This is a genomic window from Vibrio proteolyticus NBRC 13287 (assembly GCF_000467125.1).
GTDB classification, from domain to species: domain Bacteria; phylum Pseudomonadota; class Gammaproteobacteria; order Enterobacterales; family Vibrionaceae; genus Vibrio; species Vibrio proteolyticus.
In genome coordinates, this window is the sequence record NZ_BATJ01000001.1 from 403,700 (window position 1) to 461,370 (window position 57,671).

The 57,671-nt window shown below is 50.4% G+C and carries 44 protein-coding genes and 2 pseudogenes (2 of these 46 running past the window's edge); 10 read left to right on the forward strand and 36 right to left on the reverse strand.

The window, feature by feature from the left end; genetic code table 11:
- The 7 genes from VPR01S_RS01780 to VPR01S_RS01810 all read right to left on the reverse strand — a co-directional run.
- Positions 1–100, reverse strand: the 5' end (the start) of a protein-coding gene (locus VPR01S_RS01780) for a non-ribosomal peptide synthetase (RefSeq protein WP_021703578.1). Its footprint begins 5,246 nt before the window's first position; 100 of the gene's 5,346 nt are visible here — the first part of the coding sequence; the start codon lies at positions 98–100; its stop codon lies off the left edge, out of view.
- Positions 97–10,845 carry a non-ribosomal peptide synthetase gene (locus VPR01S_RS01785; protein ID WP_040902125.1) on the reverse strand — a complete coding sequence of 3,583 codons (10,749 nt, stop codon included), beginning with the start codon at positions 10,843–10,845 and terminating at the stop codon, positions 97–99. The genes VPR01S_RS01780 and VPR01S_RS01785 overlap by 4 nt, the downstream gene beginning before the upstream one ends.
- A gap of 57 nt (positions 10,846–10,902) precedes the next feature.
- Positions 10,903–11,115 carry an MbtH family protein gene (locus VPR01S_RS01790; protein ID WP_021703580.1) on the reverse strand — a complete coding sequence of 71 codons (213 nt, stop codon included), beginning with the start codon at positions 11,113–11,115 and terminating at the stop codon, positions 10,903–10,905.
- Between the two features lie 60 nt (positions 11,116–11,175).
- Positions 11,176–12,831 carry a multidrug ABC transporter permease/ATP-binding protein gene (locus tag VPR01S_RS01795; protein ID WP_021703581.1) on the reverse strand — a complete coding sequence of 552 codons (1,656 nt, stop codon included), beginning with the start codon at positions 12,829–12,831 and terminating at the stop codon, positions 11,176–11,178.
- A 114-nt stretch (positions 12,832–12,945) separates the two neighbouring features.
- A complete protein-coding gene (gene fhuB / locus VPR01S_RS01800; RefSeq protein ID WP_021703582.1) occupies positions 12,946–14,922 on the reverse strand; it encodes a Fe(3+)-hydroxamate ABC transporter permease FhuB in 1,977 nt (658 codons plus the stop codon).
- Positions 14,919–15,809 (reverse strand): ABC transporter substrate-binding protein, encoded by an 891-nt coding sequence (locus VPR01S_RS01805; protein WP_021703583.1) that lies wholly within the window; start codon positions 15,807–15,809, stop codon positions 14,919–14,921. The genes fhuB and VPR01S_RS01805 overlap by 4 nt, the downstream gene beginning before the upstream one ends.
- Positions 15,803–16,567: an ABC transporter ATP-binding protein gene (locus VPR01S_RS01810; RefSeq protein WP_021703584.1), complete on the reverse strand. Its 765-nt coding sequence runs from the start codon at positions 16,565–16,567 to the stop codon at positions 15,803–15,805. The genes VPR01S_RS01805 and VPR01S_RS01810 overlap by 7 nt, the downstream gene beginning before the upstream one ends.
- A gap of 188 nt (positions 16,568–16,755) precedes the next feature.
- Between VPR01S_RS01810 and VPR01S_RS21925 the strand changes: the two genes are divergently transcribed.
- Positions 16,756–17,496 (forward strand): 4'-phosphopantetheinyl transferase family protein, encoded by a 741-nt coding sequence (locus VPR01S_RS21925; RefSeq protein WP_021703585.1) that lies wholly within the window; start codon positions 16,756–16,758, stop codon positions 17,494–17,496.
- Between the two features lie 45 nt (positions 17,497–17,541).
- Here the strand turns inward: VPR01S_RS21925 and VPR01S_RS01820 are convergent, their stop codons facing one another.
- The 6 genes from VPR01S_RS01820 to VPR01S_RS01840 form a co-directional block, all read right to left on the reverse strand.
- The gene (locus VPR01S_RS01820) at positions 17,542–19,539 is read right to left on the reverse strand and encodes a methyl-accepting chemotaxis protein (protein ID WP_021703586.1); all 1,998 of its coding nucleotides are present in this window, start codon (positions 19,537–19,539) and stop codon (positions 17,542–17,544) included.
- A 187-nt stretch (positions 19,540–19,726) separates the two neighbouring features.
- The gene (locus VPR01S_RS01825) at positions 19,727–19,951 is read right to left on the reverse strand and encodes a hypothetical protein (RefSeq protein WP_021703587.1); all 225 of its coding nucleotides are present in this window, start codon (positions 19,949–19,951) and stop codon (positions 19,727–19,729) included.
- 519 nt (positions 19,952–20,470) lie between these two features.
- Positions 20,471–20,671, reverse strand: a complete 201-nt coding sequence (locus VPR01S_RS01830; RefSeq protein WP_021703588.1) for a hypothetical protein — start codon at positions 20,669–20,671, stop codon at positions 20,471–20,473.
- A gap of 15 nt (positions 20,672–20,686) precedes the next feature.
- On the reverse strand, positions 20,687–20,830 hold the full coding sequence (locus tag VPR01S_RS22840) for a hypothetical protein (RefSeq protein WP_169727782.1): 144 nt from the start codon (positions 20,828–20,830) through the stop codon (positions 20,687–20,689).
- A gap of 391 nt (positions 20,831–21,221) precedes the next feature.
- Complete coding sequence (cspE, locus tag VPR01S_RS01835; RefSeq protein WP_021703589.1) at positions 21,222–21,434, reverse strand: transcription antiterminator/RNA stability regulator CspE; 213 nt, start codon at positions 21,432–21,434, stop codon at positions 21,222–21,224.
- Positions 21,435–21,962: 528 nt separating this feature from the next.
- Positions 21,963–22,439 (reverse strand): Dps family protein, encoded by a 477-nt coding sequence (locus tag VPR01S_RS01840; protein ID WP_021703590.1) that lies wholly within the window; start codon positions 22,437–22,439, stop codon positions 21,963–21,965.
- Between the two features lie 244 nt (positions 22,440–22,683).
- Here VPR01S_RS01840 and VPR01S_RS01845 point away from each other — a divergent pair, with 244 nt between their 5' ends.
- Complete coding sequence (locus VPR01S_RS01845; protein ID WP_021703591.1) at positions 22,684–23,607, forward strand: LysR family transcriptional regulator; 924 nt, start codon at positions 22,684–22,686, stop codon at positions 23,605–23,607.
- Between the two features lie 75 nt (positions 23,608–23,682).
- Here the strand turns inward: VPR01S_RS01845 and VPR01S_RS01850 are convergent, their stop codons facing one another.
- Positions 23,683–24,057 (reverse strand): MarR family transcriptional regulator, encoded by a 375-nt coding sequence (locus tag VPR01S_RS01850; RefSeq protein WP_021703592.1) that lies wholly within the window; start codon positions 24,055–24,057, stop codon positions 23,683–23,685.
- Positions 24,058–24,278: 221 nt separating this feature from the next.
- On the opposite strand from VPR01S_RS01850, the gene VPR01S_RS01855 reads away from it, so the two are divergent.
- Positions 24,279–24,962: a DUF2982 domain-containing protein gene (locus VPR01S_RS01855; RefSeq protein ID WP_021703593.1), complete on the forward strand. Its 684-nt coding sequence runs from the start codon at positions 24,279–24,281 to the stop codon at positions 24,960–24,962.
- Between the two features lie 18 nt (positions 24,963–24,980).
- Here VPR01S_RS01855 and VPR01S_RS01860 read toward each other — a convergent pair whose 3' ends face one another.
- The 16 genes from VPR01S_RS01860 to VPR01S_RS01935 all read right to left on the reverse strand — a co-directional run bounded on the left by VPR01S_RS01860 (position 24,981) and on the right by VPR01S_RS01935 (position 42,400).
- Positions 24,981–25,637 carry an MBL fold metallo-hydrolase gene (locus VPR01S_RS01860; protein WP_021703594.1) on the reverse strand — a complete coding sequence of 219 codons (657 nt, stop codon included), beginning with the start codon at positions 25,635–25,637 and terminating at the stop codon, positions 24,981–24,983.
- A 68-nt stretch (positions 25,638–25,705) separates the two neighbouring features.
- The gene (gene mepK / locus VPR01S_RS01865) at positions 25,706–26,251 is read right to left on the reverse strand and encodes a peptidoglycan L,D-endopeptidase MepK (protein ID WP_021703595.1); all 546 of its coding nucleotides are present in this window, start codon (positions 26,249–26,251) and stop codon (positions 25,706–25,708) included.
- Positions 26,252–26,425: 174 nt separating this feature from the next.
- On the reverse strand, positions 26,426–27,988 hold the full coding sequence (locus VPR01S_RS01870) for a L,D-transpeptidase family protein (RefSeq protein ID WP_021703596.1): 1,563 nt from the start codon (positions 27,986–27,988) through the stop codon (positions 26,426–26,428).
- 202 nt (positions 27,989–28,190) lie between these two features.
- Positions 28,191–29,276 (reverse strand): DUF1513 domain-containing protein, encoded by a 1,086-nt coding sequence (locus VPR01S_RS01875; RefSeq protein WP_021703597.1) that lies wholly within the window; start codon positions 29,274–29,276, stop codon positions 28,191–28,193.
- Entirely contained in the window at positions 29,257–30,282 is a 1,026-nt protein-coding gene (locus VPR01S_RS01880) for an imelysin family protein (RefSeq protein WP_021703598.1), read from the reverse strand. The genes VPR01S_RS01875 and VPR01S_RS01880 overlap by 20 nt, the downstream gene beginning before the upstream one ends.
- 10 nt (positions 30,283–30,292) lie before the next feature.
- Entirely contained in the window at positions 30,293–31,672 is a 1,380-nt protein-coding gene (locus VPR01S_RS01885) for a di-heme oxidoreductase family protein (protein ID WP_021703599.1), read from the reverse strand.
- Between the two features lie 93 nt (positions 31,673–31,765).
- Positions 31,766–33,028 (reverse strand): imelysin family protein, encoded by a 1,263-nt coding sequence (locus VPR01S_RS01890; protein ID WP_021703600.1) that lies wholly within the window; start codon positions 33,026–33,028, stop codon positions 31,766–31,768.
- Positions 33,029–33,265: 237 nt separating this feature from the next.
- On the reverse strand, positions 33,266–33,862 hold the full coding sequence (locus tag VPR01S_RS01895; RefSeq protein WP_052035713.1) for a GTP cyclohydrolase II: 597 nt from the start codon (positions 33,860–33,862) through the stop codon (positions 33,266–33,268).
- 883 nt (positions 33,863–34,745) lie between these two features.
- Positions 34,746–35,219 carry a DUF2947 domain-containing protein gene (locus VPR01S_RS01900; protein WP_021703602.1) on the reverse strand — a complete coding sequence of 158 codons (474 nt, stop codon included), beginning with the start codon at positions 35,217–35,219 and terminating at the stop codon, positions 34,746–34,748.
- Positions 35,219–35,821 carry an HD domain-containing protein gene (locus tag VPR01S_RS01905; RefSeq protein WP_021703603.1) on the reverse strand — a complete coding sequence of 201 codons (603 nt, stop codon included), beginning with the start codon at positions 35,819–35,821 and terminating at the stop codon, positions 35,219–35,221. The genes VPR01S_RS01900 and VPR01S_RS01905 overlap by 1 nt, the downstream gene beginning before the upstream one ends.
- A 1-nt stretch (position 35,822) precedes the next feature.
- Positions 35,823–36,401, reverse strand: a complete 579-nt coding sequence (gene rimJ / locus VPR01S_RS01910; protein ID WP_021703604.1) for a ribosomal protein S5-alanine N-acetyltransferase — start codon at positions 36,399–36,401, stop codon at positions 35,823–35,825.
- On the reverse strand, positions 36,401–37,945 hold the full coding sequence (gene tyrR / locus VPR01S_RS01915; RefSeq protein WP_021703605.1) for a transcriptional regulator TyrR: 1,545 nt from the start codon (positions 37,943–37,945) through the stop codon (positions 36,401–36,403). The genes rimJ and tyrR overlap by 1 nt, the downstream gene beginning before the upstream one ends.
- A 104-nt stretch (positions 37,946–38,049) precedes the next feature.
- Positions 38,050–39,081, reverse strand: coding sequence for a YcjF family protein (locus tag VPR01S_RS01920; protein WP_021703606.1), 1,032 nt, complete (start codon positions 39,079–39,081; stop codon positions 38,050–38,052).
- The gene (locus tag VPR01S_RS01925; protein WP_021703607.1) at positions 39,078–40,454 is read right to left on the reverse strand and encodes a YcjX family GTP-binding protein; all 1,377 of its coding nucleotides are present in this window, start codon (positions 40,452–40,454) and stop codon (positions 39,078–39,080) included. Before VPR01S_RS01925 ends, VPR01S_RS01920 begins: the two co-directional genes overlap by 4 nt.
- 118 nt (positions 40,455–40,572) lie before the next feature.
- The gene (locus tag VPR01S_RS01930) at positions 40,573–40,758 is read right to left on the reverse strand and encodes a hypothetical protein (protein ID WP_021703608.1); all 186 of its coding nucleotides are present in this window, start codon (positions 40,756–40,758) and stop codon (positions 40,573–40,575) included.
- A 124-nt stretch (positions 40,759–40,882) separates the two neighbouring features.
- Entirely contained in the window at positions 40,883–42,400 is a 1,518-nt protein-coding gene (locus tag VPR01S_RS01935; RefSeq protein ID WP_021703609.1) for a fumarate hydratase, read from the reverse strand.
- A gap of 167 nt (positions 42,401–42,567) precedes the next feature.
- On the opposite strand from VPR01S_RS01935, the gene pabB reads away from it, so the two are divergent.
- The gene (gene pabB / locus VPR01S_RS01940; protein WP_040902127.1) at positions 42,568–43,956 is read left to right on the forward strand and encodes an aminodeoxychorismate synthase component 1; all 1,389 of its coding nucleotides are present in this window, start codon (positions 42,568–42,570) and stop codon (positions 43,954–43,956) included.
- A 5-nt stretch (positions 43,957–43,961) separates the two neighbouring features.
- On the opposite strand, the pseudogene VPR01S_RS01945 reads toward pabB, so the two are convergent.
- Together VPR01S_RS01945 and VPR01S_RS01950 are read right to left on the reverse strand one after the other, a co-directional pair.
- Positions 43,962–45,665, reverse strand: a pseudogene (locus VPR01S_RS01945) (ATP-binding protein).
- Between the two features lie 4 nt (positions 45,666–45,669).
- Positions 45,670–46,206: pseudogene (locus VPR01S_RS01950) on the reverse strand (heme NO-binding domain-containing protein).
- A 164-nt stretch (positions 46,207–46,370) separates the two neighbouring features.
- Here VPR01S_RS01950 and VPR01S_RS01955 point away from each other — a divergent pair.
- The 3 genes from VPR01S_RS01955 to VPR01S_RS01965 all read left to right on the forward strand — a co-directional run bounded on the left by VPR01S_RS01955 (position 46,371) and on the right by VPR01S_RS01965 (position 49,950).
- Entirely contained in the window at positions 46,371–46,940 is a 570-nt protein-coding gene (locus tag VPR01S_RS01955) for a CoA pyrophosphatase (protein ID WP_021703615.1), read from the forward strand.
- 299 nt (positions 46,941–47,239) lie between these two features.
- On the forward strand, positions 47,240–48,493 hold the full coding sequence (locus VPR01S_RS01960) for an aromatic amino acid transport family protein (protein ID WP_021703616.1): 1,254 nt from the start codon (positions 47,240–47,242) through the stop codon (positions 48,491–48,493).
- A gap of 95 nt (positions 48,494–48,588) precedes the next feature.
- Positions 48,589–49,950 carry an L-serine ammonia-lyase gene (locus tag VPR01S_RS01965; protein ID WP_021703617.1) on the forward strand — a complete coding sequence of 454 codons (1,362 nt, stop codon included), beginning with the start codon at positions 48,589–48,591 and terminating at the stop codon, positions 49,948–49,950.
- Positions 49,951–50,014: 64 nt separating this feature from the next.
- Here the strand turns inward: VPR01S_RS01965 and VPR01S_RS01970 are convergent, their stop codons facing one another.
- Positions 50,015–51,169, reverse strand: coding sequence for an amino acid permease (locus tag VPR01S_RS01970; protein ID WP_021703618.1), 1,155 nt, complete (start codon positions 51,167–51,169; stop codon positions 50,015–50,017).
- Positions 51,170–51,676: 507 nt separating this feature from the next.
- A complete protein-coding gene (queD, locus tag VPR01S_RS01975; protein ID WP_021703619.1) occupies positions 51,677–52,042 on the reverse strand; it encodes a 6-carboxytetrahydropterin synthase QueD in 366 nt (121 codons plus the stop codon).
- Positions 52,043–52,353: 311 nt separating this feature from the next.
- Here queD and VPR01S_RS01980 point away from each other — a divergent pair, with 311 nt between their 5' ends.
- Positions 52,354–53,973 (forward strand): methyl-accepting chemotaxis protein, encoded by a 1,620-nt coding sequence (locus VPR01S_RS01980; RefSeq protein ID WP_021703620.1) that lies wholly within the window; start codon positions 52,354–52,356, stop codon positions 53,971–53,973.
- 185 nt (positions 53,974–54,158) lie between these two features.
- Positions 54,159–55,559, forward strand: coding sequence for an asparagine--tRNA ligase (gene asnS, locus VPR01S_RS01985; protein WP_021703621.1), 1,401 nt, complete (start codon positions 54,159–54,161; stop codon positions 55,557–55,559).
- Positions 55,560–55,623: 64 nt separating this feature from the next.
- On the opposite strand, the gene VPR01S_RS01990 is transcribed toward asnS, so the two are convergent.
- The gene (locus VPR01S_RS01990) at positions 55,624–55,827 is read right to left on the reverse strand and encodes a hypothetical protein (RefSeq protein ID WP_021703622.1); all 204 of its coding nucleotides are present in this window, start codon (positions 55,825–55,827) and stop codon (positions 55,624–55,626) included.
- Positions 55,828–55,900: 73 nt separating this feature from the next.
- Positions 55,901–57,310 (reverse strand): aminotransferase-like domain-containing protein, encoded by a 1,410-nt coding sequence (locus VPR01S_RS01995; RefSeq protein WP_021703623.1) that lies wholly within the window; start codon positions 57,308–57,310, stop codon positions 55,901–55,903.
- A gap of 254 nt (positions 57,311–57,564) precedes the next feature.
- On the opposite strand from VPR01S_RS01995, the gene VPR01S_RS02000 reads away from it, so the two are divergent.
- On the forward strand, positions 57,565–57,671 hold the beginning of the coding sequence (locus VPR01S_RS02000; protein ID WP_021703624.1) for a hypothetical protein. It continues 136 nt past the right edge of the window; only the first 107 of its 243 coding nucleotides appear in the window; its start codon is at positions 57,565–57,567; the stop codon falls past the right edge of the window.

Consider the following 57,671-nt stretch of genomic DNA (forward strand, 5'->3'; position numbering starts at 1 on the left):
TGCCTTTGGCATCCAGTAGCGCAATAAATTTCGCCTGCTCCTGTTCGCCTAACTGTAAAAAGCGCTTGGCCAGCGCAAATTTGTCTATTTTAGCTGTCATAGCAATTCCAACTCGTCCATCAATGCGGCCATTGCGTCGAGTTCATCCTGTTCTTGTTCGTTTTGAGTCTGATACTGGGGTTGCAGGTTATCGGTCAGTGCCTGCAACGTATTGGCGGAAAAGAACGCTTTCAGGGTCAGGTTCAAACCCAGTTCTTTTTGTGCCTGAGCCACAATTCGGGTTGCCAGCAATGAGTGTCCACCCAGCGCGAAGAAGTTGTCGTCCAGCCCCACCCGATCTAATTGCAATGCGTCCTGCCAACGCTGGGCAAACCACAACTCAAGCTCACTGGCAGGTGCCCGGTATGCGACCTGATGCCACTGCGGATCCGGCAACGCTTTACGATCACGTTTGCCGTTGGGAGACAATGGCATACTCGTCAGCGATACATACACCGACGGCACCATGTAATCCGGCAAGTGTTCGCCAAGGTGGGCTTTGACCTGATCCTGACTGGCGTCATGCCAGTTGGCGCAGATCACATAGGCCACCAACTGGGTGCCGGTCTGGTGCTCAAAGGCCACCACTGCGGACTCTTCAACCCACGCAAGTTGATTCAGAACGTTTTCAATCTCTTCCAATTCAATACGTAGACCGCGGATCTTGACCTGATGATCAAGGCGACCTAGGTACTCAAGACGTCCATCCGGCAGACGAACCACCTGATCCCCCGTGCGATACATCCGTGAGCCCGGAGCTCCCCAAGGGTTAGGCACAAAGCGGTCTGCAGTCAGATCAGCACGCAACAGATATTCGCGGGCCAGACCATCGCCGGCGAGATACAGCTCACCCGGTACACCAACAGGCACCGGATTCCAGCAGTCATCCAATACATGCAATTGGGTATTGCTGATCGCATGGCCAATCGGAATACGCTTACCAACAGGTAACTGGCATTGCCAATAGGACACATCGATTGCCGCCTCCGTCGGGCCGTAAAGATTATGCAACTGGCAATGCGGCGCGTTGGTCAGCACTTTTTCACTCAGCTCCGCTGGTAACGCTTCTCCGCTACAGAGAATTCGCTTCAGGCTCAGACAAGCGGACACGTCCGTATCCGCAGCAAATGCCTGCAGCATTGACGGCACGAAATGTATGGTGGTGACCTGATAATTTTGAATCGTCCGGTGCAACCATTCTGGTTGACGGTGAGCTTCTGGCTCAGCCACCGCCAAACGAGCTCCGTACATCAACGGCCAGAAGAATTCCCACACCGAGACATCAAAGCTGAAGGGGGTTTTCTGTAACACACAATCGCTGCTATCCAGTTGATATTCGCCCTGCATCCAGGCCAAACGGTTGTGCAACGCAGACTGAGTATTGACCACGCCTTTCGGTAAGCCCGTCGAACCCGAGGTAAAAATGACGTACAGTGCCTGATCGGCGTGCCAGGCCACGTCAGGCGCTGAGTCCGGCTGCTGTGAAACGTCCAGCGTATCCAGCGCCACGTACTGACAATGAGGATTATCCGGCCACAGCGCCTGAGTGGATTGATCCGTCAAAAGCAGTGAAACATCCGCCGATTCGAGAATGTAGTTCAGTCGCTCTTGTGGATAGCCGGGGTCGAGTGGCACATATGCGCCTCCCGCTCGGGTGATCGCATGCAGGCCAATCACCAGTTCGATCGAACGCGGCAGTCCCAGCCCCACCCGGCTCTCTTCCCGCACGCCTTGCGTCCGTAACCAGTTGGCCAGCTGATTCACCCGGCGATCAAACTCTGCATAAGTCAGGACTTCCTCGCCCATCACCAGCGCCGTGGCCTGCGGTGTCGCCGCCGCCTGACGCATGATCGCCAGTGGTGGGGGCAACATCTCACCCCATGCATGTTCAGTGGCATTGAATTGCGCCAATGCAGCAAGTTGTTCGCTATCCACCAAATTCAGCTCAGCAACAGTGCGCGCGCTGTTATCCGCAACCTGTTCCAGCAGCAATAACCAATGCATCAGCAGACCTTGGGCAAACCCCTCGTCAAAGACCGGAGAAGCGTAGTTAATGAATCCGCCCCAGCGGCCATCACTGTACTGCTGAACATCCAGGCTCAGTTCAAGTTGCGCTGCCGCCACCCCTGGGTCAAACAATTCTGCTTCCAGAGCTCCCCATCCGGTGAATGCTTTACTATCCAACTGCTGGAAGTTGAAGCTGGTCTGATACAACGGATGGTGTTGCAGATTGCCAGTCACACCCAAGGTTTCCACCAAGGTTTCAAACGGCACATCCTGTCGGCTAAGCGCCTGCTCGGTAAACTGCTTGATGTTAGCCAACAGCTCGGTATACGAGTGCGTCGCATCAATCTGCGCAGGCACCACCAGGTTGTTAATGAAACAGCCTTGCATCTCGAGCGTTTGTGGCTGTGTTCGCCCTGCTACCGGAATGCCGACACGAATCTCATCACGACCAGAATATTTGTGCAGAACCAGATGCCACAAACTGAGCAAAACGTTAAATGCCGTTGTGTTGTGTTGCTTCGCCAGTTGAGTAATCTGTGATATCTGCGTCTCTGAGAGCATAAAGTGATGCCGCTCACCTTTGGTCTTAAGCTGTTCACGAGCGACATCACTGTGCAGCACCAAAGGTTCGATATCTTGTTGCAACGCTTGTTGCCACCACTTGAGATCCCGGCCTGCTGCATCGGAGGTCAGCCATTGTTGCTGCCAGATGGCATAATCGGCGTAATCCAGTTCTGGCGTTGTCGGATCGAGTGACTCTCCCGCACACAAACTCGCGTAATATTGCGCCAATTTACGCACCAGTTGCTGCATCGATACACCGTCCGACACAATGTGATGCACCACCAACAGCAGCTCATACTCCTGTACACCTGTCTGAATCAGATCCGCACGTAACAGAGGCGGCGCGGTTAAATCAAACGCCTGATCGATACGTGCCAGACGATGTTGTTCCAACGAAGTCAAGGTCGTTGCATTCACCTGCTCCAGCGAAAACTCAGCATACGGTAAAATTTGCTGCATCAATTCGCCATCGACCTGAACCAAAGCCGTACGCAACACTTCATGCTGCGAGATCAGATGCTGCAGCGCTCGATCCAAGCAGTTGGCATCCACAGGGCCTGTTAACTTGAGGCCAAATGGCATGTGATACGCCGAGCTTTCTGGCAGGAGTTGCTGAACGAACCACAAGCGTTTTTGCGCCGCACTGGCCGGCATATAATCCAGACGTTGCTGTGCTTGCAGGGTCATCTGGGATTCTTTGGTTTGTTCGCACAGCGCCGCCATTTTTGCCAGCTGCGGTGCATCAAACACGCTTTGCAGGGCCAGGCGAACACCATGCTTGTGCTGCAAACGCCCCACCAGTTGAGTCGCCAGCAAAGATTGTCCACCCAGCGCGAAGAAGTCATCCAGGCGGCTTACACGCGCTTGCGCAAAGAGTTGTTGCCATTCCGCAGCCAGCAGCTGCTCCATCTCGCCTTGCGGTGCTTGGTATTGCGTCTGTGACGGAGCATGTTGCGGGCTTGGCAGACGCTTTTTGTCGACTTTGCTGGCCGGTGTGAGCGGCAGCGTCTCCATCACGACCAATTGTGACGGCACCATGTAATCCGGTAACTGCGATGCCATCACGTCCAGAATGTGTTGCGTGTCCACCGCATCGTCCGAACTTTGCAGGTAGCCGACCAAATATTTTCCGGCCGGACCATCAAACGCCGTAACGGCGCTCAGTTTGGATTGACTGATTTGTTGCAGACGAGCTTCAATTTCACCCAGCTCAATTCGGAACCCACGGATTTTGATCTGATCATCCGCCCGTCCCAAATACTCCATCACACCGTCCTCACGCCAACGAACCAGATCGCCAGTGCGATACATTCGTTCACCGTTGGCGGCAAAAGGATCCGGCATAAAACGTTCGGCACTGAGATCCGGCTTGTCCAGATACCCGCGCGCCAGACCAACCTCTTCACCGATGTACAGCTCGCCGTTAACCCCTGGCGGCACAGGCCGCAATTCGCTGTCGAGTACATACAAGGTCCGCGCCCCCACAGCGGTACCGATCGGCGCATACGCACTGTCCAGTGATGTTTGTGGGTATGCCTGCCAGATCATCGGCGTCACCACCGTTTCCGTCGGACCATAACCGTTGATAATGCGTGGCGGGTTCAGGGTACTCTGTAATCTGAAATAGGTTTCGCGGGTAAAGGCTTCACCACCGAGCGTCCATGAACGAACATGCAGCGCTGGCTGCGTCGCTTCAATCCACTCCAGCAACGGGCCGACATAACTTGGCGGGAAGCAGGCTATGGTGATGCGTTCCTCTTCCAGTACCTGCGTCGTTTCTTGCGCGCTCCACAGCTGTTGATCCCGGATCACCAGTGTTGAGCCAAACGCCAATGGCACCGTCCAGCGCTCCACCGCGCCATCAAAGCTGATCGAGGCGAAGTGAAGTTCTCGGTCTTCAGGTAGCATTCCGTAACGTTGACCAATGGTCTGGACATGCATACTCAAACCAAGGTGCGATACACACACACCTTTGGGCTGGCCGGTTGAGCCAGACGTATAAATCACATACGCCAGTTGGTCTGGAAGAATCACCGGCGCCTGGGTCAATGTCCGGCTCAGATCCAGGTTTGAGAATGGCAGAACATGCACGTCGTTGGACTGTGCGGTGATCTCGTCCACCATCTCTTGTGCCAGTGACTGTGACGCGCTGTCACACATCAAACATTTGGCACCGCTGTCATTCAGCATGTAAGTGAGACGCTCTTGCGGATACGATGGGTCTAGCGGCAGGAAAGCCCCACCGGCTTTCATGACACCAATCATCGCCACCAGCATGTCACTGCCGCGTTCGAACAATACACCAACGCGTTCGTCACGACGTATACCACGCGCCACCAACTCAGCGGCGACCGCATCACTGCGCTCGTGCAACTGACGATACGTCAGGCTGGAGCGTGTTTGACGGCTCAGGGCTGACGCAACCAATGCTTCATGTTCCGCGTGAACCTGTACCTGTCTTTTCAGCAGTTCTGGAAACGGTACGTACTGCCAGGGTTCACTGATTTTGTGGTACTGGTTCAGTTGTTGATGCTGCGCTTCATCCAGGACCGGCACTGCACTCAAAGGATTACCGATGTTGGCCACGAGCTGTTGCAGGTAATGATGCGTCGTCGCAGACAGGGCTTGCATGTCTTCGTGGCTGAAACGGGCGCTGTCATAAGCGAATACAATCCGCAGTTGCTCACCCGGCAGTACCGCCAGCGTTAATGGGTAGTGTGTAAACTCATAGCTGTCAGGCTCACCAACGCTCAGCCCGCTGTCCCGGAACAGATGCTCGTCCAGCGGATAGTTCTCAAAGACCATTAGAGTATCAAACAGCGTCTCTCCCTGTAGCGGTGACTGCGCCTGCACTTCCGCCAACGAAGCGTAACTGAACTCGCGCTGGGCGCTGGTCTGAGCCTGAATCTCACTCATCCACTGGGCGATGTTGTATTGCCAGTTCACCGCGCTGGTTACAGGCAGGGTGTTGATGAACAGTCCGACCATGGATTCACTGCCAGTCAACGACGTTGGCCGTCCAGCCACGGTATTTCCGAACACGGGCTGGCTCTGGCCAGTATAACGTTGTAGCGTCAACAACCAGGCTGCCTGAATCAAAGTGTTCAGCGTCAGGCCATTTTGTTGTAGCGAATGCTGCCATTGATTCAGAGTGTGGTTATCAATGTCCAGATTAAAACGGACATGTCCCTGCTCCTGACCGTGACCATAGCCATCCGCCAGTTTGGTCGGCGCTTCAACGGCGCTCAGGTACTGTTGCCAATACTCAGCCGCTTTCTGTGGCGGTTGCTGGCTGACCCATTGTAGATAATCGCCAAATTGATGCTGAACGGCAGGCAGAGCTTTGCCTTGATAGAGACCAAACAATTCCCCAAGCAGAACACCGGTACTCCAACCGTCGATCAGAATGTGATGAATGGTAAAAATACACGCCAGTTGATCGGCGCCAGTACGCACCAGATCCAGTCGCCACAGAGGTTGAGGTTCCTGATTCAGCGGTTGCTCTAACTCAAAGCCTTGCTCAACCAGGCCCTGTTTGTATGCTTCGAGACTAAACGACGGCTGTTTGAGTCCATCAACCTGTTCACAGTGTACTTCCAAACTATCCCAAACCATCAGTTGCGCTTGCCCGTCGATTTGACTGACGGTCGAACGCAACACCGAGTGACGCCGCATCAATTGTTGCCAGCAATCGGCCAGACGCGCAGGATCGGCGCCGTGAATCGGCAAAGTGATCTGGTTGACATAGGTGTTTCTGGCCTCAGACAACCGGGCATGGAAATACAGCCCCTGTTGCAAGGTCGACAGCGGCAGAATGCGTTGTGGCAGGCGCTTAGCCTGGTGACTGAGTGCCGTTAATGTGCACTGTTCCAAGCCGGTATCCGGCGCATCACGCACTGTGAGGATCGGATCCTGTTCCTGGCAATAACGCAACATCGCTTCCCAGCTTTGGCTGAGCGCATCCAGCAGGCGTTGGCGCTCTGCGGCCGGGAATATTTCGCCATCCACCTCAATGTCAAACAACAACTGTTCGTTGTTGTCATGAATGTTGAGCGTCACCGCCGCTTCAACCGCAGCATGTGCAGGACGCCACAAACCAGAGTCCGTCACCAGGCCTTCGTTCAGCCCGGCGTTGGCTGCCCGGCCGAGGTAGTTAAACAGCACATCAATCTCAGATGCGTATTGCCATTGGTTCTGCACAACACCGGCAGAATAGCCGATACCACCGTGCTCGACAGCCAGCACCTGATCCTTAACCTGAGCAAGCAATCCCCCCAGCTCCTGCGGTATGTCGATATGAAGTGGGTACATGGCGGTATGCCAGTTGACACTGCGAGAAAGATCCAACCCGGACAATTCGCTGTAGCGACCATGACTCTCTTTATGAACCAGTAGAGACGGTGTGGCTTTGACGGTTCTCAAAGCATCCAAAACCAGCGCCAACAAGGTTGACTCTTTATCCAGCTTGGCAAACTGTTGAGTGGATGCAAAAAGCTGAACGGCTTTGTCTGTCGGCAGCGCCCATTGCAACGAATGCACATCACTGTCAGCGTTCGTACCCCAATGCGCCGCCTGTTGCTGCGCTTGCCAGAAGTCATGTTCGCGAGCGGAGATCGGATACATCATCAGTGCCTGATGCCAGTCTGCCTGATGGTGCGTTTTCGCCGCAGCGGTCGCTGTATCGCCAGTTAATTTTGCCTGATAAAACGCCAGCAGATCATTGAGCAATATCGGCCATGAGAGCGCATCCACCACCAAATGATGGATGGTGAGCAGCACGTCTCCACGCTCAGCGTTCACTCCCACGGATACGGTTCTGCCCTGCTCGGGCGCAACGGCGAGCTGGACCGTCTCTGAATCGATAGCATCGGCAAACAGATGAAACGCAAAGTCAACCTGCTCGGCATAGTGAGCACTGTGCGTCTGCGAATTGGCCGAAAACGTCAACCGCAGTGCGTCGTGATGATCAATCAGCTGCTTCATCGCCTGATGCAAGGCGTCAACATCAACCGGTGCCGGCAGCGACAAACGCACATATTGGTTGCATGGGCTCAACTGATAATTATGCAGAAAACGTTGCTGCATCGGTAACAGAGCGACGTCGCCCCGCAAGCAGTGCTGATCGGCCATCGCCACTTGAATACTGGTCATGCATTCGGCCAGTTCAGCCAACACCGGATGATCAAACACTTGCTTTGGCGTCAAAAGCCAGTGTTGCTGACGCAGTTTGCCCACCAGTTGCAAGGCGCTGATCGAATCACCGCCCAGAGCGAAGAAATGGCTGTCAGCACCCACCACATCTAGTTTCAGGATCTCGCACCAGATTTTGGCCAATGTGTGCTGTTTGTCTCCTTGCAGTGGCTGGGTTGACGTTGTCAGTGTGCTCCAGTCCGGCTCTGGCAGACACTTTCTGTCCACTTTACCAGCCGGAGTCAGAGGTAGACGCTCATCCACCATCACCCGGGATGGAACCATGTAATCCGGTAACTGGTCGCTCAGTTTACTGAGCCAGATGTGTTCTTCAGACTGACGCATCGCCGGCAGTTGTACGTACCCCACCAGCTTCTTGCCCGTTGGTGAGTCGTGTGCGGTCACCGCACAGAATTCTGCGCCCGTCAGCGTTTGCAGGCGGGATTCGATTTCTCCCAGCTCTACCCTGAAACCGCGAATTTTGACTTGCTGATCGACCCGGCCAAAGTATTCCATCACACCATCATGGCGAAAACGCACCAGATCCCCTGTGCGATACATACGCTCACCGTTGGCGGAAAACGGATCCGGTAAGAAACGCTCAGCGGTCAAATCTGCCCGATCGAGATAACCACGTGCCAGACCGACTTCCATGCCAATGTACAGTTCACCAATTGTGCCCGGTGGTAGCCGAGTCAGATTCTGATCCAGTACGTACAGTTGACGCGCACCAACGGCAGTACCAATTGGGGCGTAAGCGCTGGTCAGGGCATCCTCTGGATAAGCACTCCAGATCATCGGTGTGACGACCGTTTCTGTCGGACCATAACCGTTGATGATTCTCGGCGGTGCGATGACTTTTTGAATCCGTTCAAATGTTTCCCGGGTGAACGCTTCACCGCCCAGAGTCACCGAACGCAGAGACAAGTTAGGTTGAGTCAGTTCAATCCAATCCAGCAAAGGACCAATATAACTTGGCGGGAAACACGCAATGGTGACGTTTTCCTCGCTCAGCACCTGCGTCGTCTGTTCAGGAGTCCATAACTGCTGGTCACGAATCACCAGCTTGGATCCAAACGCCAGCGGCACCGTCCAGCGCTCCACCGCGCCATCAAAACTGATGGAGGCAAAGTGCAGTTCTGTATCTTGGGGCGTCATGCCATATCGCTGGCCGATGGTCTGAACGTGCATAGACAACCCGAGGTGATCCACCGCCACGCCTTTTGGTGTGCCCGTGGAGCCGGAGGTATAAATCAGGTAAGCCAGTTGCTGTGGTAAGACGGTAGTGTCCGGTGTGCTGGCCGGCCACTGTTCCAGTGACAGCGCATCCGTTGCGATGGTAGGTATCGCAGTCAGTTCCGTTGCTAAAGGCGTAAGCGCGGCCTGGGTCAGAACGACCTTCGCCTGGCTGTCTGCCAGCATGAAACTCAGACGTTCCTTGGGATAATCCGGATCCAGTGGGAGAAAAGCGCCACCGGCTTTGAGTACCGCAATCATCGCAACCAGCATGTCGGTTCCGCGTTCCATCAACACGGCCACCGGCGTATCCGGTGAAATTCCTTGCTCTAACAGGCAATGAGCCAGCTGATTGCTGCGCTGGTCCAATTGCTGATAACTCAGCGTTTGTGAACCATGTTTAAGCGCTATCGCCTGAGGCTGTTCAAGCACCTGACGGGCGAACAGCTCAGTAAACAACACTGGCGACCATTCTTCATTGGATCCGGCAAACTGTTCCAACTGAATCTGTTGTGGAGCGCTTAATCCGTCCAGGCTTGCCAGTGATGCCTGGGGCTGTTGGCAAAGCCCTTGCAGAATGTGCTGATAGGAGGCAACAAAACCTTCAATGAAGTCGGCGGAGAATTTGTCTTCAGCGTAGACGAAACGCAACGTCAGTTGGTCTGAAGCGACCACATCCAAAACCAGCTCGAACGGTGTTTCAACCACCGGGAATTCCTGAAACTGGAGCTGAAAGTCCGCAGTCGTGACATTCAGCCCCTCACCGTGACTACGAAAGTTAAACGCAAACGTCGGCAGCGCCAGTTCGCCACACAGCTTCTCTAGTGGTTGGGCCGCAAATTGCAGGGATTGCTTCAGGGTGGCACGCGTGGCTTGCAGATAATCGCTCACACGTCTTGTGGCTTTACAACGCTGACCAAGCACGACATTACTGACATAGAATCCGACATTACGGCGATGACGCGCACTGCGGTTCAGTGCTTGTACCATTAAGCTAGGATGCGTGTGATTGGTATACCGCTGAAGGGTCAGAGACAGTGCCGCCGAGAGTAATTCAAAACGGGTGATACCGTGGCATTTGGTTGCTTGATTCAGTTCGGCTGCTGTGTTCACGTCCAGCTCATGCAGATAATGGGCTGCACGATACGAAGGTTCACTCTGGCTACTGAGACGACACGGCTCATCACCAATTAGTGAGAGTGCCTGCCACGCCTGAGCACGTTGAGCCAGCTCATCGTCACTGCACGCTTCCTCAGCAACAAAGTCCAGATAAGAGGTGTCTGAAGCTTTAGGCAGAGGTGCCCCTTGCAGGGCGGAGGCGATAAACTCCACCGACAGCTTTAACGACCAGGCGTCCACAATCAGGTGATGGGCCGCCAAGAGTAAAGCATATTGATCGCTGCCCAAATGATAAATGCAGCCGCGAACCAGGCTGTGTCCCAGCAGTGCATACGGCGCTAAAGCGCGAGCTTTGGCATCTTGCTGCACCGCTGCCGCCGGGTCGGCGTGTTGACTGAAATCGAGGATCTCGAGCGGTGTAACGTCTGGCGAGGCAATGTATTGATACGGTTCTCCGTTTCGCTGATTAAATCGCAAGCGGTAACCGGAGAAATGGTCGAGCATGGCCTGATAAGCACTTTGAATACCTGTGCTGCTGACGTCTTTACCTGTCAGCCACAGTAAGCCACCGTTGTTATAAGCCAGGCTTTCCGGCTTAAGTTGATGAAACAGCCACAAACGCTGTTGAGAATAAGAAAGCGGGCTCTGCGACGCCTGCGCCGGAGCCATACCGATATCGTCCACTGACATACTACTACCCAAAAAGTGTGTTGTTGATTTTCAGACTGCCGAACTGACAGTCAGTCGCTATTCGCCTATTTCGGCCAGTGCGTCGCGCAAACTTTTTGGTCGCATGTCGGTCCAGACTTCACGGATATGTGCCAGACACGTTTCTTTGTCACCAATGACACCGACTTCTTTCCAGCCTTGTGGTACCGGGTGATAGGTCGGCCAGATGCTGTACTGTTCTTGTGGGTTGATGACTACAGTAAATTCGGTGTTAGGGCTGTCAATACTCATAATTTCCTCAACTCGATCGTTGTTATCTTTGTTTTAATGTTTTTATGGCTAATGCTGTGCTCACGCGACCACGTTCGCCATTGCCTGTCTGGTTTGGCTGTGGTCGGTCGTATCCAGTTCGGTCAACTGACCGCTGTCCATTTTAAAAATTCGGTCTGCCACGTCGAAATAACGATCATCATGCGTCACAGCAATGACCGTTACGCCGCGTTGTTTCAATTGTGGTAATAACTGGTGATAGAACAGTTTTCTAAAGCGCGGATCCTGATCGGCGGCCCATTCGTCGAGCAGCATGCAGCCGCGCTGCTCAGCAATCGCCATTAATAGCGCCAGACGTTTACGCTGCCCTTGTGAATAGCGTACGTCCGACAGCCGCCCTTGCTGATGGCTCACTTTGTGGGCCATTTCCAGGCGAGTCATCCAGTCGTCGATCAGTGACGCGTCTACATCCTGCCCCTGACCGTCGGTGACCTGATGAAACAGGTAAAAATCACTGAACACCGTCGAAAACTGCTGACGATAGCGCTGCCACTCTTGTTCAGGTACTGCCTGACCATTCAGCAGTACCTCGCCCGAGTGTGGGCGATACAGACCGGTCAGCAGACGGGCAAACGTCGACTTACCGCTGCCGTTACCGCCGATGATGAAAATCATCTCGCCACGCTTGACAGAGAAGTCTATCGGACCAACCGCAAAGGGCTGGTCATCGCCGTCGGCGCGGTAACGGTACGTCACCTGATTCAGCGCCAGCGATTCAAAGGGTTGCGGCGCCGGATCGACGCAGGACAACGATTCATCCCGGTTGAGCGACAAACCTTCCAACTTACGCATCGAAACATTCGCGTTCACCAGAGCCGGCAAAGCGCCCACCGCCGACATCAGCGGCATACGCATAAACAGGATCACCAAAGCAAACGTAGATGCGATATCAAATCCAGCCCAGCCGAGCCCAATAGAGAGGTAAAAGTTGATGCCGATGAGGGCGAGAATAACGGTATTGGTCAGATTAGCCGCAAAGCCGTTGAGAATATCGGCCCGGGTGATTTCGTCACGGTATCCCGTGGCATTGAGGCTAAATTCGTCATCAAAAAAACGGCGGGCGCGGTTTGGGTTAAGAGACAGCTCTTTGCGACCGTCAATCAACGCCTGATAATCTTTGTAAAGTTTGTCATCAAACTCACGAACGTGGCGAACATGGTTACTGATGCGGGTCACCAAAGAAAATCCTACCACACCAGTCAGCCCCAGAATCAGTAGACTGACACCAAACAACGGCAACGACAGAAAAGCCAGATACGCCAACGCCACGATGGTCAGGACCATGCCATAAATTAATTCCGGCAGATTCACGAATGCGATCGTCACATTGCGGATGTCAGTATTCAGCGAAGCCAGTACGCCAGCACTGCCTACTTCTTCAATTTGCTCAATATCAGTATTGATCAGCTGTTTGACCAACTGACAGCGCTTATTGAAAACAAACTGGTGACCGAGCTTGTGCAATGCGACCTGAGCGATCGTTGCAGTCAAGAGCAACGCTATCAGCAACAGCGCAAACCAGCCAATCGCACTATGAATATCAGTGGTTTGACTCAGCAGTTCGTACTGGATGAAGGCAATCACACCCACGCTGAGAAACGCGCTGGTGACACTGAGCAGAATCACCGGCACCAAGGCTTTCGCTTGCTTGTGCGCCAACTGAACAAGTAATTTCATCTTATATCCATCTATTGATTATTATTGTGATTATCATTATCAACAAGATAATGAACAACGCCCTATCCACAGCGTTTTTAACCCTCCCGGCAAACCGGAAGGGTTAGGTTTTTCTTAAAGTCGACGCAGTCCCCACATCAGGTACAACCCGCCGATCAATGACGCCACCAAACCGGCCGGCACTTCCTGCGGGTAAAGCCACTGGCGTCCCAGCCAGTCGGCAAACAGCATTAGCCCACAGCCAATCAGTGCCGAACACACCAGGTGCTCTCTTGCGCGACTAAAGCCAAACAGCCGGGCCAAATGCGGGGCCATCAAGCCAATAAAGCTCAGTGGGCCCACCACCAATGTGGCACTGACGGTCAAACACGCCACCAGCAACAACAGCAGGCCTCGTGATCGCCCGACTTTGATGCCTAACGCTCTGGCACTTTCCTGCCCGAGCGGCAAAATATCCAGCCATCGAGCGCTGGCAAAGCCAAGAGCCGTGAGCACCAAAGCAGATACAAATAGCGGCAACAAGGTTTGTTCGGTCACGTAATAAGTGGAACCAGACAACCAGGCCAGCACCTGATAACTGCGTGGGTCTCCCCCTGCCAGCACAAAGCTTTGCACTGCATTCATCAAGGCTGTGATGGCAACGCCGGTCAGCAGCACACGCTCAGGTTGAAAACCGGATTTGCGGTTGAGAAGCACAATCACACCCAGCGATGCCATCGCCCCCAACAAACCACCTAAATAGAGGCTAAACAAGCTTGCGCCCATCCCGGTAAACATGGCGATGATCAATCCCAGTGCCGTCCCTGAGCTGATCCCAATCACCTCTGGGCTAGCCATCGGGTTTCCACTCAGGCGCTGCACCACAGTACCAGCCACTGCCAACATGATTCCCGCTAAGGCCGCCGCCATTAGCCGAGGTATACGCCATTCGAGTAATGACCATTGTCCGCTCGTCACCAGCCATTGCCAGCCGTCACTCTGGCGTGACACTGTACTGAACAGGCAGAGCCCCAGCACAATCATCGCGATGATAGCGAGAATCGTATGTTTGCTTAGCGGAGTGACCCGCTCACTGTGTCGGGTAAGCACAGTCTGTGTTTGCGTCTGGCTACGCATTGATAGCTTAGGCAACATCCATAGTAATAACGGCGCTCCAAGCGCGGCTGTTGCAGCGCCAGTGGGGATCACCATTGCCATCACCCCAGGAAGCTGCTGGATCAATAAATCGGTCAGAGTTAGCAACAAGGCGCCAAGAAGCATCGATACCCACAGTTTAGGGACCAGACGATGCACACCAAGGCTGCGCGTGATGGCCGGTGCCGCCAGCCCGACAAACCCAATCACACCGACACTGGCAACGACCCAGGAAGTGAGCATGACCGCTAAGCCAAGACAGACCACTCGTAGTTTCGCCAGCGACACGCCAAGACTTTTCGCCCCTTGTTCAGATAATTCCAGCAGGCTGAGGGGCTTAACAAACAGAAACGCGGCTGCAGCTGCGACGGCGATACGGGGCGCCAGGTAGCTAACATCCTGCCAGCCGGTCTGCACCAATGAGCCCGCGCCCCAAATCATCAGACCGGCCAGTTGATCCTGATTCATCATCAACAACACGGTGCTTACCGCGCCAAAATAAAGATTGATGACCAAGCCGGATACCACCACCACAGTTGGGGAAAGTGCACGACGCCAAGATAATGCAAACACCAGCGCCATGGTCCCTACTCCGCCAGCCAAAGCGACCAGTGAATGAGAGAATTCAATTAACCACGGGGCGTACAGAGTGGCCATCATCAAGGCGAAACTGGCACCGCTGGCCACACCAAGTGTCGATGGAGACGCCAAAGGATTGCGCAGTACCTGCTGCATTAACACCCCAGCCACGGCTAACGCCGCGCCAGCGATCAAAGTGGTAAACACCCGCGGCCACCAGGTCAGATGCAGTTTGACAGAAAGCGGCGTTTGCCAGTTAACCTGCCACATGCTGGCGAGGTTCAGACTAACGTTGTCGCCAACCGAAATTTGCAACCCCATCATCAGGGCGACAAAACCCGTTAAACACGCGATTAACAATGTTGAACGCAGGCTCATTGCGTCACCTCCCGCGTGAGAGTGTCAGTCATGAGGGTGGCAAAACGAACCGACGACGGAATGGCACCAAAGCTCCACACGGCCTGCACTCGCAAAGCCGGATGCCCGGTTTGTTTGACCAGATACTGCCAGTAGGCATCCTTTTCCAGATGCTCACTGACACCGGCTGGCAGCGGCTCCACCACCACCAGTTGTCCTGACAGCCCCTGCAGGCGATCAATGCCAATCAAGCCAAACCCCCAAGAGTTGGTGGTCTCTTTCCACGCATTCTCCAGACCAAGCTGGTTAATCGCAATACTGTACAAACTGTTGTTACCGAACACGCGCACATGCTGGCTGTCCATAAATTGGATCATAATCAGCGGAGGAGTGCCTTGCGGGAGTTTCTGTTTCAGTGTTGCAAATGTCTGCTCCGCGTCATGGATAACCCTTTCCGCTGCACCTTCACGTTCTGTGAGACGCGCCAGCGTCCGGGTAAATGTTTTTAGTGCCGACCAACTGATGTCTCCATCGGTGTAAAGCGGTACGGATTCTACTCTGGCAACACGCGACAACTGCGGCTCCAGGGATTGAAAACGAGGTGAAATGAAAATGGTATCGAGATCCAGTTCAGACAAACGTTCCAGATTTGGCTGAGTACGCAAACCGACGTCCACCGTGGTGTCCGGTAAGCGTGGGCTGCGAACCCAGGCGTTGTAATCCGCCTGCTGAGCAGATGCTACCGGCGTCAGTCCCAAAGCCAGCAGTGTTTCGGTCTGTGTCCAGTCTATCGACATCACCCGCGGGCTGATGGGAGAAGACAGCTGCTGAGCCTCGGCGAAAGCGCCTTGCGCCATCAACAAGCTCGCCACCATAATCAGACGAGAGAATGGGAATAACCTTAACATGGCATGGCCACCGGATAGCCAGCCGGGTGATCCGTAATGTGCATCTCGATGCCATATATCTGGTTGAGCTGAGGCTCAGTAAATACCTGTTCCACACTGCCTTGCACGATCATTTCTCCGCTGTGCAGCGCAACGATGTGATCGCAGAAGCGAGCGGCCATATTGATATCATGAATGACGATAATGACGCCGAGATTCAGCTCCTGGCTGAGCTTTTTGATCAGGTTCAACATCTCGACCTGATGCGCCACATCCAGCGCAGAAAGCGGTTCGTCCAGTAGCAGATACTGGGTGCGCTGTGCTAGAAGCATCGCCAACCAGACACGCTGACGTTCACCACCAGACAGGGTATCCACCAGACGATCGGCGTACTTTAGTGTGTCGGTCAGTGTCATCGCTTCCTGAATGTACTGTTTGTCCTGACCGTTCAGGCGCCCAAGCAAACCATGCCAGGGATAGCGACCAAAACTGACTAAATCACGGGCTGAAAGGCTGTCTGTCGCCGGCAGATGTTGTGGTAAATAAGCCACTTGCCGGGCAAACTGCTTGTCACTCCATTGTGAGACGGGCTTTTTGTCGAGTAAGACTTCACCACCGGTGGCTTTTTGCTGTTGAGCCAATAGCTTAAGCAGAGTCGACTTTCCAGAGCCATTATGCCCAACTAGGGCATAGATTTTTCCTGGCTCAAACGCCATATCAAAGTGTTTCAGCAGCGCCCTGTCACCGACGTGAAATTCCAGCTCTTTTGCCGCGAGCATATTTTATCCTGTTATTTTCCTGCTTAATTCTGGGGTTAATCGGTTGTAACTTAAAGATTAACAAGGGGTGATTTATATAACAGCCAACAAACAAATGCAAACCATTTTCATTTGCATTAATATTTAAAAAGATTAGGCTATATCCCTGATATCTAAAGGGTTGGCAACAGGCTAGGTAGGATAAGTTTATGATAAAAAGGGCATTAGACAGTGCCATACAATGGCGGTTCGGTGCCGCTCGGGTGGAGTGTGTCGTGTCGGAGATAGCTGGTGTACAGGAAAAGCATCCTCTTTACCTCGCCCGAGTTGGTTTTGATCACAGCCAGTTTGACCCAAGTTGGTTTGCCATCGCTGGCATCGACTGCCCCGCACAAATTTCGGCCAGCCGGCTTCTCCGCCAGGCCGAGTTTTTTGCCGGGCGCCTTGCCGCCCACACCGCACTTAAAGCATTCAATCAAGTGCCCGTCTCCATCCCCATCAACCCTGATCGTACACCGGCCTTCCCACCCGGCTTCTGCGGCTCAATTTCACACAGTGGCGAACAGGCTGTGGCCCTGGTTGCGTGCAGCAATCCGTCAGTCCTACGTCCCGGTATTGATATTCAAACGATAGTGACAATCGAGCAAAGCGCTGACATTCAACCTTTGGTGGCCACAGAAGGTGAGTTGGCGATCATGACGGCTGCGGGACTTTCCAGAGAAATGGCTGTCACCGCGATATTCTCGGCGAAAGAAGCTCTGTACAAAGCGCTCTTTCCCTTAGTGGGTGACGTGCTCGAATTTGACGTGGTGACATTGATACAGCACAACGATTCACTGCTGCACTTCGAAGCGGGGCCCTCACTGCGAGCTTACGGGATCAGACCTCACCTCCACTGCCACCTAGAGATACAGGATCAGCACGTCCAGTGTGTTACCTGGCAGGCTTGATAACAAAACAGCCCTAAACGGGGCTGTTTTGTTCGTCTAATAGATTCAGGCCAGCTTAAACTTCGTCAGTTCACTTTCCACTCGGGCGGCGTCTACCCGATAACCATCGACGATCTGATTAAGCGCAGAGGCGAGTTGACCGGTTTCTTCCGCAATCCCCGTCAGCGTATCCACATCTAAATCCACCTCATGGCACGCTTTAGACTGCTCTTCCGTCGCATTGGCGATACTGGTAATGTGCTGATTAACCAGTTCTATCACGTGCTCAAGTTCCGAGACGCTGGACTTGGTGGTATTCACAGATTCGAACGTATTGTCACTGGCTTCACGACTCTTACGCATGTTGTCCACTGAACGATTGGTGTTATCGCAAATTTTACTCAGTAATTCGCTGATGTGTTCTGTGGCTTCTTTACTGCGCTGCGCCAGATCCCGAACCTCAGAAGCAACAACGGCAAAGCCTCTCCCCTGTTCTCCAGCGCGGGCAGCTTCAATCGCGGCATTGAGGGCCAGTAGGTTAGTTTGTTCTGATATACCATTGATGGTGTCGACAATGCTGCTGACCCGCGCGGCATCCTGTTCCAGTTGTTGCATGCATTGTTGAGTTTCACCGATCTGTTGCGCGAGCGCTTCCACATTGGAGAACGACGAGTTACTCTGCGACAAACAGACCATCACCTGTTGCGTCATGGACTCCGTTTCTTCCAATGCGCGTGTCGCCGATGAAGCAATTTCGTTACTGGACTGGGCCAGTTCAGTCATGGATGCTGCGATATTCGTGCATTTTGCAGTCGTGGCTTCGCTGCTCTTACCCAGCTCAACAGAGCGTGAAACCACCTGGTCCAAACGCTGCTGACTTTGTTGATCTGCTTCAGTAACGCTGGATAACAGCGACCCAAGCGTGCGATTGAGCCGGTTGATACTCGATGAGATATGCGCTATTTCGTCTTTTCCCTGGTCGTCCAGTTGTAAAGCCAGATTGCGCTCTTCCGACATCACCTGGAGCTTTCGAGTCAAACCGCCAACCCGGGCTTTCAAGCTCGAGACACTCATCATCAATAACAGGGAGAGAAGCACGGCGCTGACACCACACAGCAGCATCGTCAACCACGCCATCTGGCTGGCCTGCTGTGCTTGGCTATCTGCCTGAGTTTGCATGTCTTGCTGGATCTGATTGCGGACTTGATTGATCAATTTGATGCGCTCAGTAGCCATAGCAAACCACTGAGTTGCAGCTGGTCCTTTTACCGAATCCAGCGTATCGCTCTGATTCAAAAATGCCTGCTGAACAGCTTCCACTTCTTGCCACGTTTTGCTCTGCTTGGCCTGATTTAAACTCTGCATCATATCAACTGGCAAGCTTAACCGAGCGTTTCGTTCCGCGTAGCCGCCCGTTTGAATGTAATTGTTGATATTAGCGTAGACTGATTCTGTGCTACTGCCTCGGGCGAACACCCCATTCAAAGCGCCTCGTACCTGACCAGCACGCTCTTTCATGGTCACTACGGCCACCAGCGACTTACCCAGTTGCGCCATATCCGACAAATGAATTTTAGACAGCAACGCACCGGCGTTATCGATCGCTAACTGATTGATGTTGGAATAATAAGCGAACGGAGAAACAGACAACTGCAGTTGGTCTACCTGACCACGTACGTTATTGAGTTGCGCCAGTTGTGATTTCACGTCTTGCCCCAGATCGTTCACATAGGCAGGAGAAAGATACTCAGGCTGAAAACTCAGTAACGCCTTAATATGCAGATCCGCGACCTGACGTTGTTTTTTCAACGCCTGAACCTGCTCTCCCTTTCCCTGGCTGCCTATCACTCCCGCGGTAAGACCTCGCTCAACCGCCAGATTGTGTGCCAGGTTGTCATACAGCATAACCAGGTGAACCGCCTCGCGATCGGCGTTTGCGGCTTCTTTAGTAGCAAAAAAGCCACTACTGAGATAAATCGCCAGTGCGACCGTGAGGAGTAACGGCACCCCTGCAACAAAACTGACAATAATGTGAAATGGATACTGACGAAACCAACGCTTCATAACTTTTTCCTTAGTTATTTCATGGACATTGAGCGTACACTTAGAAGCTAGGTGATTTCAGTAAAATGTCCCGTTTATATCAGAATCATTTCAATAACTTGTGCACTGGGTCAAACCAACACATCCATCAGTAACGGGTTATAACATCAGAGAAAACCAAAAAAAGCCGCAGAATGCGGCTTTTATCTCAGTGCTGGGTTCCCGTTGGATTGGTCCCAAATTCGGCTTGATCATAAATGTCAGCCAGTGTCTTTTCACTTTTGCTTTGCGGTTTTTTACGTCGAACTGACTGGTAACAATAAGCTTGCGCTTCCAGAGCTTTTTGATGCTCTTTCGCAGACTGGATAAATTCTGAATCAGACATCGCCTGCTGGCGTAAGCGGTTCACTCTTTCTAAGGTTTCCCACAACATACGTCACCTCCAGTAGTTACTGTATGTAAACCCAGTATAACTCGAATCACTATAGCGTCAAGTGATACTGTATAAAATCACATGAAACTCAGTACTACCACTGATGACAGGTTCAAAATCGAAGAAGACACCCCTGTTGAAATAAAACCTAATAGATTGTTTTTATTTACTTTTAATACGAAGTTGTTTTTATAACCAAAGAAGAACTCTGCACCTACGCGACCCAATTTTTCAGGTGCGGCGGTATACAGTGAATCAAAGCTGGTTATAGGAATGAGCCATCAGATTAGATTTCTACACTCAGTGATCGGCGGAGATGCGAAATACAACTCCACTTGGTAAGCAACTCGGCTTACTCGTCCCTATTTGAAGACGTGGTTCAACATTGAATTAAGGGCTTCTAAGTTCGAATTCTCTAAAGCTGGGGAGAGCAATCAGCCGACTAAAAGCCAGCTAATTTGAAAACATAGATAGGAAAGGAATGAGTCTGTGCATCAATGGAACGTGGAGATGCTCTCATTATTGTTTGCTAATAAAACGTTCAGCACTTGCAAAAAGCGCATCACACTGCTTCTTCTGCTTTGCGTACTCAGCCGTACCCTCTTCTAAGGAATCGAGTACTTCTTTGGCTTTATGGTAGTTCCCGACCATTACTGCGAATCTTTCTTCGAAATCGCTTTTCTTCGTTTTATTGCCAGTTTTTCTTTTAGGTTTGCGCATAAAGTCCTCTTTACATCAAAGGTCTAACAACGTGTTCTGCTGACGTTCCAGCAGAATGTCTTCGATCTTTCTTCTTATCTGGTGGATGTTATCCGGCTTATCATCTCTAGCATCATTGCTGCTTTTCAGTGATTTAGCTCTGGCTGCTTTCTTCTTCAAAGTGAAACCTCAGTCTATGGTTCGACACAAAATGTCCCTCAGAATTAAACCTTGTGAATCGTTAATTTCACCAGTACTGGTTGACTCACAGAATGAAAAATCCAAATCAAAGAGACTGGTATGCACTCTGGGTAAGATATAGCGTTTTAATACACCGCTGTTTAGCTAGTGAAAGGTGGCAGACCAAGGGTCTTTTATGATGAAGGTGATAGCGGATTTAGAACATAAGTAGTTTGTTCTTGCGGTATTTTCTGCTCACGCAGGACGTAATACCAATATAGTTTTCTATTAGTCTTTCGATTCATATTGCTCCTTAATAAGTATTGGAGAAGAAAGAACTCGCCATAACTAGGATCTAGGCCATAAACGAGTTCTCGCTATACAGTGTTGGTTACGCGAAAGTAACGGCCGCAGCTTGTGGGCCTTTGTTGCCCTGCTCTACGGTAAAGCTTACTTTTTGGCCTTCAGCTAGCGTTTTGAAGCCCTCTGACACAATAGCGTTGAAATGAACAAACACATCTGCGCCACCATTGTCTGGAGTGATAAAACCAAAGCCTTTTGACTCGTTAAACCATTTTACTGAACCAGTTGTTTTATTTGACATATATATCTCGATACATTGATAAGTTAAAAATGAAAGCTACTAAATCTGGAATGAAGAAAAAGGTATCGCAGGATAGATATGACGAACTGAATCGAAAGGAAACTGAGAAGATCTTGAACTAAATATATCATTAATAGCTCGCTGTTTGAGCTGCAGTCACTATACACTGTGTGGGGATAATAGATAGTTATTTCGGTTTTTATTTTTTCTGGCATTCAAAACCGCAAGTTACCCATCCCCTCAAGAAAAGCAGATAGGGATACCATCTCTGTACCTGATCCAGAGTTGGAGCTCAGTGCGAATCGCTCTGGAACACGTCGAGGTCTAACCTTGTACCCACTCTGATAACAAGAAGCGCGAGGCGTCATAACGCTTAAAGGGCAATGACGACAACTAAGACTTTCAGCACGATACCGTACCAACTAGGTTAAAATCGCAGATAAAAAAGCCGCACGTAAAGTGCGGCGAAACAAGGACAAGTGCTTTAGAGATAAAATGGAACAAATTGTCTTTGAGGAAGCAGGGCGCTTATTGAAGATACGCGTTCAACATCCACATCAGTTTTTCCTGTTCGCGAATGTAATCGCCCATCAGAGCTGCTGTACCTTCATCATCAGCGTTTCCTGCCTGTTCCAGGATCTCACGCTCTTTGCCCAGCAATACGCTGAAGCCATTCACTAAACCTTCCACACATTCAGTACCGCTAGTGGCGTTTTTATGTTCGGTAATCGCACTGTTTTCCAAATAACGGCTGAAGCTGTGATCGGGTGTAAATCCCAGAGTCAGGATACGTTCTGCCAGTTCATCGATCTTGGTTTGCAGATCGGTGTAGATTTCTTCAAATTTGACGTGCAATTCGAAGAACTGCTGACCTTTGATGTTCCAATGGTAACCGCGGGTATTCATGTACAGAACTTGGTAGAGAGCAAGAAGTTGGTTCAGTTCAGCTGCCAGCTCTTGTGCTTTATTACTATCAAGACCGATAAGATTTGTTTGGCTAGACATAAAACTCTCCTTAAGTAACCGATTTAAAAATTCGTTCGAGATGGTGATCTCTTTGATGGGGTTATTCTACGAAAGCAGACAAAATAGATAAAACCGTTTAAACCTATCGCTTTAATAGCTAAAAACTATGTCATAGAACAAAATATTTCGCAGAACACGCAGCTTTATGCGTAGGAATCTGTGTAAAATAGAGATATCTCAATGACTTGCCTAACGGCGACGGACACTCCGGACAATAATAACTATGGATTACATCGCCCTTTCAAGGATTAGCCTGAAACACCTCACGGTGTTTCATGTATTGCTCAACACCCACAGTGTGACCGCAACCGCTCAGCAGTTGTGCGCCAGTCCATCCGGTATTAGCAAAGTGTTGTCACAGCTACGTTCATTGTTGAAAGATGAGTTATTCTATCGCGATGGTACGCGCTTGGTTCCTACGCCCTTTGCGCTCAGTATGGGACCGACTGTGCACGGTATTCTCTCCAGCATGAACGGCGTGCTTCATCATGGCGAGTTTGACCCTCAACAGTACAGCGGAGATTTTGCGATTGGCATGCGAGGCAGCAGTGTCGAGTTGTTTGCCCCGTTGTTGAGCCACATTGCCGAGCAACTGAACGGCGCATGCCGGCTCAACTTATATGCGAAAGAGCAGCTCGGTTTTGAGGCCTTGTTACGCGGTCAGGCGGATTTTATTATTCTGCCGCATGACATCAGTCAGCCGCCGACGCATATTAAAGACTTGGTGTGGAAGGTGATTCTGGATGATGAAATGGTTTGCCTGATGAACGCCGCACACCCGTTGGCAGACACCGCTCTCACCATCGATAGCTACCTCAGCTATCAACACGTTGGGGTCCACGATCGCGAGCTGTCGCGACCATTCTTTGAGCAGCAATTGGCGCAACATCACCGGGCTCGCGACATCGCACTCTCCGTAGCAGATTTCGGCGCAGCAGCGATTATGTGTCAGCACATGCCCTATCTATTCACCTGTTCGAAACGCTGGGCCAATGTTGCCTGTCAGACACGCAGTCTGATCCAGAAGAACCTGCCGTTTGACTATGGTCATGTCGCCTATAGTTTGGTGTGGAATAAGCAGAGCCTCAACGACCCAGCCCAAAACTGGCTGCACCAACAATTGCAAAATACGCACTTACTACCCTGAGCACGCGATTTTGTGATGCTCGAAACAGAAAAAGCCCCGATAAACGGGGCTTTTTCCGGTTAATCCGAACTGGATTTAAAGCGTTTTGTAGATAACTTTGTTACCTGCAAGCTGCTCTTTTGCTACCAGGTTTTCTTCCAGTAGTTTTTTCAGTGCGCCTGTCGCCCAAGAAGCCGCTTTGGATTCTTCTTGGCCTGCAGCAAGACCAATCCCTTTTGGATTGATGCCTTCTGCGTTCGCAGCAACGATGTCCAGAACCTGTTGTTGCTTAGGAGTCAGAGCAACCTCTACGGATTTTGGCGCGGCTACTGCTTTTTCTACTGCTGGTTTCGCAGCGACTTTTTTCTCAGCTACAGGTTTCGCTTTCTTTGGTGCTTCTAGATTAGCAACCGCCGCTTTAATGCGCTTTTGCAGTTTCATCTGCACCTTACGCTTATGAGCAAGTCTCATGTGAGTATTTCTCCATTTCACTGCATCAGGCGCAGTGGTGAAAATTCGAAGCGCGTTTTATACCAAAATTCCGAAGTGATTTGTAGGGTAACTCCGCGTTTATGGGCTAAAAATGCGCGTACTCACAACGTATGACTACAATTTAAACAGTAGCTATAATGAACTTTCTAAAAAGTACTGAGTATATACACAGAGGTAAGTTCTCCAACTGCGGAGCCGGTATGCAGACGATTCATTTAACCAACCAGCCACTGCGACTTAACTCACCCGTGACCAAACTGGTGGCACTGGTAGCGATGTTCGGTGCCGCGTATTTAATCAGCTATGCACCGGGCTGGCCACAGGCGGTCTTATCTGTTCTGGCCGTACTGGCACTGCTGGGGTTTGGCTATCTGTTGGTCAAAAAAAGCACGGTGTCTTACACGCTGACCCCGACCCACTTTCAGCAACACCTGTTTAAAGGTGGCTGGGTAGTGAAATGGACGAACATCAGTAAGATAGGCATCGTTCATTATGACAATCAAGGTTGGCAACAACCGCTACCATGGGTTGGCATCAAACTAAAAGATTATACCCCTTACCTGAACGCCGTTTGTCCGCGTATTGCGACTGAGGTACTGCTTGGTCAGCGCGCACTGTTATACCTGGGGGCTCGCCAAAGAAACCAGGAAACTCAGTTTGAGGACATGGTACTGGATTCAAACCCATACCACGATCAGAGTGGCCAGGAATTTTCTGGCTTGTTGGCTATGCTGGCCAACCGCATGCGTTATCAGAGAAAATATTATGACTACGATGTGTTCATCGCTGCTTCGGATTTGGACCGAAGCGCAGAAGAGTTTGTCGGCCTGACCCGGCGTTATCTCGCGGCCGCCGAGCCAGAACCGTTGCAGCAGAGCAATTAGCCCGCTCGATATCCAGGTTCAGTAAAGCGGCATCTCGTCGGCAACAAACGGATTGGTTTTGCGCTCATGACCGAAAGTCGACTCCGGACCGTGACCGGGTACAAATCGCACGTCGTTACCCAATGGCCACAATTTAGATTTGATGGAGTTGATCAGCGTATTGAAGTCCCCTCTTGGGAAATCCGTGCGGCCAATGCTGCCGTTAAACAGTACGTCACCGACAAACGCCAACTTAGCTTCTTTGCTAAACAGAACCACGTGTCCCGGAGTGTGGCCTGGTGTATGGAACACGTCCAGCACCTGATGACCGAACTGCACCTGATCGCCATCATTCAGCCACTGGTTCGGCTCAAATGCATCAGTATGCGGAAAACCAAACATCTGGCTCTGACCTTCCAGCCCTTGTAGCCAAAAGTTGTCGTCTTTATGCGGGCCGACAATCTCGACACCACCCAGAGCGGCCGCAAGAGGCTCAGTGCCACCGACGTGATCAAGATGGCCGTGTGTCAACACCAGACGTACCACGTCGATACCCAACTCTTTAATCAGCGCAGCCAACTGTTTCACGTCACCACCGGGATCAATCACGATGCCTTTCATCGTCTCATCACACCAAACGATGGAACAGTTCTGAGAAAAAGAGGTGACTGGAACAACCTGATATTTAAGAGTCATTGTTAAACCTTATTCGCAAAATCGAAACTGGTCGAACTATGACACCGCCAATCGTATTTTACAACCAATCAACCACGCCAACTGCGCACGGGGCCAGTATCAATATGGACGAATTCACTTCTCGGATAATAACCGACACCACCCATCTTAAGATCCATGGCCGCATCGCGAATACGTTTCAGGCTCACACCATCCAGACGAAAATCGATCGCCTGACCGCTCATATGATAACTTTTCCGTGCCACACCATTGGATCGCGACCGCAGCATTTTATTGGTTGCAGGAGAACGGTAACCAGAGATGATCATGACCTCTGCGTCGCTACCGAGTAAAGACTGAATTTTAGAAATATGATCAAACAAACGCTTATCCATCGGATGGATCTCGTTGCGACGAAAATCACGGCAAATGTGATTCAGTTTCGCCAGCTCCGGCTTCACGTATGAGAGGCCATCAAAATAGCATGCTTCCAGCATCTCTCCGGTATGGAGGTTGTTCATCGCCAGAGAACGAGATTTAGCGACAGGAGAAGCGTTTGCCACACTCGGAGCACATGCGGCCACAACGAGGCCGGCTCCGGTCATTTGTAAGAATTTTCGACGAGAAATGTGCACTACAACTTTACCTTTGTATTAGATACGAACACCTTGCCGGACCTTACCCGACCCTTTTGGTAAGTTCAAATGCATAAAGTGTGCACAAAAAAGCGGAATGCATGTCGCATTCCGCTTACTATCTGACCTAATTGATAATTTTATTTGATGATATTTATGTCAATTTTGTGTCAATTAACCACTTTTTGTGGTCAGCCCATCATAGCGGTAAATATCGTCCCTATAGTGTACTTGCCCTGATTCATACCAAACCGTTTGGTAAATAATATGCACGGGGATGCGCTGTCTCAGTGGAATCGACTTGTTGGTGCGCTCGTTGTACTGCGCGATTTTCATCTCATCTAAACCTTGTGTACGCAGCAATAATGCCGCGAATTCATCCGCATTCTGCACTCGGATACAACCCGAACTGAATGCGCGTTGCTCCTTATTAAACAAACTCTTACTAGGTGTGTCATGCAAATAAATCGCACGTTTATTGGGGGTGTTGAACTTGTACAATCCGAGTGCGTTCTGAGCCCCCGATTGCTGACGGAGACGGTAGGGAAACGCACGTGGATTGACGGTCGTCCAGTCTATCGCTTCTGGGCTGATCACTGCATCTGAATCCCAAGTTTCGAGAATTTGCATCTGATGCTTTTCAAGATAGGTGGCATCTTTTTTCACCTGCGGCAAAATATCCTCCACCATAATTTTCCGCGGCACGTTCCACGTAGGATTCAGGATCAAGGCATTCAGACTGGTTTTCATCACCGGCGTTTTTCGAGAGACCCGCCCTACAACCACTTTCGATTCAAAGACTTCATTGCCTAAATACCAGTAACGAATTTGATAACCAGGCACATTCACCAATATCAAGGTGTCATGCTGCATCGGCCACAATCGAGAACGTTCGATATTAAGTGCCAGCATGGCAACCCGCTGTGAGGGGGCAACATTTAACCACCTGACCGTTGCCGGGCCAATAACGCCGTCCTGGTTTAGTCCATGGATACGTTGAAATGTCTTGATCGCCGTTTCCAACGTATCGTCATACCAGGCCACATCGGTGCGTACCCGGCTCACGTCGACATTCACCAGTTGGAGCCTTTGCAATAGAACATCACGGTCACTGATTGAATCGCCGACCCGCTTCAGGCCAACCTGTTGATAACGCGGCACATTAACATCTGCGTACTGCCCTAAACTGCGGTAAGTATCGAGCAGTTGTTGGTACCCCGGTGAGGCGGGCGCAAAAATGTCAATGAACCCTGACAATCGCTTGGATTCAATTGCAGATTCCAGTGCCATCACCATTTCATTGCTCGGTGGCTGTATGGGCTGGTTCAACTTGGTCCGAAAAAACCAGTTATACCCGATTTGAGGCGCAAGCTCAGCGTAACTCATATACAGCAGTAAGGTATCAGTAGCCAGAACATCAAATTCGAACCAGCTGTTGGCCGCCCGATAATATTTAAGGTAACTGAGCTGTCGGTTAAACAAAGGGCTGAAACCCGCCTGTTGAATCAGCTCGAGTTGAAATTCAAGCTTGTTGATCGGCTCGATATCCGTCCATATCAGGTCACGGTCATTGTTTTGATAAATCTGATTAACCACATCTGGATATTGCAGCAAAGACGGAATTTTCGAGTCGTTTTGAAACCATTCCAGCGTTTCATTGCGCGCTATCGCCCCCACCTGATACGGGATCATCAGTAGACAAATCAACCACCAGCTATAGTGTTTCCATGATCTCATCCTAAGCGTTCTCCCATTCCACTGCGTCAGTGCTAATGCTGTCGCAAAGCAGCAATACGCACTGAATACGCAATAAAAGTATGGCAGAGAATCAAGCGTTAGCTAGGGTTAACTTTTTGAGGCGGGACGGCAGCCCGGCGGACTTGGACACAATTCAGAAGGCCACACCGGGATTACCTGTCAGGGAAGGAAAGTCATCTGGCTAGCGAATGGCAGACCAATGGTTATCCCACATCACGCCGGACGCGACACTCTGTTTGGCTTGTGGGTAAGGATGGGTAATCACGTTGCCCGACCCCGAGCTGATGCGAAATGCCTTGTCAGCAGTCACCACCCCGGAAGCATCCGGCAAAGCCGCCAGCTCCACCAGTTGTCGACTGGCTTTCGACCAGATCCCATAACAATTGCCCCGTGGTGAGGTAGCCAGAATCCACTCTTCTGTTGCGGCAATACTGGCAATGTAATGATTGAAACGCGCCCACTCTTCGGGTTCAGCATCGAGCGGAATCATGGCGCCTCCTCGGGTGTGCATTGCAAGAAGAGCAGGATATTCATCCGGTTCGCCCCGATATTGCTGACCACACAACACCGTGTGATCGCCATCGTGCGCCAGATGGCGAATACTAAGGTGGTGATCCCCCAACGAAACTTGATCCAACAATTGACCCGTTGGGCTCAGGTAACTCAGGCTCGGCTGCATCGAATCCAGGTTGAGTGGCGCCCTTCCATTGGTGTGCACACCACCGACCCCAATAGCCAGTGTATCGTCCGGCATGAGAATAACCTCATGCGGCCCCAAACCAAAGCCATGAAACTCTTCGACTTTACGATATTGCTGAGTAGAGTCATAGACACCAATGATACCGCGACTGGTACCGCGCTCTCCTTCTGTCGCATACAACCAGCGGCCGTCATTGGAATACACACCATGACCATAGTAATGACGATCCTTGGCCGCCAGTGTGAGTGTTACTGTTTCGCCGGTGCGATAATCAAACACCAGAAAAAACGTCCCAGGACGACGGCCGAACGCAGCGGCGTGGCCTGATTTAGTGTTGATTGCTACCCCATGCCCTCGGGCGGGTAATGGCACCTGAGTCAGCGGCATACCGGACTCATCGGCCACTACTGCAGAAAATTGTTCCCGGCCACGAATCGCGCAACCGACCAGTGCGGGCGCAGGTGTACCAGCCGAAGCGAACGAAAGCGGCATCATTGATACCGCGCCTCCGGCAAATGCGGCTTTAAGCAGGCCGCGTCTTGTTTGATCAGTCACCATCGGTTGCATTGAATCCTATTACGACGCCCAGCTCTACCGCGACTTCTTCATGAATCAAATACTTAAGCTGCTCCAACTTGTTAAATTGTGCCAGCACCGACTGATAGCCTTCACGACTTTGCAGCAAATCAAACAAGCTCGATTGTTCAGGCCAAGCCACCAGCGTCGCTTCAAACTGCGCTTTGATTGAGTCTGCCAGATCTGCTTTACCGCGTTGGCGCAGCAACTGGTCCAAACCCTTACCGTCGGCCACATACAGAGCCTGTAACGCTTCTACGTTGGCTTTGAGATTGAGCATTGAGCTCTTCGAACGCCAGGATTCTGAGAAGTACGGTCGAGGATGTCCGATTTTTGCCATTGGTCGGCTGAGTTTTTTCATGCTGTATTCAAGTTGATTCGACAACACAGCAATGTATTCCGCATACCAGTTTTGCGTATCCAGTTGGATCCATGGGTTGGTTTCCCACGCTTTTGCAATATGCGCCGCATTGATTAGCAAATTGCCACTTATGGCGACACCCGTGTCGCAGGTGGCCGGGTTTGCCGCCAGATCGGAGGCTCGGTCATAGAGCAGCCATTCGATAGCGCCCAATCCCTGCACCGTAACACTCTGCTTTGAAATTTGTTCTGGCGTCCAGTGCCGATGCTGTTCGACCAACGCCGACATTTTACGACCGGTGGTATTTTTCTTGTCTGGCCAGAACTGAATATTCCAGCTCTGCTCCAGCGCTTGCGATGGGCCACGCTCCTGACCCTGCAACGCCATCCAGGCATTCATAGTTTGGTGCCACTGTTTTTTCACTGATTCTGGATGGTTGCGACCGCCTGCACAATACGCGGAAAACGCTTTGTTAAGCGCTTCCGCTGCGCTTGAGAAACGCTGAGCCGATGCAGATTCCAGCTGATAAACCGGATGACTGATATGCGGCGTTGGCGACGCAGCAGAGACACCACCGGCAAACCCGCTCAGACTGACTATCGCGACACCAAAACGCGCGAGTTGACTACAATTCATGGTTATCCCCTTATAGTGAATTCAGAAAGGCGATCAGCGCCTGACGTTGTGCGTCATTAAACTTGAGTACGGCTTGTTTCGCAGGCTCCGCCTCACCGCCGTGCCACAATACCGCTTCCATTAGATTACGAGCCCGGCCATCATGTAAATAATACGTGTGCCCATTCACTTCCTGCGTGTAACCAATCCCCCACAATGGCGGCGTCCGCCACTCTCGCCCATTAGCAAGGTATTCATCGCGATTATCTGCCAACCCTTCCCCCATATCGTGGAGCAACAGGTCTGTATAGGGATGAATTTCCTGCCCTGATAACGCCGGAAGATCCGCACGCACCGCCGTCTTCACACTCGGTTTGTGGCAGTTGTCGCAACCGGCTTCGGCAAACAAGGTTTGTCCATACTTGACCGCCGGATCATTCACATTGCGTCGCACTGGTACCGCCAAATGCTGAGAATAGAACTCAACGAACTTCAGAATCTTATCACTGACTTCCGGCGAGCCGCCATTTGGTAACTCATCACACAACGTCTGCTTTGCGGTACAGTTTTCGTTAGGAAACAGGTTACTGGTCAGTCCAACATCGCCATTAAATGCGGCCGCATTTTGTTGCATCAGCGTCGGTTGACCAGCTTTCCAGCCAAAACGACCAATGGCAAATTGTTGTTTTTGCACATCCCACACCCGGTTTACTTTCCCCGAAATGCCATTACGACCGTCACCAGATTGCGCCCAGGTCAGCAGCGTGCTGTCCGGTATGCTCTCTAACAAGCCCAGGCCAATCATCGGCGGAGCAACACGGGCAGAGAATTGAGTCTCAGGGTGCATTGGGCCGTATTGCAAGTCCACAATCTTAAGCTTCGGTTTGCGTAACGTCACTTGTGTCCCGTCAGAAAAAAGGACAGGAATCGATGTGTATGTAATATCGACCACCCCTTCTGCCTTTTGATCCGGCAACGCGAAATCCTGCAGTTGCGCCCCATAAGTCGGCTCAGGCACGACACCGTCTCGAATAAACACGTGTTTCTGTTCTGCGGTCATCGCTGGAATACTGAGCCGAACCAGCATCGACACCGCATGCTGGTCATTTCGCTCAGGTGGATGACCACGACCATCTTTGATGTGGCAGTTCTGACAACCGTTGGTATTGAACAGTGGGCCGAGTCCATCTCTGGCGTCGGTTGAAGACGGAGACTGAACCCAAGGGTTACGGAAAAAACTGTTCCCAACACTAAAATCCAGACGCTTAGCAAGTGGCAGGTTGGAAGCCGGCAGTGAGTAGGCATTTGGCCCTTGCTTTTTTGTGCTCGTGTCGCCGCCGGACTTGACTCCATACGCCATCGCATGGGTTGATAACAACGCCAGGGTGGCCGCAGCAAGGTACTTCTTCATAACATGGCTCTCATGCAAAAAATCGCCGCTTCTCACTCAAATGCAAACGGCAAAAGGGCTCATAGTGAGCCCTTGGTTATGTTGTTGTTCTGCTTAAAATTCGTGATCAGCTGTGTCCGGGTTCAAGCTGTCGATACCAATCACATTAGCCGCGCGTTCAATCGCAGACGTTTGTGCCACCAGTGATGTAATCGTGTCATTCACCAGTGCATTGCCTTTCGCATTGCCTGCAGCAATCAGTTGATCGAAGTGCTGATTGTCTTTTTCAGCAGAGATCACTAACTTGTTGACCTGGAGCAGAGTGGTATCAAACTGCTGCTGAATTTCCTTGGCTGCTTGAGCATCTTTTTGCTCTACCAGCGCCGCGATACCCGGGCCGCTCAGGGTTGAACCATCAGCACGTTTATATTCACCCGTGTAAACGTTGTAAATTCCCTGCTCATTGTAATAGTGCGAGTTATGCGTATTGTCGGAGAAGCAATCGTGCTCATCTTCGGTCGAGTTCGCTTCCAACGCCACTTTCATGCGTTCGCCAGCCAGCTCACCCAGCGACAAAGAGCCCATACCGAACAGCATTTTACGAACGCCATTTTCAGCAGGCTCATTGAGCAGAGATTCGCGGTAGTTGCCTTTTTCGTCAGCCGACCACTGTTTTTCCATCCACGCCAAATCCTGCACCAACAGGTCCGCAGCAGCTTTGAGGTATTCACCACGGCGATCACAATGATCATTCGTACAGCCTTCACCCACCACAAAATCGGTGTACGCACGCGCACCGGCTCCTGCGTTGGTGCCATTCAAATCTTGCCCCCACAGCAGGAACTCAATCGCATGGTAACCCGACGCCACGTTTGCTTCTGAGCCGCCAACTTCGTTCAGATTGGCAATCAACTCAGGTGTAATCTTTGCGGTATCAATGGTTGTCGCTCCGATTTTCAGTTGCTTGTTGGCGACAATATTCGCCTGCGCACCTTCATTGCCAAGCTCATATTGATAGTCCGAACTCACGTAATCGATCAGCCCTTCGTCCAGCGGCCAGGCATTCAATTGGCCTTCCCAATCATCAACTACGGCGTTACCAAAACGGAAAACTTCAGACTGTTGGTAGGAAACGCGTGAAGCCAACCAGGCTTGCTTTACTTGGTTAAGTTTGGCTTCTGACGGAGCCGCCAGAAACGTATCAATTGATTTGTCCAACGCTTGTGCGGTGGTCAGTGAGTCGGCAAAGACAGCATGCGCAAGATCAGCGTAATGTTCGACAACTTGATCCTGAGTTACGTTGGTCGCCATCACTGAACCGCTCAATGCAATCAGAGATGCAGCAAGAGAACGGGTTAGAAAAGGGTTTACAGTCATTTTGAAGCATCCTTGTTGAGCTACTTGTAATCTTAATTCATTGCTAGTGCTAATTATTCTCATTTGCACTTCTAAAGTCAGATAATACAAATTTACATTTTGTTTTCAACTTTTTTGTTTCAAAACACTTCAAAGACAGCACATTTCTGCTTTCAATACACAACCACACTCACATCATTACCGATGTAGTGGCCAAAAAAAGCCCCGCAAAAGCGGGGCTTAACCGATAACAACCGGCTACAGTTTGAGATGGTGCTTCCCGTGGGCGACTTTGGCCTTGAGGTAATTTTCATTACCAGACTTGATGTGCGCCGATGTATTCACCACTTCTTCAATATCAATACCGTGCTCTTTAAGCTCACGTACTTTCTTAGGATTATTAGTCACCAGACGGATCTTAGATACCCCCAGAGCTTTCAGCATTTGTGCCGCTTCAGTGAAATCGCGCAGGTCATCACCAAAACCAAGATGGTTATTGGCTTCGTAGGTATTCATTCCTTCACTTTGCAAACGGTAAGCGTCAATCTTATTGTAAAGACCAATACCACGACCTTCCTGACGCAAATAAAGGATAATGCCGCCCGTATCGCCCATCTTATTAATGGTTTCTTCCAACTGCTCACCACAGTCACAGCGTGAAGAGTGGAACACGTCTCCGGTCAGACATTCTGAATGCATACGAACCAGTGGTACCGGGTCATTGTGATCGGCCTGTTTAAAAATAACCGCAACATGTTCTTTGTCCGTTTTCAGACCACGGAATGAGAGAATTTCCGCATCAATGTTGCTTTTGGCTCCGACTTTAAAATCTACTCTGGCTCTTACTTCCGCCATATTCCCACTCACTTGCAATGTCGCACGCTGCGATACTATTAAACCATGCATTACTGCACTCTCTGTTGCCACTTATCATGGGGGTTGATACCCGAGATTTCAACGATTAGATCACTTCTGTATCTCGCAGCTCCCACCCCGTCTAGTGCTGGGAGGAGCGGAAGTACACAGCAATCCACAGGCGTTCACCAATCGATGCAGCAAAATGTTATAATATAACATTTTAGTTTAATGGCAATAAAAAACCTTCGTCAGATGACTAACGAAGGTTTCTGGGAAATCCGTATAAAGTTAAATGATATTAGTGTGTTTGCTTTTTCTTCCAAACAGAAAGTTCAATCCACACATTTTCCAACTCTCTTAATTCTTCTTCCGTTAATAACGAAAGCGTTGGCTTAGATTGAGGAAGCGTATACGACTGCAGAGAACTTATCTGCGCGTAAAAATCCTTCTTTAATTGAGAGATTAACGAGTCCACTGCTTTTTCCCGGAATCTAATAATTCTTTAACTGTAATTAAATAATATCATATTGATTATTAATCGGGCACTCAATTCCAAAATATGGAATAACCATCACAGTTTATCTCTATAAGATCTATTGATCTTTTTTAAGATCATTTGATCTATTAGCCGAATAAAATGATCACCTTGAATATTATCAATGTTTCTGATTGCAGTTGTATGAATTAGAGAATGAACAAACAGAACTCTTTAGAAAAATATAATTATTTCTTTTTATTCATTCACTTATGAGATTTTTATTTTCGATTGCTAAGATATGCCGTCCGAGAAAATAATTGCATATCGATATGCGATTAAACTCGTTAAATAGATCTTGATGATGATGAAAATAAAAAGGCAACATCATGTTGCCTTTTTAGATCAGTTGCGATTACCGAGTTTAACCATACCGAGGGAATTGAACCAAAGTGCTTCATTTCGTCTTCTGGCTATTAATATTGGCCCGTCATCATAAAATAAAAAGTTCTTCCAGTTTCTTTTAAACACAGACCATTTCGTTTCAATCACATTGTACTTTTCATAGCAGAAATAGACAGTTACATCATCTTGCCAATCCAAATGAGCCAGAATTTCCGCAGGCAAACCGACCTCATCGTCTTCCCAGGCTAGCATCCAGTCTACTTCTCCGACCCAGTTGCTCTCTTTCTGAGGCCAGTCTGATGCACTGAGTCTTTCTGAATCTGGGCTTTGTGCACTGATGTTGTCTTTCCACAATTGTGCGGACCTTGCCTGTGTCATCGGTTTGATCCATTCAAGATCATCACTGGCAACCGGCATCGATTGGTGAGTAAAAATCCATTTTCTTTGGTATTGATCCAAAGGCAAATACGACATTAATTTTCCTCGTTACCTTGAAGCCACCCTTTTGCGGTGGCGTCTTCTATCATTTGTTGGGCTTTTTCCCACAGCACTGTTGAGCCATCTTCGATACGTCGGTTGATGCTCAGCGCTTGCTCGGTTTTCACACCATTTTCCTGCCAGCTTTGCCCTTGATTATGATAATTCAACAACATGGGAATGATGCGATCCAGCGCTTTGGCGAAACGGGCATCGCCCGATTGAGCACTCTCAAATTCCAGCCATAACGCTTTCAGTTCTCTGGCCTGATCGTCCGGCAACATACCAAACAACCGCTCTGCCGCTGCCATCTCTTTCTGCGCTTGCAGCTCAGAAGCGGCAACATCATAAACAAAGGTATCACCCGCATCAATTTCAACAACGTCATGGATCAGCAACATCTTGACCACCCGGTCGATATTGACCGGCTCATTGGCGTGTTCTTCCATTAACACTGCCATTAGGGCAACGTGCCAACTGTGCTCTGCACTGTTCTCCAGGCGTTTGTCCGCACTTTTCACACGGGTTCGCCTGAGAACAGACTTAAGGCGATCCAGTTCCAATACCAGTGCCAACTGTTGTTCCAACCTTTGGTTCATATCAGACCTCTTTCCAGTTTCGGTTGATCAGCGCCATCAGGTTATGATCTTCCCAGCGCCCGTTAATCAACAGGTAATCTTTAGCAAACCCTTCGTGTTCAAAGCCGATGGTTTCCAACACCGATTCACTGCGCTTGTTAGCCGGAATGTAACCGGCCATGATGCGATGCATGTTCTGGATACGAAACATGTAGTCCACTGCCATTCTTAATGCCCGGGTCATCACGCCCCGCCCTTGCGCTTGCTCGGCCAGTGAGTAACCAACGTTACAGGCATGAAATGGAAAACGAGTCAGGTTACTGAATGAAATGGTTCCCAGCATGGCCCCTGTCTCACGTTCGATGATGATCAGGTAGTAGCCAAGCCCCATCTTGTGCAACTCATGCAACTTGATCAATTTCTGTGTCCAGCCCTGTACCGAGTAGAATGCCTGCTCTCGTTTGGGTTCCCATGGCTGAAGGTGAACCCGATTGGTACTGTAGTAGTCCACAATCATTGCAGCATCGGTAACGTCGGCGGTTCTCAGTATGATATCGTCATCGACTTCATACACTTGCGCGGGCGTGCTGATTTTATCCATCATTTCTTTCTGATCCCGTAGTCGCGCAGTTTATTCGCCACCGAGGTATGCGACACATTCAGTCGTTTGGCCAGTTTACGACTGGATGGGAAAGACTGATACAAACGTTCCAACACCTGAGCTTCATACTCTTTCATAATTTCATCCAGCGAACCATCAAGATTAATACTCGGTGCACTGCCGGACACACTTTCCAACTGCGGCAAATGGAACAAATCAATCGTCAGTGTATCTGCGGACAACTCGGTCAGCGCCCGCAGTACCATGTTATCCAGTTGACGCATATTGCCCGGCCATTGATAGTTCGAGAGCTGGTCCACCAAATCTTCACTGAGTTCGGGTTTCATCATACCAAGTTGCTTGATGTACTTGGCGACAAACAATTCCAGTAGCGGTGCAATATCGCTGGCGCGTTCGCGCAGTGGCGGAATGCGTAGCGTTAGTACATTGAGGCGATAGAACAAATCTTCACGGAATGACCCCGACTCTGCCAAATCGGACAACTGATGGCGCGTCGAGGCAATAACCCGAACATCCACGTGCACTTCGTGCTCTTCGCCCACTCGGCGGAATGTACCGTCCTGAAGAAAACGCAGCAGTTTAATTTGCAGGTGCGGGCTCATCTCGCCGATTTCGTCAAGAAAGACGGTTCCGCCATTCGCCTGTTCAAAGATGCCTTTGTGTCCTTGCTCGTGATTAAACGATCCCGGAGCATGACCAAATAACTCAGTCTCGGCCACATCATCCGGCATCGAAGCACAACTCAGGACCAAAAAAGGTTCTGACGCGCGGTGAGAGCGGTTGTGGCAAGCGCGTGCCAGCATCTCTTTACCGGTACCGGTTTCGCCTTCAATCAGCAAAGGCTGATCAAGCATCGAGAGCTTTTTCGCTTGCCCAATCAAAGCCTTGTGCTTATTGGAAACGCCAACAAAATGTTCAAAGCCGAGATTGTTCTGCTCTGGCAACATCTGGTCTATCAACGCAGGTTGTGCGGCGCTGCGAATGATCATCACCGTACTGGCCAGAATAGACTCTTTCGCTTCACTGGTAATGTAGACCGGCATAATTTCCATGACGTAATCTAAGCCGTCAATCACTAGGTTTTCGCGCTTGCGCGTGATGGTGCCTTCCGCCCATTTTGAGAAATTGAAACTGGGTAACAGTGTCGAAATCTGCTGCGCAAGAATCTGGTCTTCGTTTTGGCTAAACAAACTGAGCGCAGCGTGGTTGGCCATATCAACATGACCTTTGAGGTCAATCGCCAGAACCGGATCCGGCAGATTATTCAACAGAGAAATCAGTTCGGTGTTATGCCGTTCCATCGGCATAAACTGAATCTTACGAACGTCTTTGACACCAGAGATGCGACGGATTTCTGCCATCAGTTCACTAAAGGTATCAAAGTCGATATCCGGGCAGTTAAGGTAGATAATGCCAGAAATATCAATTTCAATGCCGCGCAAATCAATGTTTCTGGAGGCAAGAATATCGAGTAGCTCACGGGTAAGACCGAGTCTATCTTCACAGAAAACTTCTAGACGCACTGGAAAGTCCCTAAATTCGAAGGTGTCAGGAAAAGTTGACAGTAGTTTCGCCTAAGGTCTGAATCGCGTCAAGAAGTCTCCGTGAGTCGACATCACATTCGCTGCTATTTCATTGTAATCGCAGTGACTTTTGCCACAATTTGCTTACGAATTGCGCTCAGTTTCACCGCGCGGTCTTTGTGCCAGGGCATCGGACGCAACAGTGACATGGCCTTCAGACCAAGTCTGGCCGTGAGAATGCCCACACCAAGCCCCTGCCCTGCGCGCGCAGACAAGCGCCCCGCTAGATCCATCGACAACAGATCCATACCAGCGTCAACAGCCAATTCACCGGCTCCGGCCGCGGCCATATTGATGAACACGGCTTTCAGTAACTTGATGCGCGACCAATACCCCAATTCAACGCCGTATATCTCCGCCAGTTTATCGATCATCTTGAAGTTGCGCCAGGCAACCAACAACATATCTGCAATCGCCAACGGGCTGATCGCGACCAATGCGGCGGCTTCCGTTGAAAACTGAGACACCACTTTGGTGGCTTGTTTGTCTTGTTCAGCAACCACCATCGCATCGTACATATCCAGAATTTCGGCATCACTGTGCGCATCATGCACACTGTTGAACCAGCGATCATAAGCCGGGCTTTCCGGCTGTACACCGCTCTCTTTCGCCAACTGTTCACAAAATGCTTTACCATGTCCGACGCTGTCGTTGAGGATAAGTTGCTCACTCTGCTCCTGAACGCTGAAATGATTGCGCAATCGGCGCAGTTTCCATAATTCTTTGCCAATAGCGCCGATACCCAGCGCTGACAAACCGGCGATAAAGCCAGACCAGCCCAAAGCCAGCCAGTCGCTCTGCTGAATCGCGCCCACCAGCGAATCAACCGCTTGCCATCCCAACAGCGCGGCAAATGTGATAGACAAACCCGTGGCCAGCCATTTGCGTCCCTTTCGCGGACGAATGACCTGCTCCAACTGCTGCTCAGGCATGGCGTCGGAAGACTCACTCTCAGCAGTCTGTGGTACAAAACGCTGTTCGGCGTTAAATTGCTGCTGAGCGGTGAGCTCATCTTGCTCGAGAGGAGCATCGTTGAGTGGCTGATCGAAAATTTGCTTGCTCTTCAAATCACTCATTTCAATTTATCTCCAATCAAAGTTTCTAACGCTTTGTCCATACGGATATGCCTAAGCGGCTCGTCTGACTCCGAAGCCATCGGCCGGAACGCACTGAACTCAAATCCTTTGTTTTGCCAGAAGCCTGAGCCTGGCAGTTTCTTCGGCACTTCTCCCGGAAAGACCGTCAGCGCAGTACCGTCCAGCGTGTATCCCTGAAGCGCAGGCGTGCGCTCATCACCGGAAGAGATAAAACCAGATTGCGTCGCCTGAACCGACGCCATACTGATGCAGCTCATCCCGATATTTTCATACGCCGCACTCTGCCAGGACGGATGTACCATCTGCTGCAACAGAGCGACCAGATTAGGGTGCTGCTCCGGCGTTACGTGATCCGCTTTGGTTGCCGCGAACAACACTTTATCGATCTTGGGGGAAAACAAACGCTTAAGCAGACTACTACGTCCATACTTGAAGCTTTTCATGATCTGCTCCAACGCATGGCGCATGTCGTGAAACGACTCGGCACCAGAGTTCAGCGGCGACAGACAATCCACCAACACAATTTGTCGATCAAACGTGGAAAAGTGATGCTTATAGAAAGCTTTCACCACTTTCTGTTGATATTCCTGATAGCGTGATTTCAATGCCGTGTAGTTACTGCGCTTATCGGCTTTATCACCCCCATCCAGCAAAACCGGAAAAAACTGCAGGACTGGCGCACCATCCAATTCCCCCGGGAGGACAAAGCGGCCCGGTTGCACCCAGTGCAGCCCGCTCGCCTTGCAGTCGTGCAGATAACGGGTGTAACTCTGAGCGATTTGCTCCAACTGTTTCTCGTTTACTTCCGCTCGCAGGTCGAGCGACCCCAGCTCGGTGAGCCACGCTTGTGCCAATGAGCCTCTCAAACCCGTCATCGCGTCAAACTGCGTTTGTGACCACGTATCGAAGTCCATCTCCAGCAACGGCAAATCCAGCAACCATTCACCCGGATAATCAATAATATCAAGATGCAGCGTACTGGTACGGCTGAGCAGTTTTTTGGTCCGACTTTTCGGCTGATACTTGATCGCCAGCCGAATTTCGCTGACATCACGCGTCGGCTCAGGCCATTGTGGAGGGGCAGCATGCAAATGTGCCATCGCTTCGTCATAGGAGAAACGCGGCACCATCATGTTGACCTGTGGTACTCGCTTAGCGCCAATGATCCGCTGATCACGCGCAGCCGCCAATAAGGGCAAATTGTCGTGTGTCGATGTGTGAAGTAATTGATTCACCATAGAAGTGATAAAGGCCGTCTTGCCGGCTCTGGATAAGCCGGTAACAGCGATACGGACATGAGAGTCCAACCCGCGATTAATAAAGTCATTCACTTCTTGGGTAATACGCTTCATTCAGTCTCCCTCAAATTACCAAGACGGGCGTAGTTTATATTCATCAATCTTAATACGAGATGAACGAAAAAGCCCCTGAGTTAAATCAGGGGCTTATAGAAAGTTGCAGTTCTTAAGACTAATCGTCTTCAATCAGCTTGTAGATGACAAACAATGAAATCTCGACCAGCACCCACAGCACACAGCTGATCGTGACGTATTTCTCGTCGAAGATACTGATACCATGGAGAATCAGATCATAGCCCACAAAGCCGCCTATCACGACCGCGATAATGATCTGCAAAATTTGAATAAAGCGAGGCATAGCGCTCTCCTGACGTTTTTAAATTAATCATTCATTATATAGACAAAAAGTGCAGCATACGCTGCACTTATGTCAAATGTTTGCTAGTAAAATCAGCATTTTGTCACAGTCTTCTGCTGAGTCGTTACTTTTCCATTTCAGCAATTTTGACTTTCCATGTGTCCGGGCCCACCTGGTGCGCGTTCACGCCCGATGAATCGACCGCAACGGTCACTGGCATATCTTCGACTTCGAATTCATAAATGGCTTCCATGCCCAGATCTTCAAACGCCACCACGCGTGCTTTCTTGATTGCTTTCGAGACCAGGTACGCGGCGCCGCCAACCGCCATCAGATACACCGCTTTATGGTTTTTGATCGATTCAACCGTCGCAGGGCCCCGTTCAGCCTTACCAATCATCCCCATAATGCCGGTTTTCTCGAGCATCATGTCGGTAAACTTATCCATACGAGTCGACGTCGTTGGGCCAGCAGGGCCGACCGCTTCATCACCTACAGCATCAACCGGACCAACGTAGTAAATGAATTTGCCTTTGAAATCCACGCCCTCAGGCAAGCCTTCGCCGTTGTCGAGCATGGTTTGGATGCGTTTGTGCGCCGCATCACGACCCGTCAGGATCTTACCAGACAACAACAGCGTTTCGCCGGTCTTCCATTGCTGGGCGTCTTCAGCCGTGACCGTATCCAGGTTAACACGACGTGTGTTCGCCCCCGCTTCCCAAGTGATTTGCGGCCACTCTTCCAACTTCGGTGGTTGCAGATCCGCCGGGCCGCTGCCATCAAGCGTAAAGTGTACGTGACGCGTCGCTGCACAGTTGGGGATCAAACATACTGGTTTCGACGCTGCATGCGTCGGCGCAGTTTTGATTTTCACATCCACCACAGTCGTCAGACCGCCCAAACCTTGCGCCCCGATGCCCAACTTGTTGACTCGGTTAAAGATATCCAAACGAAGCTCTTCTTCCGCATTTTGTGGGCCGCGTTCGATCAGTTCCTGAATATCGATGTGTTCCATCAAAGACTCTTTGGCCAGCACCGCGGCTTTTTCTGCTGTGCCACCAATACCAATACCCAGCATACCCGGTGGACACCAGCCCGCTCCCATAGTCGGCAGTGTTTTTTCTACCCATTCGGCAATGTCATCGGATGGGTTTAACATCACCATCTTGGTTTTGTTTTCAGAGCCGCCGCCTTTCGCCGCGATCTGAATTTCTACTTTATTACCCGGCACCATGTTGATGTGCACAACCGCAGGTGTGTTGTCTTTGGTGTTGATGCGTTTACCAGCCGGATCCATCAGTACCGAGGCACGCAGCGGGTTATCCGGATTGGTGTAGGCCTGACGTACGCCTTCATCAACCATCTGCTGGACTGTCATGTCCGTCGAGTCCCACTGAACCCCCATGCCGATGTTGACGAAACAGGTCACAATACCCGTGTCCTGACAAATCGGTCGGTGGCCTTCTGCCGACATACGGGAGTTGATCAGTATCTGCGCGATGGCGTCTTTGGCTGCCTGGCTTTCTTCACGGTGATAGGCTTTTTCAAGGGCTTGAACAAAGTCGAGAGGGTGATAGTAGGAAATATACTGAAGTGCATCAGCGACACTGCTGATCACATCTTGCTTGCGAATTACCGTCATTGCATGCCTCATTATAATTATGCTTCCATTGTCGCCACTGACTTGTCATTTGGACGGACAGAAGCGCCAATCGGCGTGTGACTGCAACAAAACGACTGAAGTAGCGGCGTTAGATTCGGATATGATACTCTTGCTTTCCTCAACACGCCATGCAGTGATCGAACTCTTTGTCACAAATTAAACAAATGAATAACAACGACCTGAATCCCATTCAAACAAAAGCGGTCAGTTATGATACTGAGCTTGCTAAGCAACTGTTTTGCAACATCGAACATCAGCCCTGGGCGATGTTATTGCGTTCCGCATCCGAGTCGCATATTGACAGTCGATTCGATATTCTGGTGGCCTGTCCGGTGGCGACCCTGACCACCCGTCAACAACAGACCGAAATTCAGACGCCTTCCGAATCTTACCTCTCCAAAGCGGATCCTTTTGCCTTAATTCAGCAGTTGCAGCAACAGTGGCTCCCGGAGGTGACCTGCGATTTGGATCTCCCGTTTGTGGGGGGCGCTCTGGGTTATTTTGCTTACGATTTGGGCCGTCGCGTTGAGGTGATGCCAGAGTTGGCGGCGCGTGATCTCCACACTCCTGATATGGCGGTAGGCCTGTATGATTGGGCATTGATCGTTGATCATCAGCAACACTCCGCCTATGTCGTCGGTAACCAGGTAGAGCAGCGCTGGCAATGGCTGTGCTCTCAGCAGGCGAAAACGACTGACGCTTTCACCCTGACGTCCGGCTGGGCCTCCAATATGAGCAAAGCCGACTACACGAACAAATTCAACCAGGTGCAAGATTACCTGTTGTCCGGTGACTGCTACCAGATCAATCTCGCTCAGCGTTTTTCCGCCCGGTATCACGGTAGCGAATGGCAAGCCTACGACAAGCTAGAGCGTTTCAATCTGGCACCATTTTCCGCCTTTATTCGTACCGAAAGCGGCGCCATACTCAGTGTCTCTCCCGAACGTTTTTTGCAAGTCAATCAACGTATGATTGAGACCAAACCCATTAAAGGTACTCGGCCGCGCTCGGAAGATCCACAAACCGATGCGGCCAGCGCCAGAGAACTGGCCGAAGCTGAAAAGGATCAGGCTGAAAACCTGATGATCGTTGACCTGCTGCGTAATGACCTTGGCCGCGTAGCCAAGCCCGGCAGTGTGCATGTGCCCAAGTTATTTGATATTGAAAGCTTTCCTGCGGTGCATCATCTGGTCAGCACTATTCGAGCTGAGCTGGATCCGGCATATTCACCGACGGATTTGCTGCGCGCCAGTTTTCCTGGCGGTTCCATTACCGGTGCACCAAAAATTCGCGCGATGGAAATCATTGAAGAGCTGGAACCTCACCGCCGCAGCGCCTACTGCGGCAGCATCGGCTATATCAGTCGCCATGGTCGGATGGACACCAGCATCACTATACGCACTTTGGTAGCGGAACAAGGCCAACTGTTTGCCTGGGCCGGCGGTGGCGTGGTGGCTGACAGTCAGTGCGACGCTGAATATCAGGAAACACTGGATAAACTGAGCCGTATTCTGCCTGTATTAGCCAGGCACTGAGCGCGCTAGCGCACCCACTTACGTATCATCTTCTCCAGGTCTGCGGCCGTGTAGGGTTTCGTCAGAATATCGTTCATGCCGCAGACGATGCACCGTTTCCGCTCTTCCAGCGTAGTTCCGGCCGTAATCGCGATGATCGGCATTCCATAACCCAAACTGCGCAGTCGCTCTGTCGCCTCAAAACCGTCCATTTCAGGCATCCGGCAATCCATAAAGATCAAATCGTAGCGATTGCCTTCCACCGCCTGAAGCGCTTCCAGTCCGGTGAAGCTGGTGTCGGGCATGATGCCGAACTTTTTCAGCATTTCCTGCACGATGATCTGATTCATACGGATGTCATCAACCACTAACACTTTCAGCTCTGACAAGGGTTTCAGGCGCTCGTTGAGTTGACCGGATTTGTTGTTGCGCTTGACTGGCTTGCTCCCCCGGCGCAGCGGCAGCAACACCCGAAACGTCGAGCCGACATTTTCGACACTTTGGCAGTCCAGTTGCCCCTTCATCAGCGAGACCAGATTGTGACAGATCGCCAGCCCTAGTCCTGAGCCCTCATAATGACGTTTGGTCGAACGGTCAGCCTGCACGAAGGGATCAAACAAGGTTGCCAGCGCCGAAGACGGAATGCCGACCCCCGTGTCCTGAACCTGAAATTCCAATCCGTCATCGGTGTAGCTCACGACCAGCTTGACCATGCCAGTATGAGTAAACTTGATCGCATTGCCGATCAAGTTGACCAGAATCTGGCTGATACGCTCTTGATCGCCCATCAGACACTGTGGAATGACGGTACGTTGTTCAATCACAAACTGAATCGCTTTCTCGGTCGCCTTGGGTGTGAAGATCCCCAGCATGACCTTTTCCAGATCGTGCCAGTCAAACGGCGCCACAATCAGCGCCATCACTCCGGCACTGATTTTACTGAAATCGAGCAGATCATTGATGATGACCCGGAGCAGCTCGCCAGAGTGCACCAAATTGCTCAAAAACTGCTGTTGATGACTATCCAGAGACGTACTCGCCAACAGTTCAGCGTTGCCCAATAGACCATTTAAGGGTGTTCTGAGTTCGTGATTGATCATCGCAACGAATTCTTTTGTCGCTCGCTCGGAGGCTTCCGCACGCTGGCGAGCGTCTATGGTTTCTTCCGCTCTGATTTGCCGGGTCAGTGCGCTTGCCAATAAATCTCTGACCAGCAGCATCTGCTCTTCAATGTATTCCCGCTCGACCATGCCATGCTCAACTTCAAGCAACAACGCACCAACGGATTCGCCATCAACAAGCAAGGGCAGACTCAGAAAGTTGTCATGCCAGCACACCAAATGGAATTGATGAATTTTCCGCTGCAGCATTGAATCCCCGAACCATGACGAGCGAATGCTGTTCAATAGCCCCGAGTTGAGCGATAACCCGGCTCTCAATATAACGGAAGCATGCCTGAGTCAATCCAGCAGTCGGTTGAGCAGGCGGTCATCAAGAGTATGGGAGAGAAAGGCACTACCAAACTGGATTAAGGCGTGATCAACCTGATGGTTAAACTCCAGCTTAGAGATGTCGTATTCCGATTTCAGTTCAAGGTGCGTCAGCGCAACGCTGAGTTTCTGATTGAGTCGGTAAAGTTCCAGGCTTTTTTGCTCAAGCAGTTGTTCCGCTTCCTGACGGGCGGCTTTTTCTCGGATGAGTTTACGCTGTAACGCCGAATCTTCAGACATGGTTTTAAACCAAAGTCAGAGCAAAACGCACATGGCTGGGAGCGGATTGCAGTGTCATGACAATATCGACACGCTCTCCAAAATGGGCAGCGCACCCTTTGATCAACCCGAAACACACGTGAGCCAGGCAACGGGCGCTGCGATAGTCGAACTCCATATAGCTTTTCTACTCACTGATAAACTCAAATCTGGGTGGTTTCGCATCCGGGTACAGTTTCTTCACTTCCAGATGAATGTATTCTTCGACATGACGGATAAAAGCGAAACAAGAGGAAAAGTACGGAGTGCTGACATTGGACGGCAGGCTCAGATACAGGTTGTCGAACGCTGCCCGGCCAAAAAGCTGTTGCAGTTGTTCAGCGGAAACACCGGTCACTTGACTGAGATTCTGAATCAGCCTGACCAACTCCCGGTGATCGTAACTGCCAACAGAGGTATATGCACCCGGGTTGGCTGACATGCGGAGGACGGTGTCCAGAACCTCTAACCCAAACTTCTCTTCGACTAAATCCATGAACTCAGTAAAAATAATGCCTTTCATCTTTATGAGCTACCTTTATTATTAGCTAGGTAAAGCATGATCGAGAACTTCGGCTTTTTCAAATAATTAGCCACGGCTTTATGGTGTTCATTCATATTATGCACCGCGTAGCAAATCATGATTTTCAGACAGGAGAGCCAGTGAAACTGACCAGAAGCACATTAATGCGGAATTTCCAATTGCAACGCCCTGCCCGTTATCACGCAGAAGCGCTGCGCAGAACCGAACACCTGCGTTCAGAACACCTGCGCGAAGCGGCCGTGCTCATCGGCTTCATTGAACGTGATTCCGGCCTCAATGTTCTGTTTACCCGTCGGGCGATGCATTTGCGTCACCACCCGGGGCAAGTCAGCTTTCCTGGCGGGAAAAAAGAAACGGATGATTTGTCAGTGTATCACACAGCAATACGCGAAACCTTTGAAGAAACAGGCATTCGTCCTGATCAAATTGAAATATTCGGCCATCTTCCTGAACTGGCGACCATCAGCCGTTTTGCTGTCACCCCGGTACTGGCGTTTATCGATCAGGATTATCAGTTGACGATCGATAAAAACGAAGTGGATGAAGCATTCGAAGTCCCCGCAGATTATGTGTTCAGCAAAACCAATTTATTTACCCAAACGTTTCAGATTAAAGACACGGCTCATCGTATATTTGCTATTCCATATCAGCATCACTTCATATGGGGCATGACCGCGCAAATCATTCAGGCCATGCAAAAACAGATCGCTTAGGAAATGAATATTCAACAGTTCTCATTTGCTATGGTTCAGATTAGTTTTTCTCACCCCTCAAAAAGAAAATCGGTTGCGATCACACTCATCAGAATAAATTATCACCCAGATTAGTTTTTCTAATTCCAATCATTAGCAATAATCATGTGTGGCACGATATTTTCGTGATAAAACGCCGGTTTTTGACATATCATTCAATAAGCGCGGGCGATACATGATTTAGATCTATTTTTGGTGCAACAAAATCTTGCAAAATTGCGCCCGACTTATTTCCTGTTCCCAAAAATGAGTATTCCAATATGAACTCTAACACTTCTGCGGTTTCTACCGCACAATCTTCTAGTAAGTTTACTTACAAAGATTTCACTTGGTGTCTGTCGCTGTTCGGTACAGCGGTCGGCGCCGGCGTTCTTTTTCTCCCGATCAAAGCGGGTGCTGGCGGCTTCTGGCCATTAGTAATCTTAGCTTTAATTGCTGCACCAATGACGTGGTTCGCCCACAAATCTCTGGCTCGTTTCGTTCTGTCTGCGAAAAACCCTGAAGCAGACATCACCGATACCGTAGAAGAACATTTCGGTAAGACTGGCGCCAACCTTATTACATTCGCCTATTTCTTCGCCATCTATCCGATCGTTCTTATTTACGGCGTCGGCATCACCAACACGGTTGACTCTTTCCTGGTTAACCAAATCGGCATGGAATCCATTCCTCGCTGGCTGCTGTCTGGCGCCCTGATTCTGGCGATGACCGCAGGTGTCGTGTTCGGTAAAGATCTGATGCTAAAAGCCACTTCAGCAATGGTTTACCCTCTGGTATTCATCCTGCTGGCGTTGTCTGTTTACCTGATCCCTGAGTGGAACACCTCAATGATGGATGTCGCACCAGACTGGGGCTCAATGCCAACCATCGTATGGCTGGCGATTCCAATCATCGTGTTCTCATTCAACCACAGCCCAATCATCTCGCAGTTCTCAAAAGAACAACGTCGTGTATATGGTGAAAAAGCGGTAAGCAAAACTGACGCTATTACTGGCGGTGCAGCAATGATGCTGATGGGTTTTGTCATGTTTTTCGTGTTCTCTGTCGTGCTTTCTCTGTCTCCAGAGCAGCTGGCGATGGCAAAAGAGCAAAACATTTCCGTTCTGTCTTACCTGGCAAACATTCACGAATCACCACTGATCTCATACATGGGTCCACTGGTTGCCTTTGCAGCTATCACATCAAGCTACTTTGGCCATTTCCTGGGTGCTCACGAAGGTCTGGTTGGTCTGATCAAGTCTCGCTCCGATGCTCCAGTAAGCAACATTGAGAAAGGCTCACTGCTGTTCATCGTTATTACCACTTGGGCTGTTGCCGTATACAACCCAAGCATCCTGGGCATGATCGAAACCATGGGTGCACCGATGATTGCAGCGATTCTGTTCCTGATGCCTGTTTTTGCGATGCAAAAAGTACCAGCAATGGCGAAGTACAAAACTTCAGCACCTGTTCAGATTTTCACAGTAATCTGTGGTTTTGCTGCCATTAGTTCTGTAATCTACAGCGCTCTTTAATCTCGCAGCCGATACAGACGAGAATAAAGACAAACACATAACGATAATAATAAGCCTCCCTCCTCCTCGGGAGGCTTAATTTTGAGGTAATCAAAATGATTAGTGTATTTGATATCTATAAAATCGGCGTTGGACCATCCAGTTCACACACTGTTGGTCCAATGAAGGCGGGTAAAGAGTTTATTGATGACCTGCGCTCTATGGGAAAGCTGCGCGACATCACTAAAATTACCGTCGACGTTTATGGATCATTATCACTGACAGGGAAAGGTCACCATACAGATATCGCGATCATCATGGGTCTTGCTGGCAACACTCCTGAGAAAGTAGATATCGATTCTATTCCGGGCTTTATTGCACGTGTAGAGGAAACGGAACGTCTACCTGTTGGCATGCACTGTCATACGGTGTCATTCCCTCGTGAAGGCGGAATGAACTTCCACAAAACCAATCTGGAACTGCATGAGAACGGCATGCAAATCCACGCTTGGATCGACGAAGAAAAAGCGTACTCGAAAACCTACTACTCTATCGGTGGTGGCTTTATCGTAGACGAAGAGAACTTCGGTAAAGAAATTGAAAATCCGATCAAAGTCCCTTACGAGTACACGTCAGCTGAAGAACTGATTAATCACTGTAAAGAGAGCGGACTGTCGATCAGTGCGCTGGTGATGCAGAACGAACACGCTCTGCATTCAGACGAAGAAATTCGTACCTACTACGCCAATATCTGGAAAACCATGCGCGAATGTATGGAACGCGGTATGAACACTGAAGGCATTCTGCCAGGGCCTCTGCGTGTACCACGTCGAGCGGCGGCATTGCGTCAACAGTTGATGACGTCTGAGAAGACCACCAACGATCCAATGTCTGTGGTTGACTGGGTAAACATGTTTGCTTTTGCCGTTAACGAAGAAAACGCCGCTGGCGGACGGGTGGTTACCGCGCCAACCAACGGTGCCTGCGGTATCATTCCTGCAGTTTTGGCGTACTACGACAAGTTCATTCAGACGGTGACGGAAAAAGATTACATCCGTTACTTCGCCGCTTCTGGCGCAATCGGCGGTCTGTACAAACGCAATGCTTCAATCTCTGGTGCAGAAGTTGGTTGTCAGGGCGAAGTCGGCGTTGCGTGTTCTATGGCTGCGGCCGGCCTGGCTGAGTTGATGGGCGGTAGCCCTGAACAGGTATGCATGGCGGCCGAGATCGCTATGGAACACAACCTGGGTCTGACGTGTGACCCAGTGGCCGGTCAGGTTCAGGTTCCGTGTATCGAACGTAACGGTATCGCAGCAGTGAAATCGATCAACTCATCGCGTATGGCTCTGCGTCGCTCTTCAGCGCCACGTGTTTCGCTGGATAAAGTTATCGAAACCATGCTGGAAACCGGCAAAGACATGAACGCGAAATACCGTGAAACGTCACAAGGCGGTTTGGCGATCAAAGTCGTGTGTTAATCGACACTCAAGATCAAAAAACCCGGGCATGTCCCGGGTTTTTTATTTGCTGTCATATTTAGGCTTAAGTCAGCTGAGACACCAACAAGAACACCCCAAATAGCAGTGTGAACACTAGCATCGGCATACCGCCTTCGGTGCGATAACGCGCATCGGCCTCGCCCGCACGACGCAAGCGGATAACCATTGCCAGCGGTACAAAAATAGCCAGAAAGACCAGAATGATACCCGCGTAGCTCAACACCGCCAGAAACTGATCTGCGGCAAGCAGCGAACCCGCCAGAGGCAGAGCAAATGTGAGCAAATACGTCACCAGTTTGTTCTGTCTGAACGCATCCACATTTTGTGTAAACAGCGCCATGGCCACACCAAAAAACGACGTCAGCAACGCCAGGCCAGTGAATACCGACAAAATTGTGCCAATCCAAGGAGAGCGCTGCTGGAACACCGTCATTAAGTCAGACACATTGCTGAACTGCTTCAACTGCGCTACATCCAGATTCCCCACGACAGCGAACAACCAACATAAATAGCACACCAGCGGGATCATCGAACCAACAATGACCATGTTTCTTAACTGGCGGTCGGTCGCTTCCTGGTTGTAAGACACTAGAGCCGGAATCACGACCAGAAAACCAAAGCTGGTGAACAGAATTGGGCTGGTTTTGATCAGGCCAACAAAATCGGTCTCCCCCGCCTGGGCCACATTCTCGAACGAAAAGAATGGCAACAGGATCAACAGAGTGCTCACCAGACTGGCCAGCATAATGAAAAACAGGACTCGGTTTAGCTTATCAATAACGCCCGTACCGCAAGCGACCACAGCGCCGGCGACTGCGGTAAACAGAATCTGGCTTTGTGTTGCCGTCAGTGTCACACCCAGGCTTTGAAACAACTTACCGACCAAATCAGCCGCGCCCAATATGTAGGCCATCAAAAGACAAATCAGTAACGCATACAGCAAGCCATTCGTGAGCAGTTGCCCGCCTTTGCCCAAAGACTGGCGTGCGATGGAGTGCAAACCGAGGCCATCCCCGACTTTAATCGTCGCTTCGAGTAGCAGTAGCGCCGCGTACGTAGTACCGAAGCAGATCAGCAACATCAGCGCCGTACCGTACATCAGCCCGAATTGAGCCAGCACCATCGGAATCGCGAGCATACCCGCACCTAAAGCTGTACCTGCAATGATCAGGGAGCTTCCCAAAAGCTTAATATTCATATTTTATAAATTCTGTGTTGTGAAAAAGATAGGCGTTAAACCGCAATAACGGTTAAATCAAAAACAATACGAAAATCGTGCTTGAGGGGTAATAAATCGCAACGCAATAAAGGAGTGAACAAAGCGGGAGGCGCTAACGGCGCATGATAAGAATGGAGGCGTGATAACAAGCGGTTTGCAATGTGGCGACCCTTCAGTCGGCTCAATAATGGGGGTTGTGATTTTGAATTTCATTGTTCTGTCCGTCAGTGACATTCCCTTTTTGGTCTCTTAGCCTTCCATTTCGCTAATCAATCCCTACCCGAGATAGGGTCATATTATCGCCTGACGAAACGATTGCAACGACTGATAGACTCATCATGACCAAACGGTTAAGAAACACACAACCCAAATCACGATACAAAAAAGCGAAGCTGTTTGCTTCGCTTTTTTGTTTGGCGGTGTAACGTGTACCGTCCTAAATAAGGTTGACACTTTCCAACCCAAATCAGGACGGCTCACTGAGGTTTATTCCTCACCGATATAAATACAACCCGCCGTGCAGGTCTCTTTGATTTCCACTTTGCTCAGCAGCGGTAAAGCAGGTTTGAGCTGTTGCCAAATCCACTTTGCCAACACTTCACTGGTCGGGTTCTCTAACCCTTCAATATCATTGAGATAATAGTGGTCCAGGCGATCGTAGATAGGCTTGAATGCGGCTTTTATTTCAGAGAAATCCACGACCCAACCAGTGTGCGGATCCACTTCGCCTTCTACGTAAAGACGAACTAAAAAAGAGTGACCATGCAAACGTCCACACTTATGCCCTTCCGGCACGTGCGGCAGGCGGTGGGCTGCCTCAAACATAAACTCTTTATACAATTCTGTTTTCATCTTGATTCTCTGCCTTTCAAAGGAGACGCAATAGTAAGGAATTCACCCGTCCGAAACAAGTTTAGACACAGCTCACAAACTTGCTGACGCGATTCCGCCGATAAACGACGCCAAATCACTATCCAATTCACTTCATATTGAACAGTCGAAAATGTGGCATTGCGTCAAATTATTGATTACATCATCGCCACATCACATTTACAAAACACACACTTTGTTTAGGGTCACATTCCGGATCGGCAACCATTTTTCCTTAGCCGGACCAAGGATATATTTGAGAGGTCTATTCCAATAATTCAAATAAGAATCCAATGAGCTCAACGATAACAACCAAATTGCTGGTGACCTTAATTTCTGTTTTCGCTCTGGTTTTAACTGTTTCGACCCTTTATCAATACAATCAGCAACGTGAGCTGATCTATTCTGTATTGAGTGAACAGTTACACGACAAAGCCAGTAATTATTTCGACAGCCTGAACATGATGATGCTGACGGGCACCATGGCGCAAAAAGAAACACTGCATAACAAGGCGTTAGCACAAGAAGGCATAGAAGCCGTCCGCGTACTACGTTCGGAGACCGTCAGTAAGCTCTACGGTCCGGGACTGGACAATCAGAAACCGGTCGATGACATTGACCGACGCGCACTGAAAGGTGAGCTGATTATTGAGCCGATCCAAAAAGACTGGGGGGACGGCCTGGTGGTGGCGCTGCCGATGAAGTCGTCCGAAAACTACCGCGGCACCAACTGTGTAGCCTGTCATATGGCGCCTGAGGGTGAAGTGCTGGGCGCCATTCGTCTTGAGTATAATCTTTCTCACGTCAACAGCATGATCAGTCAACGCACGTTGATTGCCATCGCTATCATGTCAACCATCGCTTTCATCGGCTTTTTGCTCACTCTGGCACTTATTCGCAAGATCATCGTCCGTCCGATTCAAAGCACGTCCCGCTACATGCAGAGTGTCAGTCAAACCAAAGATTTGTCTCAGCGCCTGCACAATCCGAGAAAAGATGAAGTCGGCCAACTGACGCTGGCAATCAATTCGTTTATGGAAACCGTCAGCGACAGTCTTGGTCGGGTGCAGGACACGTCACACACCCTCTCCCACTCTGCTGCACAGCTCACGTCGGTAGCTCAGAGTACCGATCTGGCGGCCACAAATCAGCAACATGAAACCGCTGAAGTACAGACCAATATCGGCCAGATGCAGGCACAACAGTTACAAGTTGAACAAGCCACCGTCGACGCATCTGGCTTAATCAGCCACACCACTGCGATTGCGAGGCAAAGTGCGGAACAATCTCACCTGGCCAGTGAAGACATCAAAAATCTGGTCGGCGACATTGAGAAAGTCAAACAACGGATTATTGAGTTGAACGACCAGACAGGTGAAGTATCGACGATTCTTGAGGTCATTAAAGCCATTGCCGACCAGACCAACCTACTGGCACTCAACGCAGCCATTGAAGCCGCTCGAGCCGGTGAACAAGGGCGCGGGTTTGCCGTGGTCGCCGATGAAGTTCGTCAACTCGCCAGTCGTACGGCGCAGGCCACCAGCAGCATTGAAAACATTCTGGTTCAGTTCAAACAAGACAGCGAAGCATCATTGGTATCAGTGGACACAGTTTGCGCACACGCTCACCAGAGATCCACCGACATCGAAGCCTTATCGACCAGCATGAATCATGTGGTGACGGAAATGTCTCAGGCGCAACAACACGCTGAAAACATTCAGCTTCAAACCCAGTCGACCACGCAACTCAGCCAGGACGTGCAAAACAAAGTGGAAGTGATCACGCAGCACGCGGACGACACCTCTCACTCGGCAGCCCAAACGCGCGAAATCAGTCAGAATCTGGAACAATTGTCCGAACATCTGGAAGCATTGCTGAACCAGTTTACCCTGCAGGAGAAAAAACCGTCGTAAAAATCAGGAAATTTCGTCAGCCAGAGGTCAATTAAAGGTTGAAGCTATCGATTTGACAGGTAATATGTTCCGTTGATTCTGTAAAATGCAAGCCAACCCAATGTTTCGACTGTTTTTTGCCCGTTTTCACGTTCAAAAAGCGCACATTGGGTTGAATTTTTACCTCAATGGAGAAAACACCTAACATGACTTACGCGCCTGTAAAAGACGTTCTGAGCGGTAAGCTGGCAGTTGACAGTGAAGTCACTGTTCGCGGCTGGATTCGTTCACGTCGTGATTCCAAAGCTGGAATCTCATTCCTTGCCATTTATGACGGCTCTTGTTTCGACCCGATTCAGGCCGTGGTCCCTAATAATCTGAATAATTACAACGACGAAGTACTGAAGCTGACTACCGGCTGCTCTGTCGAAGTAACAGGTAAAGTGGTTGAATCTCCAGCGAGCGGTCAGGACTTTGAACTGGCAGCAATCGACGTGAAAGTGGTTGGCTGGGTAGAAGATGCTGACACTTACCCAATGGCGAAAACTCGTCATTCTATCGAATACCTCCGCGAAGTGGCGCACCTGCGTCCGCGCACCAACGTAATCGGTGCCGTAGCACGTGTTCGTAACTGCCTGTCTCAGGCGATTCACCGCTTCTACCACGAGCAAGGTTACTTCTGGGTATCGGCTCCGCTAATCACCGCGTCTGACGCAGAAGGCGCTGGTGAAATGTTCCGCGTTTCTACACTAGACATGGAAAACTTGCCTCGCACAGACGCAGGTAAAGTGGACTACAACGAAGATTTCTTCGGTAAAGAAACCTTCCTGACGGTATCCGGTCAGCTAAATGGCGAAGCATACGCGTGTGCACTGAGCAAAATTTACACTTTCGGCCCGACTTTCCGTGCTGAAAACTCAAACACCAGTCGCCACCTGGCGGAGTTCTGGATGGTTGAGCCTGAAGTTGCGTTTGCCGATCTGGATGACATAGCGAAACTGTCTGAAGACATGCTGAAATACGTGTTCAAAGCGGTACTGGAAGAGCGTCGTGACGATCTTGAGTTCTTCGCGCAGCGTATCGATAAAGAAGCGATCACCCGTCTGGAACAGTTCGTGTCGTCTGACTTTGCACAAGTTGATTACACTGACGCGATCCAAATTCTGATGGATTCTGGCCGTGAGTTCGAATTCCCGGTTGAATGGGGTATCGATATGTCTTCTGAGCACGAGCGTTATCTGGCGGAAGAACACTTCAAAGCACCTGTCATCGTGAAGAACTACCCGAAAGACATCAAAGCATTCTACATGCGTCTGAACGACGACAATAAGACGGTTGCTGCGATGGACGTTCTGGCACCGGGCATTGGTGAAATCATCGGTGGTTCTCAGCGTGAAGAGCGTCTGGATGTTCTGGATGCACGCATGCGTGAAATGGGCATCGACCCTGAGCACATGAGCTGGTATCGCGATTTGCGCCGCTACGGCACAGTGCCACACGCAGGTTTCGGTCTGGGCTTCGAGCGTCTGGTGTCTTACGTCACCGGCATGGGCAACGTTCGTGACGTGATCCCATTCCCACGTACCCCACGCAGCGCAAACTTCTAATTGCCATTGTGAATAGCAAAAACCTCCGCATCGACGGAGGTTTTTTTATACCTGCTGAATGAACTCAGTCCGGTTTCCCGGCAGCGTATTTAACCGCCGCAACGAAGATCGCAAACAGAACAAACGGAATGGCTGCCGCCGTGTATTCCGTCCAGGCGTACCCGACAAAAGACTTGGACAAAATTAAGTGTCCGAGAACCAACAACAGAGCGCTGATGATCGCCCAGGCAATCAGAAACAGCTCTCCACGACGTTTTGTTGTGCTCATAATCTGGCTCCTTGTGATAAATCGAAGCCATTACAGCACTGTTGGTGTCACCCTGAGCAGTACAGATGACGCACTAACGCACCGAACAGTTGCTCAGCCTAGTAATGATGTGACCCAGAGCCTGAATCGCAGCAGCAATACGTGGATCGTCGAGTGAATATGAGCTGTTAATACGCAGGCAGTGGACAAACCGGTCGTCAAACGCAAACAGACTGCCCGGTGCCACCGAGATCCCATGCTCCAGCGCAACCTGGTGTACCACATTGGTATCTATCTCGTGAGGCAAACGCAGCCAGAGAAAATAACCGCCTTCAGGTGCAGCCACTGTTACTTCCGGAGGCAAGCACTCTCGCATCAACACAGACATCGCCAACTGACGTTCAGCCAGTGCCCTGCGTAACTTCCGCAGGTGGTTGTCATAGCTTTCGTGAGTCAGATAGTGTGCTAGCCCCTTTTGCACCGGCACACTGCTGGAGATGGTCGACAGCAGTTGCTGTCTTTGAATCAGCTCATTGTATCGCTCAGATACAACCCAGCCAACCCGATAGCCTGGCGACAAAGATTTGGACAAAGAACCACACAACAAAACCTGCCCGTTGTGGTCAAAGGCTTTCAACGGTTTCGGTTTGCGCTCACCAAAATACAGCTCACCATACACGTCATCTTCAATGACCGCGACGTCTTGCTGAGCCAGACGTTGCATCAGGCGTTGCCGCGCTGACTCAGTCAGGCAACTGCCTGTCGGGTTATGAAACGTGGGCATCAGCCAGCATGCCCGCACCGGATAGGTTGCCAATGCTGCCTCTAATGCATCGAAATCCAGACCATGTTGAGTATCGACCGGCACTTCGACCGGTTTGAGGTTGAGGCGCTCGATCGCTTGCAAGGCACCATAAAAGGCCGGGGATTCAATGATCACATAATCGCCCGGCACCGTCACAGCTTCCAGGCTCAGGTTCAGTGCTTCCAGCGCACCCGAGGTTACGACAATGTCATGATGACTGATATGGATTCCCTGCTGCAGGTATCGCTGCGCGATTTTCCGGCGCAGGGTTTCATCTCCGGGTGGCAGATGACTGAGCCAACTGGTCGAGGAAACCTGACGGTTAGCACTGGCGAGATTACGGGCCAGATCGCGCGCCGGAAACAAGGTTGGGTCCGGAAACGCCGATCCCAATGGTATCAGAGTCTCATCCGCACTCTGCTTAAGAAAAGTGAACAGCTGATCGTTGATCAGGGCGGGCTTTGGCACTTCACTGAGCGATGCGGTTCGCTCTTTGGCGGCCACAAAGTAGCCAGATTGTGGCCGGGCGACCAACAACCCTTCACTCTCCAGCAACTGAAACGCCTGTAATACAGTACTGGTACTCACCTGGTGACTGCGGCTGGTCGCGCGCACAGACGGAATTTTGTCCCCGGCTCGCCAGGTTTGATCTTCTATCTGGCGGCGTATCTCCTGAGCCAGTAACTGATAACGTGTCATACAACCCTCACTTGTTATCTGCGCACTGTAACACATCTGATTTTTCAGTGTTTTTTTGCTCTTATATCCAAGAGAAACGTCACACTCGACTCACACTGGGTGCGTCCACAGCGCAAAATGAAGTAAAACGCCGGATAATCAATATCATGGGGGATTATAAGATCACTATCACGTTAATTATGTCACCATCTGATAGATTTAATTTTGAACAGTGATGTTAACCCCTACTGAACCTGAGAATTGAGAGAGTAATCATGAGTAAGTTCAAAACGGAAGACATAAAATACAAAGGCGAAACCAACGGCGTACACAGCTGGAATGCCCCCAATGGCCAGCCCTATTACTGGCATCCGGACTGGCT

Bases quoted from the DNA above. Each gene is read 5' to 3' on its own strand.
- VPR01S_RS01785 (WP_040902125.1), bottom strand. From the start codon at position 10,845: ATGTCAGTGGACGATATCGGTATGGCTCCGGCGCAGGCGTCGCAGAGC.
- VPR01S_RS01790 (WP_021703580.1), bottom strand. From the start codon at position 11,115: ATGAGTATTGACAGCCCTAACACCGAATTTACTGTAGTCATCAACCCA.
- VPR01S_RS01795 (WP_021703581.1), bottom strand. From the start codon at position 12,831: ATGAAATTACTTGTTCAGTTGGCGCACAAGCAAGCGAAAGCCTTGGTG.
- fhuB (WP_021703582.1), bottom strand. From the start codon at position 14,922: ATGAGCCTGCGTTCAACATTGTTAATCGCGTGTTTAACGGGTTTTGTC.
- VPR01S_RS01805 (WP_021703583.1), bottom strand. From the start codon at position 15,809: ATGTTAAGGTTATTCCCATTCTCTCGTCTGATTATGGTGGCGAGCTTG.
- VPR01S_RS01810 (WP_021703584.1), bottom strand. From the start codon at position 16,567: ATGCTCGCGGCAAAAGAGCTGGAATTTCACGTCGGTGACAGGGCGCTG.
- VPR01S_RS21925 (WP_021703585.1), top strand. From the start codon at position 16,756: ATGATAAAAAGGGCATTAGACAGTGCCATACAATGGCGGTTCGGTGCC.
- VPR01S_RS01820 (WP_021703586.1), bottom strand. From the start codon at position 19,539: ATGAAGCGTTGGTTTCGTCAGTATCCATTTCACATTATTGTCAGTTTT.
- VPR01S_RS01825 (WP_021703587.1), bottom strand. From the start codon at position 19,951: ATGTTGTGGGAAACCTTAGAAAGAGTGAACCGCTTACGCCAGCAGGCG.
- VPR01S_RS01830 (WP_021703588.1), bottom strand. From the start codon at position 20,671: ATGCGCAAACCTAAAAGAAAAACTGGCAATAAAACGAAGAAAAGCGAT.
- cspE (WP_021703589.1), bottom strand. From the start codon at position 21,434: ATGTCAAATAAAACAACTGGTTCAGTAAAATGGTTTAACGAGTCAAAA.
- VPR01S_RS01840 (WP_021703590.1), bottom strand. From the start codon at position 22,439: ATGTCTAGCCAAACAAATCTTATCGGTCTTGATAGTAATAAAGCACAA.
- VPR01S_RS01845 (WP_021703591.1), top strand. From the start codon at position 22,684: ATGGATTACATCGCCCTTTCAAGGATTAGCCTGAAACACCTCACGGTG.
- VPR01S_RS01850 (WP_021703592.1), bottom strand. From the start codon at position 24,057: ATGAGACTTGCTCATAAGCGTAAGGTGCAGATGAAACTGCAAAAGCGC.
- VPR01S_RS01855 (WP_021703593.1), top strand. From the start codon at position 24,279: ATGCAGACGATTCATTTAACCAACCAGCCACTGCGACTTAACTCACCC.
- VPR01S_RS01860 (WP_021703594.1), bottom strand. From the start codon at position 25,637: ATGACTCTTAAATATCAGGTTGTTCCAGTCACCTCTTTTTCTCAGAAC.
- VPR01S_RS01870 (WP_021703596.1), bottom strand. From the start codon at position 27,988: ATGAGATCATGGAAACACTATAGCTGGTGGTTGATTTGTCTACTGATG.
- VPR01S_RS01875 (WP_021703597.1), bottom strand. From the start codon at position 29,276: ATGCAACCGATGGTGACTGATCAAACAAGACGCGGCCTGCTTAAAGCC.
- VPR01S_RS01880 (WP_021703598.1), bottom strand. From the start codon at position 30,282: ATGAATTGTAGTCAACTCGCGCGTTTTGGTGTCGCGATAGTCAGTCTG.
- VPR01S_RS01885 (WP_021703599.1), bottom strand. From the start codon at position 31,672: ATGAAGAAGTACCTTGCTGCGGCCACCCTGGCGTTGTTATCAACCCAT.
- VPR01S_RS01890 (WP_021703600.1), bottom strand. From the start codon at position 33,028: ATGACTGTAAACCCTTTTCTAACCCGTTCTCTTGCTGCATCTCTGATT.
- VPR01S_RS01895 (WP_052035713.1), bottom strand. From the start codon at position 33,862: ATGGCGGAAGTAAGAGCCAGAGTAGATTTTAAAGTCGGAGCCAAAAGC.
- VPR01S_RS01900 (WP_021703602.1), bottom strand. From the start codon at position 35,219: ATGTCGTATTTGCCTTTGGATCAATACCAAAGAAAATGGATTTTTACT.
- VPR01S_RS01905 (WP_021703603.1), bottom strand. From the start codon at position 35,821: ATGAACCAAAGGTTGGAACAACAGTTGGCACTGGTATTGGAACTGGAT.
- rimJ (WP_021703604.1), bottom strand. From the start codon at position 36,401: ATGGATAAAATCAGCACGCCCGCGCAAGTGTATGAAGTCGATGACGAT.
- VPR01S_RS01920 (WP_021703606.1), bottom strand. From the start codon at position 39,081: ATGAGTGATTTGAAGAGCAAGCAAATTTTCGATCAGCCACTCAACGAT.
- VPR01S_RS01925 (WP_021703607.1), bottom strand. From the start codon at position 40,454: ATGAAGCGTATTACCCAAGAAGTGAATGACTTTATTAATCGCGGGTTG.
- VPR01S_RS01930 (WP_021703608.1), bottom strand. From the start codon at position 40,758: ATGCCTCGCTTTATTCAAATTTTGCAGATCATTATCGCGGTCGTGATA.
- VPR01S_RS01935 (WP_021703609.1), bottom strand. From the start codon at position 42,400: ATGACGGTAATTCGCAAGCAAGATGTGATCAGCAGTGTCGCTGATGCA.
- VPR01S_RS01955 (WP_021703615.1), top strand. From the start codon at position 46,371: ATGCGGAATTTCCAATTGCAACGCCCTGCCCGTTATCACGCAGAAGCG.
- VPR01S_RS01960 (WP_021703616.1), top strand. From the start codon at position 47,240: ATGAACTCTAACACTTCTGCGGTTTCTACCGCACAATCTTCTAGTAAG.
- VPR01S_RS01965 (WP_021703617.1), top strand. From the start codon at position 48,589: ATGATTAGTGTATTTGATATCTATAAAATCGGCGTTGGACCATCCAGT.
- VPR01S_RS01970 (WP_021703618.1), bottom strand. From the start codon at position 51,169: ATGAATATTAAGCTTTTGGGAAGCTCCCTGATCATTGCAGGTACAGCT.
- queD (WP_021703619.1), bottom strand. From the start codon at position 52,042: ATGAAAACAGAATTGTATAAAGAGTTTATGTTTGAGGCAGCCCACCGC.
- VPR01S_RS01980 (WP_021703620.1), top strand. From the start codon at position 52,354: ATGAGCTCAACGATAACAACCAAATTGCTGGTGACCTTAATTTCTGTT.
- asnS (WP_021703621.1), top strand. From the start codon at position 54,159: ATGACTTACGCGCCTGTAAAAGACGTTCTGAGCGGTAAGCTGGCAGTT.
- VPR01S_RS01990 (WP_021703622.1), bottom strand. From the start codon at position 55,827: ATGAGCACAACAAAACGTCGTGGAGAGCTGTTTCTGATTGCCTGGGCG.
- VPR01S_RS01995 (WP_021703623.1), bottom strand. From the start codon at position 57,310: ATGACACGTTATCAGTTACTGGCTCAGGAGATACGCCGCCAGATAGAA.